The 57,671-nt window shown below is 33.2% G+C and carries 52 protein-coding genes (1 of these 52 cut by a window edge); 29 read left to right on the plus strand and 23 right to left on the minus strand.

Annotated elements, in window-relative coordinates; all coding sequences use genetic code 11:
• The first annotated feature begins 101 nt into the window (after window positions 1-101).
• From IW18_RS17655 to IW18_RS17680, 6 genes are all read left to right on the plus strand, one after another.
• Entirely contained in the window at window positions 102-1,955 is a 1,854-nt protein-coding gene (locus tag IW18_RS17655) for an alpha-1,3-galactosidase-related protein (protein ID WP_041519322.1), read from the plus strand.
• A gap of 1,055 nt (window positions 1,956-3,010) precedes the next feature.
• Entirely contained in the window at window positions 3,011-6,094 is a 3,084-nt protein-coding gene (locus IW18_RS17660) for a SusC/RagA family TonB-linked outer membrane protein (RefSeq protein WP_041519323.1), read from the plus strand.
• 9 nt (window positions 6,095-6,103) lie between these two features.
• Window positions 6,104-7,801 carry a RagB/SusD family nutrient uptake outer membrane protein gene (locus IW18_RS17665; RefSeq protein WP_041519325.1) on the plus strand — a complete coding sequence of 566 codons (1,698 nt, stop codon included), beginning with the start codon at window positions 6,104-6,106 and terminating at the stop codon, window positions 7,799-7,801.
• A gap of 89 nt (window positions 7,802-7,890) precedes the next feature.
• Entirely contained in the window at window positions 7,891-9,213 is a 1,323-nt protein-coding gene (locus tag IW18_RS17670; RefSeq protein WP_041519326.1) for a DUF3472 domain-containing protein, read from the plus strand.
• Window positions 9,214-9,335: 122 nt separating this feature from the next.
• Complete coding sequence (locus tag IW18_RS17675; RefSeq protein ID WP_394331634.1) at window positions 9,336-10,691, plus strand: Gfo/Idh/MocA family protein; 1,356 nt, start codon at window positions 9,336-9,338, stop codon at window positions 10,689-10,691.
• Between the two features lie 87 nt (window positions 10,692-10,778).
• Entirely contained in the window at window positions 10,779-12,638 is a 1,860-nt protein-coding gene (locus IW18_RS17680) for a glycoside hydrolase family 35 protein (protein WP_041519328.1), read from the plus strand.
• 362 nt (window positions 12,639-13,000) lie between these two features.
• Here IW18_RS17680 and IW18_RS17685 read toward each other — a convergent pair whose 3' ends face one another.
• The 4 genes from IW18_RS17685 to guaA form a co-directional block, all read right to left on the minus strand.
• Window positions 13,001-13,402, minus strand: coding sequence for an OsmC family protein (locus IW18_RS17685; RefSeq protein WP_041519330.1), 402 nt, complete (start codon window positions 13,400-13,402; stop codon window positions 13,001-13,003).
• Window positions 13,402-15,483: a PBP1 and LysM peptidoglycan-binding domain-containing protein gene (locus IW18_RS17690; protein ID WP_041519332.1), complete on the minus strand. Its 2,082-nt coding sequence runs from the start codon at window positions 15,481-15,483 to the stop codon at window positions 13,402-13,404. Before IW18_RS17690 ends, IW18_RS17685 begins: the two co-directional genes overlap by 1 nt.
• Window positions 15,484-15,561: 78 nt before the next feature.
• Window positions 15,562-15,894, minus strand: coding sequence for a hypothetical protein (locus tag IW18_RS17695; RefSeq protein WP_240475578.1), 333 nt, complete (start codon window positions 15,892-15,894; stop codon window positions 15,562-15,564).
• Between the two features lie 113 nt (window positions 15,895-16,007).
• Window positions 16,008-17,537, minus strand: coding sequence for a glutamine-hydrolyzing GMP synthase (guaA, locus tag IW18_RS17700; protein WP_041519335.1), 1,530 nt, complete (start codon window positions 17,535-17,537; stop codon window positions 16,008-16,010).
• Between the two features lie 226 nt (window positions 17,538-17,763).
• On the opposite strand from guaA, the gene IW18_RS17705 reads away from it, so the two are divergent.
• Complete coding sequence (locus tag IW18_RS17705; protein ID WP_041519337.1) at window positions 17,764-18,291, plus strand: hypothetical protein; 528 nt, start codon at window positions 17,764-17,766, stop codon at window positions 18,289-18,291.
• Between the two features lie 93 nt (window positions 18,292-18,384).
• On the opposite strand, the gene IW18_RS17710 is transcribed toward IW18_RS17705, so the two are convergent.
• A complete protein-coding gene (locus IW18_RS17710) occupies window positions 18,385-19,098 on the minus strand; it encodes a hypothetical protein (protein WP_041519339.1) in 714 nt (237 codons plus the stop codon).
• 305 nt (window positions 19,099-19,403) lie between these two features.
• On the opposite strand from IW18_RS17710, the gene IW18_RS17715 reads away from it, so the two are divergent.
• From IW18_RS17715 to IW18_RS17785, 15 genes are all read left to right on the plus strand, one after another.
• Window positions 19,404-20,321: a DnaJ C-terminal domain-containing protein gene (locus tag IW18_RS17715; RefSeq protein ID WP_041519341.1), complete on the plus strand. Its 918-nt coding sequence runs from the start codon at window positions 19,404-19,406 to the stop codon at window positions 20,319-20,321.
• Window positions 20,314-20,619 carry a chaperone modulator CbpM gene (locus IW18_RS17720; protein WP_041519342.1) on the plus strand — a complete coding sequence of 102 codons (306 nt, stop codon included), beginning with the start codon at window positions 20,314-20,316 and terminating at the stop codon, window positions 20,617-20,619. The genes IW18_RS17715 and IW18_RS17720 overlap by 8 nt, the downstream gene beginning before the upstream one ends.
• A 368-nt stretch (window positions 20,620-20,987) precedes the next feature.
• On the plus strand, window positions 20,988-21,371 hold the full coding sequence (locus IW18_RS17725; RefSeq protein WP_041519343.1) for a RidA family protein: 384 nt from the start codon (window positions 20,988-20,990) through the stop codon (window positions 21,369-21,371).
• 135 nt (window positions 21,372-21,506) lie between these two features.
• Window positions 21,507-22,739, plus strand: coding sequence for a chloride channel protein (locus IW18_RS17730; protein WP_041519344.1), 1,233 nt, complete (start codon window positions 21,507-21,509; stop codon window positions 22,737-22,739).
• Window positions 22,740-23,063: 324 nt separating this feature from the next.
• A complete protein-coding gene (locus IW18_RS17735; protein ID WP_041519345.1) occupies window positions 23,064-24,068 on the plus strand; it encodes a DHH family phosphoesterase in 1,005 nt (334 codons plus the stop codon).
• Between the two features lie 7 nt (window positions 24,069-24,075).
• The gene (gldI, locus tag IW18_RS17740; protein WP_041519347.1) at window positions 24,076-24,717 is read left to right on the plus strand and encodes a gliding motility-associated peptidyl-prolyl isomerase GldI; all 642 of its coding nucleotides are present in this window, start codon (window positions 24,076-24,078) and stop codon (window positions 24,715-24,717) included.
• Window positions 24,718-24,734: 17 nt separating this feature from the next.
• Window positions 24,735-25,811, plus strand: coding sequence for a peptidylprolyl isomerase (locus IW18_RS17745; protein WP_041519348.1), 1,077 nt, complete (start codon window positions 24,735-24,737; stop codon window positions 25,809-25,811).
• Window positions 25,812-25,849: 38 nt separating this feature from the next.
• Window positions 25,850-26,992, plus strand: a complete 1,143-nt coding sequence (locus IW18_RS17750; protein ID WP_041519349.1) for a peptidylprolyl isomerase — start codon at window positions 25,850-25,852, stop codon at window positions 26,990-26,992.
• 211 nt (window positions 26,993-27,203) lie between these two features.
• A complete protein-coding gene (locus IW18_RS17755; RefSeq protein ID WP_041519350.1) occupies window positions 27,204-28,100 on the plus strand; it encodes an EamA family transporter in 897 nt (298 codons plus the stop codon).
• An 87-nt stretch (window positions 28,101-28,187) separates the two neighbouring features.
• Window positions 28,188-28,544 carry a DoxX family protein gene (locus IW18_RS17760; protein WP_041519351.1) on the plus strand — a complete coding sequence of 119 codons (357 nt, stop codon included), beginning with the start codon at window positions 28,188-28,190 and terminating at the stop codon, window positions 28,542-28,544.
• A gap of 29 nt (window positions 28,545-28,573) precedes the next feature.
• Window positions 28,574-29,281, plus strand: a complete 708-nt coding sequence (gene aqpZ / locus IW18_RS17765; protein ID WP_041519353.1) for an aquaporin Z — start codon at window positions 28,574-28,576, stop codon at window positions 29,279-29,281.
• 36 nt (window positions 29,282-29,317) lie between these two features.
• Window positions 29,318-29,560: a GlsB/YeaQ/YmgE family stress response membrane protein gene (locus IW18_RS17770; protein WP_041519354.1), complete on the plus strand. Its 243-nt coding sequence runs from the start codon at window positions 29,318-29,320 to the stop codon at window positions 29,558-29,560.
• Window positions 29,561-29,681: 121 nt separating this feature from the next.
• On the plus strand, window positions 29,682-30,509 hold the full coding sequence (locus IW18_RS17775; RefSeq protein ID WP_041519355.1) for a sterol desaturase family protein: 828 nt from the start codon (window positions 29,682-29,684) through the stop codon (window positions 30,507-30,509).
• Between the two features lie 120 nt (window positions 30,510-30,629).
• The gene (locus IW18_RS17780) at window positions 30,630-30,908 is read left to right on the plus strand and encodes a DUF2805 domain-containing protein (RefSeq protein ID WP_041519357.1); all 279 of its coding nucleotides are present in this window, start codon (window positions 30,630-30,632) and stop codon (window positions 30,906-30,908) included.
• A 100-nt stretch (window positions 30,909-31,008) separates the two neighbouring features.
• Window positions 31,009-32,865, plus strand: a complete 1,857-nt coding sequence (locus IW18_RS17785; RefSeq protein WP_041519358.1) for a M61 family metallopeptidase — start codon at window positions 31,009-31,011, stop codon at window positions 32,863-32,865.
• 158 nt (window positions 32,866-33,023) lie between these two features.
• On the opposite strand, the gene IW18_RS17790 is transcribed toward IW18_RS17785, so the two are convergent.
• From IW18_RS17790 to IW18_RS17850, 13 genes are all read right to left on the minus strand, one after another.
• Window positions 33,024-33,467: a hypothetical protein gene (locus IW18_RS17790; RefSeq protein ID WP_041519360.1), complete on the minus strand. Its 444-nt coding sequence runs from the start codon at window positions 33,465-33,467 to the stop codon at window positions 33,024-33,026.
• Window positions 33,468-33,642: 175 nt separating this feature from the next.
• The gene (locus tag IW18_RS17795) at window positions 33,643-34,242 is read right to left on the minus strand and encodes a GNAT family N-acetyltransferase (protein ID WP_041519483.1); all 600 of its coding nucleotides are present in this window, start codon (window positions 34,240-34,242) and stop codon (window positions 33,643-33,645) included.
• A gap of 84 nt (window positions 34,243-34,326) precedes the next feature.
• The gene (locus tag IW18_RS17800; protein WP_041519361.1) at window positions 34,327-34,848 is read right to left on the minus strand and encodes a hypothetical protein; all 522 of its coding nucleotides are present in this window, start codon (window positions 34,846-34,848) and stop codon (window positions 34,327-34,329) included.
• Window positions 34,849-34,875: 27 nt separating this feature from the next.
• Entirely contained in the window at window positions 34,876-35,232 is a 357-nt protein-coding gene (locus tag IW18_RS17805) for a hypothetical protein (RefSeq protein WP_041519362.1), read from the minus strand.
• 199 nt (window positions 35,233-35,431) lie between these two features.
• Window positions 35,432-36,610 carry an AIR synthase related protein gene (locus tag IW18_RS17810; RefSeq protein WP_041519364.1) on the minus strand — a complete coding sequence of 393 codons (1,179 nt, stop codon included), beginning with the start codon at window positions 36,608-36,610 and terminating at the stop codon, window positions 35,432-35,434.
• A gap of 152 nt (window positions 36,611-36,762) precedes the next feature.
• The gene (locus IW18_RS17815; RefSeq protein WP_041519365.1) at window positions 36,763-38,247 is read right to left on the minus strand and encodes a carboxypeptidase regulatory-like domain-containing protein; all 1,485 of its coding nucleotides are present in this window, start codon (window positions 38,245-38,247) and stop codon (window positions 36,763-36,765) included.
• A 28-nt stretch (window positions 38,248-38,275) separates the two neighbouring features.
• Window positions 38,276-39,649 carry a CsgG/HfaB family protein gene (locus IW18_RS17820; protein WP_041519367.1) on the minus strand — a complete coding sequence of 458 codons (1,374 nt, stop codon included), beginning with the start codon at window positions 39,647-39,649 and terminating at the stop codon, window positions 38,276-38,278.
• A gap of 5 nt (window positions 39,650-39,654) precedes the next feature.
• Window positions 39,655-40,059, minus strand: coding sequence for a curli production assembly/transport component CsgF (locus IW18_RS17825; protein WP_041519368.1), 405 nt, complete (start codon window positions 40,057-40,059; stop codon window positions 39,655-39,657).
• Window positions 40,060-40,075: 16 nt separating this feature from the next.
• Window positions 40,076-40,396, minus strand: coding sequence for a CsgE family curli-type amyloid fiber assembly protein (locus IW18_RS17830; RefSeq protein ID WP_084607983.1), 321 nt, complete (start codon window positions 40,394-40,396; stop codon window positions 40,076-40,078).
• A gap of 5 nt (window positions 40,397-40,401) precedes the next feature.
• Window positions 40,402-40,812, minus strand: coding sequence for a hypothetical protein (locus tag IW18_RS17835; RefSeq protein WP_041519370.1), 411 nt, complete (start codon window positions 40,810-40,812; stop codon window positions 40,402-40,404).
• 5 nt (window positions 40,813-40,817) lie between these two features.
• Window positions 40,818-41,360, minus strand: a complete 543-nt coding sequence (locus IW18_RS17840; protein WP_041519372.1) for a hypothetical protein — start codon at window positions 41,358-41,360, stop codon at window positions 40,818-40,820.
• An 80-nt stretch (window positions 41,361-41,440) separates the two neighbouring features.
• Window positions 41,441-42,349 carry a hypothetical protein gene (locus IW18_RS17845; RefSeq protein ID WP_041519374.1) on the minus strand — a complete coding sequence of 303 codons (909 nt, stop codon included), beginning with the start codon at window positions 42,347-42,349 and terminating at the stop codon, window positions 41,441-41,443.
• Between the two features lie 393 nt (window positions 42,350-42,742).
• The gene (locus IW18_RS17850) at window positions 42,743-44,932 is read right to left on the minus strand and encodes a glutamine synthetase III family protein (protein WP_041519375.1); all 2,190 of its coding nucleotides are present in this window, start codon (window positions 44,930-44,932) and stop codon (window positions 42,743-42,745) included.
• 427 nt (window positions 44,933-45,359) lie between these two features.
• Between IW18_RS17850 and IW18_RS17855 the strand changes: the two genes are divergently transcribed.
• From IW18_RS17855 to IW18_RS17865, 3 genes are all read left to right on the plus strand, one after another.
• Window positions 45,360-46,376 carry a glutamine synthetase beta-grasp domain-containing protein gene (locus tag IW18_RS17855; RefSeq protein WP_041519377.1) on the plus strand — a complete coding sequence of 339 codons (1,017 nt, stop codon included), beginning with the start codon at window positions 45,360-45,362 and terminating at the stop codon, window positions 46,374-46,376.
• 441 nt (window positions 46,377-46,817) lie between these two features.
• On the plus strand, window positions 46,818-47,783 hold the full coding sequence (locus IW18_RS17860) for a TerC family protein (protein ID WP_041519379.1): 966 nt from the start codon (window positions 46,818-46,820) through the stop codon (window positions 47,781-47,783).
• A 164-nt stretch (window positions 47,784-47,947) separates the two neighbouring features.
• Window positions 47,948-49,741, plus strand: a complete 1,794-nt coding sequence (locus tag IW18_RS17865) for a T9SS type A sorting domain-containing protein (RefSeq protein WP_041519380.1) — start codon at window positions 47,948-47,950, stop codon at window positions 49,739-49,741.
• Window positions 49,742-49,815: 74 nt separating this feature from the next.
• Here IW18_RS17865 and IW18_RS17870 read toward each other — a convergent pair whose 3' ends face one another.
• The 3 genes from IW18_RS17870 to IW18_RS17880 all read right to left on the minus strand — a co-directional run bounded on the left by IW18_RS17870 (window position 49,816) and on the right by IW18_RS17880 (window position 52,398).
• Window positions 49,816-50,331: a hypothetical protein gene (locus IW18_RS17870; protein ID WP_041519382.1), complete on the minus strand. Its 516-nt coding sequence runs from the start codon at window positions 50,329-50,331 to the stop codon at window positions 49,816-49,818.
• Window positions 50,332-50,414: 83 nt separating this feature from the next.
• On the minus strand, window positions 50,415-51,287 hold the full coding sequence (locus IW18_RS17875; RefSeq protein WP_041519383.1) for an alpha/beta hydrolase: 873 nt from the start codon (window positions 51,285-51,287) through the stop codon (window positions 50,415-50,417).
• A 238-nt stretch (window positions 51,288-51,525) separates the two neighbouring features.
• Entirely contained in the window at window positions 51,526-52,398 is an 873-nt protein-coding gene (locus tag IW18_RS17880; protein WP_041519385.1) for an AraC family transcriptional regulator, read from the minus strand.
• 449 nt (window positions 52,399-52,847) lie between these two features.
• Here IW18_RS17880 and IW18_RS17885 point away from each other — a divergent pair, with 449 nt between their 5' ends.
• From IW18_RS17885 to IW18_RS17895, 3 genes are all read left to right on the plus strand, one after another.
• Window positions 52,848-53,231, plus strand: coding sequence for a hypothetical protein (locus tag IW18_RS17885; RefSeq protein ID WP_052480215.1), 384 nt, complete (start codon window positions 52,848-52,850; stop codon window positions 53,229-53,231).
• A 695-nt stretch (window positions 53,232-53,926) separates the two neighbouring features.
• Window positions 53,927-54,334, plus strand: coding sequence for a T9SS type A sorting domain-containing protein (locus IW18_RS17890; RefSeq protein ID WP_041519387.1), 408 nt, complete (start codon window positions 53,927-53,929; stop codon window positions 54,332-54,334).
• Window positions 54,335-54,697: 363 nt separating this feature from the next.
• Window positions 54,698-55,084: a hypothetical protein gene (locus IW18_RS17895; protein WP_041519389.1), complete on the plus strand. Its 387-nt coding sequence runs from the start codon at window positions 54,698-54,700 to the stop codon at window positions 55,082-55,084.
• Window positions 55,085-55,565: 481 nt separating this feature from the next.
• Here the strand turns inward: IW18_RS17895 and IW18_RS17900 are convergent, their stop codons facing one another.
• Complete coding sequence (locus tag IW18_RS17900; RefSeq protein WP_041519390.1) at window positions 55,566-55,979, minus strand: helix-turn-helix domain-containing protein; 414 nt, start codon at window positions 55,977-55,979, stop codon at window positions 55,566-55,568.
• Window positions 55,980-56,178: 199 nt separating this feature from the next.
• Here IW18_RS17900 and IW18_RS17905 point away from each other — a divergent pair, with 199 nt between their 5' ends.
• Window positions 56,179-56,496 carry a hypothetical protein gene (locus IW18_RS17905; RefSeq protein ID WP_041519391.1) on the plus strand — a complete coding sequence of 106 codons (318 nt, stop codon included), beginning with the start codon at window positions 56,179-56,181 and terminating at the stop codon, window positions 56,494-56,496.
• Between the two features lie 455 nt (window positions 56,497-56,951).
• Here IW18_RS17905 and IW18_RS17915 read toward each other — a convergent pair whose 3' ends face one another.
• Window positions 56,952-57,671: the 3' end of an AAA family ATPase gene (locus IW18_RS17915; protein ID WP_084607985.1), read on the minus strand. The gene runs 1,170 nt beyond the window's last position; only the last 720 of its 1,890 coding nucleotides appear in the window; its start codon lies off the right edge, out of view; it ends in the stop codon at window positions 56,952-56,954.

Here is a 57,671-nt window from a genome sequence, read left to right on the forward strand (position 1 = left end):
TCAAGTACGGTGTACAATCAAAGACAAAATTTAGCCTTGATTGTATTCCGTACTTTTTTAAATACTCAATATTTTAGAAAAAAAAAAATAGAACCCTAAAAATGCAAAAACTTTTTTTAACATACGCCCTACTCTCTATTTTCACGGTTTGCAACGCGCAAAACAAAGTCAAAAAAATAAATGTAAAAGATTATGGAATTGTCGCCAACACAAAAGAGAACTTAACCACCAAAGTCAATCAACTTATTGAAGGACTGGGAAATGAATCTGTACAAATAATTTTCCCAAAAGGCCGTTACGATTTCTATCCTGATGCTAAATATTACAAAACCTATTACGAAAGCAATACTTACGATGCCGACGTTAGAAAATTGGCCATACTTATAAAACAGAAAAAGAATATTACGATCGATGCACAACAATCTGACTTTGTGTATCACGAACATATTCAGCCTTTTACTCTGGATAATACCGAAAACATTACGATTAAAAACGTAAATATCGATTGGGATGTTCCTTTAACTTCTGAAGCTGAAGTTATCGAAGCCGATAAAAACCATATTTTAATAAAGATTGACATTGCTCAATCTCCATACAAAATCCATGAAAAAGGGCTGACTTTTGTTGGCGAAAATGCAAACGAAAATTGGGCATTATCTGGCGGTTCATGGCTTATAGAATTTGACAAAAAACACATTATTCCAGCTAACACGGGAGACAATGGTTGCGTAAAAGGTGATTTTAAAAATGTAAAATACAGCGAGATAAAACCCGGATTTGTTTTAATGGAAGGAAATTTTACTAAAACGCCCACGGTTGGAAATTTCTTAATTTTAAGACATGGAACTCGAGATCACGCCGGAATGTTTTTGTTTCATAGTAAAAACACCAAACTCGAAAACATTAACGTCTATCATACTTCCGGATTAGGAATCTTATCTCAATATTGCGAAAATATAGAAATGAGAAACGTCAATATGATTCCAAATCCGAATAAAAATCGCTATTTGAGCGGTCATGACGACGGATTGCATTTTATGGGATGTAAAGGTGAGATTATCATCGATAATTGCGATGCACAAGGTTTAATGGACGATCCTATTAACATTCATGGAACTTATGTTCCTGTAACAGGAAAAATCGACGATTATGCTGTAAAATGTAAATTTGGACAGGATATGTCGCACGGATTATTATGGGCCGTTAAAGGCGATAAAGTTGGGTTTATCGAAAAGAAAGAAATGGGTACTTTGTCTTATGGAACCGTTTCAAGTTTTGAACCTTTGGATGTAGACCATTTCATCATCAGGTTCAAAGAGAAAATTCCAACCCAAATAAATGCCAATTTTGTTCTAGAAAACTTAAGCTGGACACCAAATGCAACGATTACCAATTGTTTTGTGGGCAGTAATCGCGCGCGCGGTTATTTGATCTCTACTCCAGGAAAAGTAATTATTGAAAACAATATATTCGAAACCAGCGGCTCGGCAATTCTGATTGCCGGAGATGCTAATTATTGGTACGAAAGTGGCGCTGTAAAAGATATTACCATCAAAAATAATCAATTTCGATTTCCTTGTAATTCATCACCATATCAATTCTGTGAAGCCATTATTAGTATCTATCCCGAAATTCCGGAACCAAATGCTTTAAAGCCGTTTCATAAAAACATAAAAATCGAAAGCAACAGCTTTAATCCATCAGACTACCCAATTCTGTACGCCGTGTCTGTAGACGGATTAAGCTTTAAAAACAATATAATCAAGCGTAGTTTTGCATTTACTCCCTTATATCCTGAAAAACAAAATTTCAGGCTTGAGGCTTGTAAAAATGTGGAAATCAGCGGAAATAAATTTAGCAAAGATGTTTTAGGGAAAAACATTCTTTTAAAAGGAATGAAACGTGAAGAATTAGACTTAAAAAATTCTGAATTAAGCGTTGATGTCGTAAAATAAAAGTTAACTCATAGATATTAACAAAAAAAAATAACACATAGTCCTAACGTGCAAAATCTAAAAGGTTTTGTCATTTCGACGAAGGAGAAATCTCCGTGAGAAGCTCGACAAAGATTAGGTTCTCGTTGCGGAGTTACTTACGGAGATTTCTCCTTCGTCGAAATGACAATATTGTGTTTAAGATGTTCCTTTGCGAGATTATTTTTATTTGGCAAAAGCTCAACTTAATAAAATCCTTTAAAGCGTGTAGATTCATTAATAATAGTCAAACGCCTTTAACACATTTACAGAATCAATCCCGAGACTTCACAAAACTATCTGCTTAAAATAATTAAACCAAAACAGCTTCAGATCATTCGTTTCCAAAGCAATTAAATACTTTTATTTTTTATCCAAATTTGACTGTGGATTATCAAAAAACAATAGGTTAAACAATAGCAGAAATGATCCATTTTTAAAAATTTTAAAACTTCAAAAAAGCACTTTGTGCTACACTTTTTACAACAAAACATTTCTTCGCCATTTTTGTAAAAAACCAAAGCCTTTATCGCATTAAAAAACAGATTCGAAATGAATAAACCATCAAAAAAATACTCTTTTTACCTTCGACAAAAAAACATATTTATTATCAAAATTATTAATTAATGATTGCGATATTATCATAAATACAGATCAAAGTTTCGCATTATTTAATAATTAAACATAATCGCTACACATACCCCTAAAATCAAGTACACATTTTTTTATAGTTTATTTTAAAAATATCTCATTATTTTAAATTTAAAAAAACGTTTACAGCAATTTTATGTGCTCGAGAACACAAATTTTGTGTGTTCGAGCACATTTTTTATGTTTTTTCTTGGTTAGTAAAAATATAATCGATAGTTTCGTCAAATAATCTAAAAATAGAGCAGGTTTTTTCGCTCTTTTTTAAATCTTTTTATCGGATTTTATTTCGTTTAAAAAGTAAAAATTAAGATTGAAAATTTTAATCATTTTTATAAAAAACACCCCCAACAAAAAACACATTCTTTAACCAAAACCAAATCAAGAGTATGAAAGAAACGTTCTCAAAAAAAACTAGAAATTTCAGGTTGCATACTGTTCTTGAAAAAACTTTAAAAACAACACTACTTTCTTTGTTGGCTTTAAGTTTTCAAGATGCAGCTGCAGCACCTTCAGAAGAAATTTCAAAAAGCGAAACTAGTTTTGTTGCATTTCAAAAAATAGTAAAAGGTAAAGTTGTAGATGAAAAAGGAATTCCGGTTCCAGGAGTAAATGTTATTATAAAAGGCACAACCAAAGGGGTTCAAACTGATATGGACGGAGGTTTTGCTATCGATGTACCAAATGAGAATGCAATTTTGATCTTTACGTTTTTAGGAATGCAAGATCAGGAAGTTCCTGCAGGAAATGGTATTTTAAAAGTGGTAATGAAAGAGGCTGGCCAACAAATGGAAGAAGTTGTTGTAGTTGGATACAGCAAAGTAAAAAAAGAAAGTCTGACAGGTTCATTGCAAACTTTAGACAATAAAAAAATCGTAGATGTAACCACGCCTAATGTCGAAAATATGTTGGCAGGAAAAGCTACTGGTGTATTTGTAAATACAGGTGGCGGACAACCGGGAGCACCTGCAAAAGTAATTATTAGAGGTAGAACAACGGTTAATGGTAGTACAGATCCTTTATGGGTTATTGACGGAGTTATTGTGGGGAATACTTCGGCAAATGTGAATCCGGCAGATATTGAAACCCTTACGGTTCTTAAAGATGCAGCTTCTACGGCTGTTTATGGATCTCAAGGAGCAAATGGTGTAATTGTAGTAACTACAAAAAGTGGAAAAAATGGAAAATCTACCATTAACTTTTCTGCAAAAACTGCTATGACCACCATAAACAACGGAAATTTCAAAATTATGAATGGCTCCGAATTATATGATTTATATGATTCGTTTGCCAACAAAGAAACTTTTCAAAACGTTTGGTGGTGGAAACCTGAATTAAGAAACAAAAACTTTGATTGGTGGGATAATGCAACTCAAACGGGTATTGCAGAAGATTACAACTTATCATTTAGTGGTGGTGGCGAAAACTTTAAAAGCTACGTTTCTGTTGGTGTTTACAATGAAACTGGAGCTATTAAAGGCTACGACTACAAAAAATACAGTGGTCTTATGAAATTTGAGTACAAACCAAGCACTTGGTTTACCTTAAGACCTCAGGTTAATTTAACCAGAGAATCTACATTAGACAAACAACATGATATATATGCTTTATATGCAAATATGCCTTGGGATAGTCCCTATTTACCAGATGGATCTTTGGTAGGAAACGCTCCAAACCCAACTTGGGTAAACACAACGGGTTCAAATTACTTGTACGATTTACAATGGAATTATGGTGAATCTGAAAGTTATACTGTTCGAACAAATCTTGATTTTGATATTAAGTTCACAAGTTGGTTAACTTTTTCATCTGTAAACAATTACATTTTTGGTAACTCAAATTCAAGTTATTATACAGATCCAAGATCAGCAAATGGAGTTTCAGTAAAAGGAAGAATCGAAGATAACTTTGATACTTACAATAGAATCTATACCAATCAATTAGTAAAATTCAATAAGACATTCAATAAACATTCATTTAATGCCGTTGCCGGTTATGAGTGGAATGAGTACAACAAAAAATTCAGTCAGGCAATTGCAACAGGAATTCCTCCGGGAATTGTAGCTCCTGATGCTGCCGCAGTTCCAGAAAAAGTAGCTGGTGAAAGATCGCAATGGGCTGTACAATCGTTATTATCAAACGTAAATTACTCTTATGATAATCGTTATTTAGCACAAGTATCTTTCCGTCGTGATGGAGCATCAAATTTTGGAGAAAATGCACAGTACGGTAATTTCTATTCTATTAGTGGAGGATGGAACATTCACAATGAATCATTTTTTCATGCAGATTACATCAATAACTTAAAACTTAGAGCAAGCTATGGTTCAGTAGGAAACAGACCAAACAGTTTGTACCCTCACCTACCGCTGTATTCTTTCTCAAAAAGTAGTTATAACGAAAGCCCGGGAGCGTTAATCTCCCAATTAGCAAATCCAGATTTAAGCTGGGAAAAAACTTTTACTGGGGGTGTTGGTGTAGATGTAAGCTTTTTTAAACGAGTAAACATTACTTTAGACTATTACAATAAAAATACTTCTGGGTTATTATACCAAGTACCTCTTCCGGGTGTTATTGGAATTAACAGCATTTGGAGAAACGTAGGTGCAGTAAACAATAGAGGTTTTGAAGCTTCGGTAAATGTTGACATCATCAAAAATGAAAACTTTAACTGGTCTGTTGATGCTAATATTGGAACTAATAAAAATAAAGTAACGAGCCTTTACGGAGATAAACAAGAAATCATTGTTGGTGATGGTAGCGGCGCTGCAGGTTCTGCATCAAAACTATTAACTCCAGGGAAAGATGTTGACAGTTGGTACTTAACAGAATGGGCTGGTGTTAATCCTGAAAACGGAAAACCACAATGGTTTACTACAGATGCTTCGGGAGCACGTGTAAAAACAAGCAATTATGGTGAAGCCTCTAAATATAGAAAAGTGATAGGCGCCTATACTCCTGATTTTTTTGGAGGATTCTCTACAAGTTTAAATTACAAGAAATTTGATTTTTCTGCTATTTTCAGTTATTCAGTTGGAGGAGAGATTTACAATTATGCTCGTGCAGAATTTGACTCAGATGGTGCTTACAACGATAGAAACCAAATGAAACTTCAAAGTGGATGGAGCCGTTGGGAAAAACCAGGTGATATTGCAACGCATCCGCAAGCACTTTATGATAACAATAGTCAATCAAACAAAGCCTCGTCACGTTTCTTAGAAACAGGTACGTATTTAAAAATGAGAAGCATCACTTTTGGTTACAATTTATCAATTGAGCGTCTTCATATTTCAAATTTAAGATTATACATCGCCGGAGAGAACTTGTTCACAATTAGCCATTATTCTGGTGTTGATCCTGAACTGCCTCCTACTTATAATTCGGCAAACCAACAATATACTATTACGGGTGTTGCAACACAAGTATATCCTTCGACACGTAAAATTGTATTAGGACTTAACTTAACTCTATAAAACAGAATCATGAAAAAGATATTTATATTATGTATGGTAATTAGTTTTCTGTCCTCATGTGACTTAGACAGAGAACCGTTTAATGCATACACAAAAGACAAAATTGAAGAAGATAAAATCGCAGCCGTAGAAGTTTTATTAAATGGTTGTTACGCACAATTAAAAGGCTGGTCTGATGTTATGCACAGAGTTGGAGAATATCCTGGTGATAACATTATGATTAGAGGAACATCTACAGATGCATTTTATTCTTTTATTTCTTACCAACATATTCCAGACAATGATAGATTATCTGTTTTTTGGAATAACAGTTATAAAATAATCTCACAATCGAGTGATTTAATGAAGATTATGACCGAAGGTGAAAGCCCTGCCGTTGACCAACAACTTGGCGAAGCTTACTATTTAAGAGGTATGGTTTATTTTTATTTATGCCGCGCTTACGGAAGACCTTACGCACAATCGCCTGAAACTAATTTAGGTGTGCCAATTGTAAATGGTGTTCCGGCAGATTTAATTAATCTTAATTTACCGGATAGATCAACGGTAAAAGATACTTATGCACAAGCGATTAGCGACTTGAAAAAAGCAGAATCTTTAATGACTGTTGACAGATCTGCAGCATATGCAACTAAAGAAGCTGCTCAGGCAATGCTTTCAAGAGTATATTTGTATATGAGTGGTACGTATGAAAACCCAAATCAGGAATATGCAACACTATCTATTGAGTACGCTAATAAAGTAATCAATAGCGGAAAGTATAAATTATTGAGCCGTGAAGGTTTTATGAAATCCAATACTTATGCACCAGATTCTGATGAACAAACTGAAACTATTTTTGCTGTTAAACGTGTAGCTTCAGAATTTTCAGGTTACGATCATTATTACGGAATTGGTGGTATGTATGCTAATATTCAAGGTCAAGGATGGGGCGAAATGTACGCTAGTGCAAAATACTTGGATTTATTAAGAAAATCAGGTTTAAAGAAAGATGCTCGTTGGGCTTTTATTGACCCACAATATGATACAGACGATGCAGGAACCAAAACTCCGGCATTCCGTTTCATCTACGACATCAAAAATACTGGTGGTGTGCAAACAGGTTATAACTATATGCAACAGCCGCTTAAAACAAAATCTAATGGTTCTTATTACATCACAATTGGAACTACAGATTATAACTTAACCGCAGTAAATGCAGCCGAAAATCAATATTCAATTGTATATGAAGGAAAAACATATACTGGAGAAAAAGATTACATGATGTTATTAAATCGTGTATATCCAATGTATTACATCACAAAATGTTCATTGCAAAATAATGATTCTCACTTATACTCACCTCCTATTTCAAAATTGGATGAGTTGTATTTAAACATGGCAGAAGCCTACGTTAAAAAAGGAGATTACAACAGCGCTTTAACGAACCTAAACATCATTCGTGAAAGATCAATTGTAGGTGGAAGTTATACATCATTAGACAACACAAATGCCGTACAACGTGTAGACGAAGAACGTCAGTTAGAATTAGCTTTTGAAGCACATAGAGGTTATGACGTTTACAGAAATGGTCAAACGATGACGCGTCGTTATCCTGGTCCACATTTACCAATGATAGACTGGCCAGCTTCAAGCCCAAGAGTCGTACAATATATTCCGCAATCGGAGATTAATGCATATCCTGGAACATTGACACAAAACCCATAATTTTTTAGGTTTTTGTTTTTTGAAGCCTCTCTAATTGTATTGATTAGAGAGGCAATTCAAAAAGAAGAAAAAAACTAACTACAGATAAAATGAAAAACTTATTTTACGTATCGCTCGCTTCATTATTAATGTCTTTTGGTTATCCTATCAATAACGAAAAAAGCACTACAAATGATCCAATAGAAAATCCAAAAACTTCGATTTCCATGCCTCTTGCCGGTAATGCGTACAGTTCTAAACACGTAGAAGAAAGCAATACGATCACAGATAATGGTATCGAAAATTGGACAGATTCCGGAGAGTTTTTTACTGCTTATTTTAAAATTGATAAAGCAGGAACATTCCAAATTACAGTTGAAGAATCTGTACTAGTGGATGGAAAATCAGAAATTGAATTTTCAATTAACAATGAATCCAAAAAAGTAAAATTCGATACCTCAAAAAAAGCAGTAACTATAGGAAGTTGGAAAATCAATAAAGAAGGTTACGTTGCCCTTAAAATAAAAGGAATCAGCAAAACCGGAAAGCAATTTCCTTCTATCAATCGCCTTAGTATTTCGAGCACAGATTACGATCGCAAAATTGCTTATGTTCCAAATAACGAAGGAAACTTTTATCATTGGGGACGTCGCGGGCCATCTGTACACTTAAATTATCAGGTTCCAGAAACGACAAATGCCGAATGGTATTACAACGAAATCACTGTTCCTGTAAATGAAGACAAAATTGGTTCTTATTTTATGGCAAATGGTTTTGGCGAAGGTTACTTTGGAATTCAGGTCAACTCAGCAACAGAGCGAAGAGTTTTATTCTCGGTTTGGAGCCCTTTTACAACAGATGATCCTGCCAGTATTCCTGAAACACACAAAATTAAAATGCTTAAAAAAGGCGAAAATGTTCATACAGGAGAATTCGGAAACGAAGGGTCTGGCGGACAAAGCTATCTAAAATACAATTGGAAAGCCGGAAATACTTATAAGTTTTTACTGCACGGAATTCCACAAAATAACAATAGTACCAATTATACTGCTTATTTTTATGCACCAGAGCTTAAAAAATGGCTTTTAATTGCTAGTTTTAATCGTCCGGAAACCCATACGTATTTAAAAAGATTCCATTCATTTCTAGAGAATTTTATTCCGGAACAAGGCGATTTATCTCGTAAAGTTTTATTCAATAATCAATGGATTTGTGATGATAAAGGAGTTTGGACAGAAATAAATTCAGCTCGTTTTACAACAGATAATACAGGAGCAAAAGAATACCGAATGGATTATGCAGGCGGACTTGACAAAGATTCTTTTTATTTAAAAAACGGAGGATTTTTTAATAACAATACAAAGCCAAAAACAATATTTACAAGACCATTAAACAATAAAAAACCAGAAATAAATTTTAAGAATTTGCCATAAAAAGTACATTTTTAGAACTAAACAACAACACAACAAAAACAATTTTTTCCGATAATCCTATTTTGATTATCATCATTTCAAATCAAATTATTTAAATTATGAGAACTAGTATTTTAAAATTCATGTTAGTCGCTTGTCTTTTGTTTGGATGGACAACTGCCTCGGCTCAAATGATTAAAACCAAAACACCAGCACGTGCAAAAGGACAACAAGATGTTTTGCGTTTAGCAACTGCTCCAATCCCAACAGTTCGTGTAGCATTTATTGGTTTAGGAATGCGTGGACCGGGAGCTGTAGAGCGTATGACGCATATACCGGGTGTAGAAATCGTGGCACTTTGCGATATGACCCAGAAAAACACACAATCGGCAAACGAAATTTTAACAAAAGCTGGACTTCCTAAAGCGCAAGAATTTTTTGGAGATGAAAATGCATGGAAAAAAGTAACTGCATTACCAAATGTCGATTTAGTATACATTGCTACAGATTGGAAACACCATGCATTAATTGGTGTTCAAGCTATGAAAGATGGAAAACACGTTGCTATTGAAGTTCCGGGTGCGATGACAATGAAAGAAATCTGGGATCTTATTGATACATCAGAAAAAACACGTAAACACTGTATGCAACTTGAAAATTGCGTTTATGATTTCTTTGAATTGACTACTTTAAATATGGCGCAACAAGGTTTATTTGGAGAAATTCTTCATGCAGAAGGTTCTTATATTCACGGTCTTCAACCTTTTTGGGGAGAATACTGGAACAACTGGAGAATGGATTACAACATCAAACACCGTGGAGATATCTATGCAACACACGGTATGGGACCAGCTTGTCAGGCTTTAAACATTCACCGTGGCGATAAAATGAATTTCTTGGTTTCTATGGATACTAAAGCCGTTGGAAATCCTGCTTACATCAAAGAAAAATCTGGTCAGGATATTAAAGACTTTAGAAATGGAGATCACACAATGACTATGATTCGTACTGAAAACGGAAAAACAATCCAAATTCAACACGACGTTACTTCGCCTCGCCCATATAGCAGAATGTACCAATTAAGCGGAACAAAAGGTTTTGCAAACAAATATCCGTTAGAAGGTTATGCTTTAGATGGTAAGGAATTAGGAGATGACGTAAAACCAAATCACGAAAAATTAAGCGCACACTCATTCGTTCCTGAAGAAGTTAAAAAAGCTTTGATGGAAAAATACAAACACCCAATTGTAAAAAATATCGAAGAGCAAGCTAAAAAAGTGGGTGGTCACGGCGGAATGGATTTCGTAATGGACTATCGTTTGATTCACTGTTTACAAAAAGGACTTCCGTTAGATATGGATGTTTATGATTTAGCAGAATGGTCTTGTCTAGGTCCATTAACAGAAATCTCACTTGACAACGGTTCTGCGCCGGTAGAAATTCCAGATTTCACTCGTGGAGGCTGGAACAAACTGCAAAAGTTAGAGTTTTCAGAATAAAATTTTATTGGTTAGTTGAAAGAAAGTTAGAGGGCAAGTCATGGTGCCCTCTTGCTTGTTTTATAACAATTCTAAATCAAAATCAAAATGAGAAAAATATACCTTATAATTCTGTTATCAATTTTTACTGTTTCGATTACAAATGCACAACAAAAACAAACTTTCGCCATAAGTGAAGGTAATTTTTTATTGAATGGAAAACCGGTTCAAATACATTCCGGCGAAATGCATTATTCTCGTATTCCACAACCGTATTGGCGTCATCGTTTAAAAATGATGAAAGCAATGGGATTAAATGCCGTTGCGACCTATGTATTTTGGAACTATCATGAAACTGCTCCCGGAGTTTGGGATTTTAAAACCGGAAATAAAAACTTAGCCGAATATATTAAAATAGCGCAGGAAGAAGGTTTATTCGTTATTCTTCGTCCGGGTCCTTATGTTTGTGCCGAGTGGGAATTTGGTGGTTATCCTTGGTTTTTACAAAACGTGCCGAATATGGTTATTCGCGGTAATAACAAGGAATATCTAACGGCTACAAAAGCCTATTTTACTGAACTGTACAATCAGGTTAAAAATTTACAAATTACCAAAGGCGGGCCAATTATTATGGTTCAGGGCGAAAATGAATTTGGTTCTTATGTTGCACAACGTAAAGATGTTTCGTTAGAAGATCATAAAAAATACAGTGCAGCTGTTTTTCAGCAATTAAAAGATGTAGGTTTTGAAGTTCCCTTTTTTACATCAGACGGAAGCTGGCTGTTTGAAGGCGGTGCCTTACCAGGTGCGTTGCCAACTGCAAATGGCGAAAGTGATATTACTAAATTAAAAAATGTAGTCAATCAATACAATAACGGGCAAGGTCCTTATATGGTGGCTGAATTTTATCCGGGTTGGTTAGATCATTGGGCAGAACCATTCCCTACACAAACTCCGGAAGAAACCGTTCGCTTAACACAAAAATATCTGGACAACCAAGTTTCATTCAACTACTACATGGTTCATGGGGGAACTAATTTTGGTTTTACATCCGGCGCAAATTATGACAAAGAGCACGACATTCAACCTGATATGACGTCTTACGATTACGATGCTCCAATTAGCGAAGCAGGTTGGGCAACGCCAAAATACAGTGCGTTAAGAGAAATATTAAAATCAGGTGAAACTCCAGCTGTTCCAGAAAAAATAGCGGTAATCACAATCCCGAAAATTACTTTAACAAAAGTGGTTGATTTAGCCGATTTGAAAGCTAAAATAACGCCCGTTATCAACGACAGTCCTTTGTCGTTTGAACAATTAAATCAAGGGGACGGTTATGTTTGGTACAGCAAAAGATTTACGCAACCTATTAGTGGAAAACTAGAATTAAACGGTTTGCGCGATTATGCAATCGTATATGTTAATGGTAAAAAAGTAGCAGAATTAAATCGTTATTATAAAAAATACGATTGCGAAATAGATGTTCCTTTTAATGCTACTTTAGATATTGTTGTCGAAAATATGGGACGCATTAACTACGGTTCTCAAATCAATGCTAATAACAAAGGAATCATTAGCCCGGTTATTATTAATGGTGAAACAATTACGGGAGACTGGAAAATGTATCAATTGCCAATGACTACAGAACCCAATTTAGAAGCTTATAAAAACTCTGGAAAAATAAACCGTCCAACTTTATATCAAGGAACTTTTGATCTTAAGAAAACTGGAGATACTTTTCTGGACATGCGCGATTTTGGTAAAGGTATCGTTTTTATAAACGGAATCAATATTGGTCGTTACTGGAGTGTTGGTCCACAACAAACTTTATATTTACCAGGTTGTTGGCTTAAAAAAGGTAAAAACAACATTGTGATTTTTGAGCAAAAAAATGAAACAATTCAAAAAGAACTAAAATCTATTGCTACTCCAATTTTAGAAGATCTAAGACCTGAGAAAGGTTTATAAATTAAAAACTAAATCTGCTAAATCTGTAGAATCTGCGAGAGAATTTTTTAGCCACAGATTAAAAGGATTAAAAATATTTCACGCAGATTTTGCTGATTTAAGCCGATAAACGTCAAAACTAATTGTAAGCTTTTACAAAGCAAAATTAATTTCGAAAAAACACAAAACCGCAAAGTTTTGTCATTTCGACGAAGGAGAAATCTTCGCAAGTAACTCCGCAAAAAAATCTAATCTTTGTCGAGCTTCTCATGAAGATTTCTCCTTCGTCGAAATGACAATATTATGTTTAATCTGTGCGCCTAAAAACAAAAAAACCATTCACTTACATGAATGGTTTTTTCGTTAAATATAAATTCTAAAAATTACTTCCAGTTAAAAGTAATTTTCTTTTCAATTTCTGAACTTAAACTCAAAAATACCGGGCAAGTCATACCTGCGCGTTCAAGAATCGTTCTGCTTTTTTCTTCTTCAACACCTTGCATATCAAAAACAATTTCAATTGCACCAATTCTTCTTGGTTCAGCATTCATTATTTTAGTTACTTCGGCTGTTGAACCTGTAAAATCAACGTTCAAATCGCGTGCTTTGATTCCCATAATAGTCATCATACAACTCGCTAAAGCATTTGCAACTGTATCTGTTGGAGAAAAAGCTTCTCCTTTTCCGTTATTATCTACCGGTGCATCAGAGATAATTTCACTACCTGATTGCACATGAATTGATTTTGTTCTTAAATCGCCTAAATAGGTTACTTTTGATGTCATTAGTTTGCTACTTTTAAAGTTAAATCACTGTCGTAATATAAAATGTAAACACCTTTGTTTGCGTGTCCACCATCTTCTTTTTTATAAAATTGAAATTTATTGTCAACTTGTTCCGTTGTCATTAAATCTGCTGTTTCCTGATATGTTTTTCCCTGTACCAAACGCATCATAGTATCAAAAGTTACATCAAAACCGCGTGTTGCATAAGTATTAGGATTTACTTTATTCTTCAATCTATATTCTTTTTCAAAAACTAAAACAGCAGGTTCGTCACTTTCGCGAGTTACTGACGGATACATTAATTTTAGTTTAACCAAATTGTCAAAATTAATTTCATCAGTATCAAGCGTACTGTTTGGTTCTAAAATAACCAACTGCACCTGACACGTTTTTTGAGCATCGATTAAAGCTTTTATAGTTGCTTTTACCATAGCCGTATTTCCTGTTTCCATTACCACATAATTCATTCTACCAGGCAATAACAAACTTTTTAAACTAGCAACGTCTAAACCTCCAGTTTCTGTCAAACCAGCAAAAACAACTCCCTTTTGATTTTGTTTGATATAGCTAATTACAGATTCCTTCTTTTTATCAACAACGGCAACAATATTTCCGTTTTTTGAACGCATAAAATCAAAAACTGCATTTCGAACCACATCATTTGATGGAATTGTCTGGTACAAATTATCAATTGGGTTTGCTTTATCCTTAGACAAAGGCGAAATCACAGGAACATTGTATAAACGCAATGTATTTGCCGTAGATTCGGCATTACTTTGATAAAATGGTCCAATAACAGCACTTGCGTCCTGCAATTTATTTTGCGCGATTAAAGTCGAAATATTCGAACTGTTTTTTGTTTCCTGAGAATCGTAAATCGCCACATCAATTGGCAATTTTAATGTTTTGGCAGAGTCGATTGCCATCATTGCTCCAGAATAAAAATCAAGTGTCATATTCAAAAACTTATCACTTTTAATTCGGTTAGCAGTGCTTGTTGTATCATTTTGCATTTTCGCCAAATTAAAAGGCAAAAGTAAAACTAATTTCTTACGCTCATTTTGTCCTCTTTTCTTAGTCAACTCAACAATTTCAGGATTAGCCGAAACCGTTTCAGATTTTACTTTATCTACGATTTGTATTCCGCCGGTATTTGCATTTTCAACTGCTTTTTCAACAGGTTGTTGTTGCGCAATAATAGGCGCTGGAGCTAAATATCCAGCAGGAACTTTTAAAACCATTCCTTCCTTTACACCTTCTGAAAGAGCAGGATTTAAAGCCGTTAATTCTTCTTGACTTATATGAAAAGTTCTACCTAAACTATAAAAAGTTTCTTTTGGTTTTACCTGATATTCCATATAAGAAACCGCTTTTTTAGGAGTTTCAGTTGCTTTTTTAGTCTCAGCGGGTTTTGCCGTATTAGTTACGGGTGCTGCCGAAGTTTCGGTTTTTGGAGCCGTTCCTTTTATTGTCAAACGATATCCTATTGGTAAATTTGAAACAATTTCAGGATTACGCTTTTCTAAATCTTCAATCGTAGTATTGTATTTTTTAGCAATAGAAAATTTAGTTTCTTTTGCAATAACATCATGATAAACATACTTTTCTTTTGCTTTTTCACTAACTACTTTATTAGCTACAGGAGTTTTTACTGATGCTCCTTTTGCCGGAATAACCAATTTTTGTCCAATTTGAACACCATCTTTTACCAAAAAAGGATTTGCAGCTTTTAAAGCTTCGTCAGAAATACCATATTTTTTTTCGATACTATAAAATGTTTCTTTTGGTTGTACCTCATGAACAATTTCTTTAGAACTATTCGTCACTTTTGCTACAACTGTCTCTGTTTTAGCTGCCGCTTTTGTACCATTTGTTGGAATCAATAAAACCGTATTTGGTTTTACACCATTTCTAGCATCCGGATTTAAGGTATAAATATCATAAGGCGTAACCTTAAATTTTACAGCAATTTGATTAATAGTTTCTCCACTTGAAACCGTGTATTTCACCACTTTTTCTTGCGAAAATGCAGAACTGGTTACAAAAAAAACTAATGATAATAATGTTAAATAATATTTCATAATAAGGCTTAAAACAATTTAATTTCTATTTCAAAACAAGTTAGTAATTTCTCTCTAAATCAAGATTCTTGCCACTTGTTATTTTAGTGGTAAATATTCTCTCAGATCAATTTCTATCTTAGCAATAATAATGTCTTTATATAACTCATCTTCTTCCTTTTTCTTGCATTGACACAAAACTTCTTTCCTGTTTTGGTACTTATCTGAGTAAACATAGTGCGAAAGACTGCTGCTATTAAAGACAAAATTAGCGTTAAAATCGCCAGAATCAATGTGTTTGATAATGAACTTATTTCTTACTGTTGCGTCTGTAAATATACCTAAAACTAAGTAATAGCCGTTTGAAACTTCTCTAAGATTATCACAAACTTCAACCTTTACCGTTTTACCCTCTCTGAGAGGGTTTTCCATCAATTCAAACTTCATTTCTTCGAACGAAATTATCTTCGAAACTTTCACAAAAATAAAAATGCCCATATCAAAAATATGGGCATTTTTATTAAATATTTAAATGAGAATCAAAATTATTCCCACTCAATTGTTGCTGGTGGTTTTGAACTGATATCGTAAACTACACGATTCACACCTTTTACTTTATTTATAATGTCATTTGACACTTTCATCAAGAAATCGTATGGTAAATGAACCCAGTCAGCAGTCATACCATCTGTTGATTCTACAGCTCTAAGCGCCACTACTTTTTCGTAAGTACGCTCATCTCCCATTACACCAACACTGTTTACAGGAAGCAAAATTGCTCCAGCCTGCCAAACTTTGTCGTATAATCCCCAAGATTTTAATCCGTCGATGAAAACAGCGTCAACATCTTGCAAGATTTGTACTTTCTCCGGAGTAATATCTCCTAAAATTCTAATTGATAATCCTGGTCCCGGGAAAGGGTGTCTTCCTAATAACTCAGGATCTATGCCTAAAGTAGCTCCAACTCTACGAACTTCGTCTTTAAACAACATTCTAAGTGGTTCTACAATTTTTAATTTCATATAATCTGGCAATCCACCTACATTATGGTGTGATTTAATTGTTGCCGATGGTCCTTTTACCGAAACTGATTCGATTACGTCAGGATAAATAGTTCCTTGTGCCAACCATTTTACATCTTCGATTAGGTGCGATTCATCATCAAAAACTTCGATAAATACGCGACCAATTGTTTTACGCTTAGTTTCAGGATCGCTGATTCCAGCTAATTCTGATAAAAAACGATCTCCTGCATCTACTCCTTTTACGTTTAATCCCATTCCTTTATATTGATCTAATACATTTTGGAATTCGTTTTTACGAAGTAAACCGTTATTTACAAAAATACAGTATAAGTTTTTGCCAATTGCCTGGTGCAATAAAACTGCTGCTACAGTAGAATCTACTCCACCTGACAATCCTAAAACTACTTTATCGTTTCCTAATTTCTCTTTTAATTCTCCCACCATTTCTTCTACGAAAGCATTTGGTGTAAAGTTTTGAGGAACTTCGGCAATGTCTACTAAAAAGTTTTTCAGCATTTTTGATCCATCTGTAGAGTGAAAAACTTCTGGATGATATTGAATAGCGTAAGTTGTTTCGCCTTCAATTTTATAAGCAGCATATTCTACATCATGCGTGCTTGCCAATTTTACAGCATTTGTTGGTAAAGCCTTGATACTATCGCTATGACTCATCCAAACCTGACTGTTTTCTGAAACTCCATTAAAGAAAGTTTCACCTTCTTTAATATATGATAAATTAGCTCTACCATATTCTCTGGTATTCGAAGCTGCTACTTCACCTCCACTAAAATGAGCTAAATATTGTGCTCCGTAACAAACTGCCAACATTGGAAGCTTGCCTCGAATTTGAGATAAATCAGGATGTGGAGCGTCTTCTGCACGAACAGAAAAAGGGCTTCCTCCTAAAATTACTGCTTTATAAGGTGATAAATCACTAGGAAAGTGATTGTATGGGAAAATTTCGCAGAATATATTTAATTCGCGAACTCTACGCGCAATAAGCTGAGTATATTGCGATCCGAAATCTAAAATAAGTACGTTGTGTTGCATGCGCAAAAATACTTTTTATATTCGAATTTGAAAAATCGTAACGTTGAAAATTTTTTTTTTTTTCAACGTTACGATTTTTAGGTGCAAAGGTTCAGAGGTACAAAGTTTTTAAAATCTTTAAATACAGTTTTTTTTCTTTGAACCTCTGAACCTTTGTAACTTTGATCCTCAAAAAAGAAAATCCAAATCCATAAAAAATTCGTACCTGTAGAAAAAAACCGTATTTATGAAATCAAAATTTATTGCAATTGCCCTTTTGTTATCCTTATCACTAACCTCTTGTAGTGCTGTTGATGATTTATTGAGTTTTACTATCTCTAATGAGACATCGATAAAAATAAAAAGTACATCACCAATCAATTTGCCATCAGAAATAATTACTCCGGATGTTACAACCAATTCATCGGCAGAATTTCAAAACAATAAAACCAAGGCAAGTTTGGTAAAAGATGTAAAATTGAGATCTTTAAAATTATCGATTAGTGATCCTGCAGACAAAACGTTTACTTTTTTAAAATCAGTTCATTTATATATATCTACAACCGATTCTGACGAATTAGAATTGGCGTATCAAGACAATGTAAACGCAACAACAAATGAGATTGATTTAATTTGTACAGATAAAAAACTAGATCAATACATAAAGGCCGATAAGTATAAAATTAGAACTAAAGTTACTTTAAAAGAAACGCTTACCAAAGATGTAACCGTAAAAGCAGATATGAAGTTTAGAGTAACTGCGGATCCTTTCTAAAAAAGTTACAAAGTAACAAAGCGACAAAGGTTCAGAGGGAAAAGTATTAAAACTTTGTTCCTCTGAACCTTTGTCGCTTTGAATCTCTAAGAATTACTCCTTTGTAACAATAATAGATGCCTTAAATCCAGCGGCAAGATTATCCCAATAGTCATTGGTTACTAATTGTCCTTTATCATCGTAAACCTGAATTTCGGCAGTATTTCCACCTAAGGTTCCGATATTTAGAGCTTCAAAATCTAGTTTATTAAAACCATCTACCAACACAATTTTGACATCTTTAAAATTAGCCTCTAAAAACAGTTGGTCTCTTATTACTTTATCATTTGAAGATACTTTTACTAAATCGCCGTCAATTGCACCAAAATCACGGAATTTGACAATAAAGTATTGCGATTTTGTTCTAAAATCTCCTAATGAAATATTTCTTTTTACTAAAGTTCCACGTCCTTCTTTTAAGCCTGCATCTTTTAGAGCTTTATTTAAATCTTTTTCCATTTTAGGCACAAAACGATCACCAGGATTAGCAAAATCTGTTTCTGTAGACATGGTAAATTTGCTTTTCTCAACGCCAATTTGCAATTGAGACTTTGGGGTAATTGTCGTATTATCAAAAACATTAGGCGTTTTAATACTCGGAATATCTAAGTTATCTGCTTGTGGATCTTTTACTTCCGGAATAGGTGTCTTTTTGGGTTTTGCACCAAATTTTGGAGCTGCAATGGGCTTGAATTTTGTACCAAATTCAGTCTGTGCTGATACTGTGACAGCAGTAAAAAATAATATGAAAAATAAAATTTGCTTCATTGAAAAAATATTATCGAATGGGCTTTTATAACTTTTATAAAATCAGAGTATAGCATCACAAAAATAGCATAATTTAGTTAGGCGCTACAACTTTAAGACTATTATAACAATATATTAGGCTAATTTTTGGAATCAAAAAACCTGCCAAAAATACGATCTGAAAATTTAAAAGAAGTAATCTCTTAAAAAAAACGGAAAACTCAAAACGAGAGATTTATCTTAAAAAAGCTGACATCATTTTGATAATTAATAAGTTATTCCTAACTTCAATATTTTAATTTACCTTTATTAAAAAATACAAGCAAATGGACTACATTGACTATTATAAAGTATTAGAAATTACGAAATCGGCAACGGAGGCCGAAATCAAAAAAGCTTATCGAAAATTAGCTCGAAAGTATCATCCTGATTTGAATCCGAATGACAAAGAAGCCGAGAAAAAATTCAAAGAAATAAACGAAGCCAACGAAGTTTTAAGCAATCCTGAAAATCGTAAAAAATATGATAAATACGGGAAAGACTGGAAACATGCTGATGAGTTCGAAAAAGCTGGTTATGACCCAAATCAGCAACAATACTCCAGACAACAGCAAGGAGGTCAAAGTTATTCTGATTTTGGAGGAGATTTTTCTGGAAGTGATTTTTCTGATTTCTTTAATTCGATGTATGGTTCTGCCGGAAGAAGTTCAAGAGGAAAAGCCAAATACAGAGGACAAGATTTTAATGCTGAATTGCAATTAGACCTTAAATCAGCCTACACGACCCACAAGCAAAACCTGAGCGTAAACGGTAAGAATATCAGAATCACGATTCCTGCCGGTGTAGAAAATGGTCAGATTATAAAAATTCCAAATCATGGTGCGCCTGGTGCAAATGGAGGTCCAAATGGCGATTTGTACATCACATTTATAGTCGATAATGATCCTGATTTTAAACGTGAAGGCAATAATTTATATGCCGATGTCGATTTGGATTTGTATACTGCTATTTTGGGCGGAGAGATTTATGTAAATACTTTTGATGGAAAAGTAAAAATAAAAGTCGCACCCGAAACTCAACCCGGAACGAAAGTAAAGCTAAAAGGAAAAGGATTTCCGGTATACAAAAAAGAGAATCAATTTGGTGATTTGTATATCACATATACATTAAAAATTCCGACTAAATTATCCCCAAAAGAAAAAGAATTATTTGAAGAATTAGCTAAATTAAGAAAACATGAATAGTAACGACTTAATTCAAATAAAACAGTTTTGTTTGTATCACGAAATTGACAATTCGTTTATAACACAATTGCATAATTATGGTTTGGTAAAAATTGTAATTCTCGAAGAAGATGAATATTTTCAACCGGAACAATTACCTGCTGTCGAAAAAATGATTCGCTTACATTATGATCTCAAAATCAATTTTGAAGGCATTGATGTTATCGCAAATCTATTAACTAAGATCGAAGCATTACAACAAAATCTGACGACAACCCAAAACAAACTAAGACTTTACGAACAGTTTCAAATTAAATAAAAGCAGAGTATTTTTTCGCCACAGATTTCACAGATTAAAATGATTTATGCTGCAATTATTTGCCAGGAATTTTACAATTTTACGTGAATCAAAATGGTGGATATTGGTATAATTGCTTCGCATGTTCGCTATCGCTCGGGTCGTAGCAAAAAGCACTTCAAATAAAATCATTTTAATCTGTGAAATCTGTGGCAAAAGAGAAAAACATCCTTATTAGATACTCAAAATATCACAAAAAAGAAAGATTTACAAAGTGATTTCAAACTAATTACATCCTTTTTCATTTCCATATTTTATAAATTGCAGCGAAATTAACGAACCCGAATTTGTTTTTAACAATGTAAAAACAATTCAAAAAAACATATAAAATGAAAAGAGAAAACATCTTAACAGGATCACCTTGGGAGGACAAAATGGGATATTGCCGTGCAGTAAGAATTGGCAATATTATCGAAGTTTCTGGAACTGTAGCTATTGTTGATGGAGAAAAAGTAAAAGCCGATGACGCTTATGCTCAAACTTATAATATATTAGAACGCGTTGAAAAAGTTTTAGAAGATTTGAATGTAGGAATGAAAGATGTTATTAGAACGCGCATTTTCACTACTAATATTTCGACTTTTGAAGAAGTAGCAAGAGCACACTCAGCATTTTTTAAAGATGTAAAACCTACAACTGGATTTTACGAAATCAGCAAATTAGTTGCTCCCGAATATTTAGTTGAAATTGAATTTACGGCTGTTGTACAATAATTTTTCAGCCACAAATTCACAAATTATTTTTTAGCCACAGATTTAAGGAATTAAAAAAGATTATTTTTGTTTAAATCTTTAAAATTAAAACTCGTTTTTATTCGTGAATTCGTGGCTAAAAAATTAAGTTAATTAATGGCTTTTCAAAACCTAAAACAAATACTACTCACTATTTTCAAATGGATTGTCATTTGTATTTCAATAGGTATTTTATCCGGATCTGCTTCCGCATTTTTCTTAGTTTCTTTAGAGTGGGTTACGCAATTTAGAATTCACCACGACTGGATTATCTGGCTTTTGCCTTTTGGCGGATTATTAGTTGGATTGAGTTATTATTATTGGGGCGAATCTGTTGTAAAAGGCAATAATTTACTACTCGAAGAATACGAAAAACCCAAGAAAGTTATTCCATTTAAAATGGCTCCTTTAGTACTTTTAGGAACCTTACTTACTCATTTATTTGGAGGTTCTGCCGGTCGCGAAGGCACAGCGGTACAAATGGGTGGCGCAATTGCCGATCAGTTCACTAAACTTTTCAATTTAGACAATTCCGAACGCAAAATATTAATTATTCTAGGAATTAGTGCTGGTTTTGCATCGGTTTTTGGAACTCCCTTGGCAGGCGCTATTTTTGCTCTTGAAGTTTTATATTTTAGTAAAATAAAACTTAAAAGCATTATTTTATCTTTTGTAGTCGCTTATACTGCTTATTTTACTGTAGAATTTTGGCAAATAAAACATACACATTATAGCATTCCTGTTGTTCCCGAAGTTAGTTTTAGTAGTTTATTTTACACTATATTTTTAGGTCTTTTATCTGGTTTGGCTGCTTTATTATTTGCAAGAAGCACCCATTTTTGGAGTTCTCTTTTTTCGAATATTAAATATCCTCCATTACGACCTTTTATTGGAGGAATCATTTTAGCTATTGCATTTGCTGGTTTTGGATTCACACAATTTTCTGGTCTTGGTGTTCCTTTTATTGTTGACTCCTTTAATCACCCAAATGCATGGTATGATTTTCTTCTTAAAATTCTCTTTACTGGATTTACTTTAGGTGCCGGTTTTAAAGGAGGTGAAGTAACACCGTTGTTTTTTATTGGAGCAGCTTTGGGTAGTGCGTTATTTCTCATAATTCCGTTGCCAATTGCTTTTTTAGCAGGTTTAGGTTTTGTCGCAGTATTCTCTGGTGCCACCCACACTCCTATCGCTTGTACAGTTATGGGAATGGAACTTTTTGGAATCCAACCCGGAATTTTCATTGCTATTGCCTGCACAATTGCATACTTTTCGTCTGGTTCTGTTGGAATTTACAAATCACAAATTGTAAAAGGAGCTAAATATAAATTGTATCAAAAGTGGCTTTAATTTAGTTTTTAGTCACAGTCAACAGTCTCACTTTTCACCAAAACTTCAAATTGATTGCTTCTAAAGAACTTAAACGTACCGACATAAAAAATCCGTTTAAATCTGTATGTTCGCACTAGCGAATCCGTTTTATCTGTACATGTTTTTTTTATTTTCAAAATCAATACAATTTCAAATACTAAAAACCACAACTAAGAACTGTGACTGTGATTGAAAACTGTAAACTGTGACTAAAAACTCAGACTGCGACTGCGAACTTATAAAAGTGTGTTAATCTGTAAAATGATTTCAACATTACATTAAAAAAATGTAAATTCGCACACTATGAAAATACAAGATATTCAAGCGATACAATTATTACTCGCTACCCCAAAAAAAATTGCCATTATCCCACATAGAGGCCCTGATGGCGATGCTATGGGCTCAACCTTAGCTTTATACCACTTTTTATTAAAAAACAATCACCAGCCAACTGTGATTGCACCAAACGATTTTCCTGATTTCTTAGCTTGGCTTCCAGGTTCTGAAACCGTAAAAATATTTGAAAAAGACACTGAAAATTGCACCAAGATCTTACAAGAAGCAGAGTTAATTTTCACACTCGATTTTAATGCTTTTCATCGTACTGGCGAAATGGAACATACGCTAGCCAAACTAACTGCTCCATTTATCATGATTGATCATCATCAAAAACCGGATGATTATGCAGCTTATATGTACTCAGATACTTCATTTGGATCTACTTGCGAAATGGTCTATAATTTTATTTCATTTTTAGACAAAAAAGAAGATTTAGATAAAACAATTGCAACTTGCATTTATACTGGAATTTTAACGGATTCGGGGTCGTTTCGTTTTCCGGGAACCACAGGAAATACGCATCGAATTATTGCCGAATTAATTGATCTAGGTGTTGAAAATACTCAAATTCCTGTTTTATTATTTGATAACAGCTCTTATAGCCGTTTACAATTATTAGGTCGCGCTTTACAGAATTTAAAAATTCTTGAAGCACACAAAACATCTTACACTTCACTTACGCAAGATGAGTTGGATTCTTTTAATTATGTAAAAGGTGATACTGAAGGAATTGTTAATTATGGCCTAAGCATAAAAGGTATTGTTTTTACTGCTATTTTTATCGAAAATAAAGACGAGAAAATCATTAAAATATCGTTCCGTTCGCAAGGCGGATTTGACGTAAATCAGTTTGCTAGAGATCACTTTAACGGTGGTGGACATAGTAATGCAGCTGGCGGACGATCTGATGTTTCGATGGAAGAAACCTTGAAAAAATTTGAAGATTTAGTCACTAAACTAAAAATATAATTCAATTATGAACTACTTAAAACTAAGCATTTGCGCCCTACTTTTTGCTGTTTTATTTGTTAGCTGTAAACAGCACGAAGAAGCCAGAAGACCTATTTCTCAGGCTTCAGGTACTTTTATGAAAAAATCAGTTGACAGAAATAAAAAGTTAGTAGCTAATGAAGAAGATGTCATCAAAAAAATAATCAAAAATAACCCTAAAGCAAAATATTACGCTACAAGAAAAGGTTATTGGTTTACTTATGATGAAAAAAGCACAACCGAAACGGCATCACCTCGAAAAGGAGATATTGCTTATTTTAATTTAGAAGTAAAAGACATCAACGGAAAAATTATTTATTCTGAAGCTGATCTTGGTCCACAAACTTATTATGTTGATAAGCAAGACATCATGATGGGATTGCGTGACGGAATTAAGTATATGAAAAAAAATGAAACGGTTACTTTCTTGTTTCCGTCTCACATTGCTTACGGATATCATGGAGACAATAAAAAAATAGGAACTAATCAGCCTTTAATCTGTACTGTTACACTTCGTAATTTTGTTCCAGATCCAGCAGCAAAACCAGCACCACTAGTTGGTCAAACGCCAAAAACGATTACTCCAAAAGCTCCTGTTCAAACTAAAAAAGATACAATAAACCCATAAAAAACAACATTTTAAAAATGAAAAAAAGTATTTTATTATTGCTATTAGCCGTTGGCTCATTTTATTCTTGTAAAAACGAACACAGCAACTTGCCTGATGGTTTATATGCCGACATTGAAACTAATAAAGGACATATTATTGTTGAATTAGACTATAAAAAAGCTCCTGTTACTGTAGCTAATTTTGTAACCTTAGCCGAAGGTAAAAATGAATTTGTAACAAAAGATTATTTAAAAGGTAAACCATTTTATGATGGTCTAAAATTTCATAGAGTTATTGACGGTTTCATGATTCAAACGGGAGATCCTGAAGGAACTGGTTCTGGAGATACCGGATATAAATTTAAAGATGAAATTTCAGATTTAAGATTTGATAAAGGTGGTGTATTAGCAATGGCTAATAACGGACCTGGAACAAACAGCAGTCAGTTTTTTATCACACACGTTGAAACTCCATGGTTAGACGGGAAACACACTATTTTTGGTCATGTTGTTGAAAAAGGTCAGGAAGTAGTAAACCAAATCAAACAAGATGATAAAGTTCTTTCTGTAAAAATTATCAGAAATGGCGAAGCTGCTAAAAAGTTTGATGCTGTTAAAGTATTTCACGACTACTTTTCGGAAATAGCAAAAGATCAAAGTAAGATTGCAGGAGTTCAAGCAGAAAAAGTTGCTTATTTTGCATCTGTAAAACCAAAAACAACTAAAACAAGTTCAGGTTTACAATTTTTAATTACTGAAAAAGGAACAGGCAAAAAACCTGCAACAGGAACTCAATTATACATTCATTACTCAGGTTTCTTAGAAAACGGAACTTTGTTTGATTCAAGCGTAGAAGAAGTAAATAAAGCGTTTGGTAAATTTGATGCAGCAAGAGCAGAACAAAAAGGTTACCAGCCAATTCCATTTCAAGCTGGTCGTAAAGACGGTATGATTCCGGGATTTATTGAAGGAATCGAACAACTTTCATTTGGAGATAAAGCAATTTTATTTATTCCATCTCATTTAGCTTACGGACCAACTGGTGCCGGAGATGCAATTCCACCAAATGCTAATATTATTTTCGAAATTCAATTATTAGAAAAGCCACAATAATTTTTTAAAAGTTCAACATAGACATAAATTCGGAACTCATGAAGTTTAAATTTTTATTTTTATTTTGCTTGGCAGTAGTCAATATCCAAGCCCAAACAACAAAAAAACCAGTTGCTAAACCAAAAGCTCCTGCAACAAAAGCAGTAACAAAATCAACTTCTCAAGCAGATCCTAATGATGGTATCTTTGCAACAATTTCAACAACAAAAGGTGATATCGTTCTATCTTTAGAATACGTAAAAACACCCGTTACTGCAGCTAATTTTATTTCTTTGGCAGAAGGTAAAAATCCTAATGTAAAAGTGGAAAGATTGAAAGGAAAACCATTTTACGATGGTTTAAAATTTCATAGAGTTATCAATGACTTTATGATTCAGGGAGGAGATCCGGACGGAAATGGTTCTGGAGGTCCAGGATATTCGTTTAAAGATGAATTTGTCGAAGAATTAAAATTCGAAAAAGGTGGCGTTCTTGCAATGGCTAATTCTGGTCCTGCTACAAACGGAAGCCAATTCTTTATCACACACAAAGAAACTCCTTGGTTAAACGGAAAGCACACTATTTTTGGTCATGTGGTTTCAGGAATGGACAATGTCAATAAAATTGTTCAGGATGATATTATGACAAAAATTACCATTACTCGTAAAGGTGCAGCGGCTAAAAAATTTGATGCCGTAAAAGTTTTGGCTGATGATGCTAAGAAACAAGATGCAAAAAAAGCAGAAGCTCAAAAAGTAATAACTCAAAAAGCAGCTTATTTTGCCGCTACTAAAGCTAAAGCAACCACAACTGCATCTGGTTTAAAATATGTTATCACACAAAAAGGAAGTGGTGTTAAAGGTGCTGAGGGATCTAATATTTATTTCCATTACGCTGGATACTTTGAAGACGGAAAACTTTTTGACAGCAGTATGGCTAACGTAGCCAAAGCTTACGGTCAATATGATGCAAATCGTGATGCTCAAAAAGGATATCAGGCTTTTTCTTTTGCAGTGGGTAAAAAAGACGGTATGATTCCTGGTTTCCTTGAAGCTCTGGATATGATGACTGATGGTGAAAAAGCAATATTCTTTCTTCCATCAAATTTAGCATACGGCGAAAAAGGTGCAGGAAATGTTATTCCTCCAAAAACAACTTTGGTTTTTGAAATTGAAACGTACAAAGAGCAACCTACAAAGTAGTTTTTAAATTCTTTACTGACATAAAATGAACCGCCAAGATATTCTCTTGGCGGTTTTTTATTTTATACTAATTCTATCAAATCTGCAATTTTAGAACTTCTTAAAAGAGCAAAAACAAAGTAATATTAACGTTTGTACATATTTTCTATTAAATCCTAAACAAAATAACTTACCTTTGCCGGCTTTAATTTTTTAAAACAAACAAGTTAAGATGTCACAAAATCACGTTTTAAAAGGAGTATTTTTTGTTGCTTTAGGAGCTACAACTTACGGAATGTTAGCCACTTTTGTAAAAATGGCTTATTCTGAAGGATATACTACAGCCGAAGTAACAACCTCTCAATTTGTATTAGGAATTCTTGGTATTTTACTTATAAATGCCTTCCAGAAAATAAAACATAAAGAGAATGTTGTAAAAGCGACACCAAAAAATATCTTTAGTTTAATGCTTGCCGGTACTTCATTAGGTATGACAAGTTTGTTTTATTATTTGGCTGTAAAATATATTCCGGTTTCTATTGGTATTGTTTTATTGATGCAGACCGTTTGGATGGGTGTTCTACTTGAAATGATTTTAGAAAAAAAATTACCTTCAAAACAAAAGGTTATTGCCGTAATTATTGTCCTTGTAGGAACAGTTTTGGCGACGAACATTTTAAACAACGAAATAAAATTAGACTGGAGAGGTATTGCCTGGGGTGTTTGTGCTGCAGCATCTTTTACTACAACTATGTTTACTGCAAATCGTGTCGCTACAGAAATTTCTTCGGCGCAACGTAGTTTATACATGCTTTTGGGTGGTGCAATAATTGTATTTTCGTTTGCATTTGCGACACAAATAACACCTTTTAACTTGACGATTTTTGCTAAATGGGGAATTATCCTTGCTCTTTTTGGAACAATTATCCCTCCTATGCTTATGAATATAGGATTTCCATTAACGGGAATTGGTTTAGGAAGTATTGTTTCTGCACTTGAACTTCCTGTTTCTGTAATGATGGCATTCGTATTACTAAACGAAAAAGTTATCTTAATTCAGTGGGTTGGAATTGTTCTTATCATTTTGGCCATTATTATTATGAACGTAAATTTTAAGCGTAAAAACTAGCCAATTTTAAACAGCCTTAAAAAAAAGAGCCTTGTAATGTAATAATTGTTAATTTTTTTATAAATTCGTGATAAACAATAACATATCATGAATTTACCTTGGCATTTATATTTAATGGCTTTTCTTTATATAATTGCTGGAATTAATCATTTTAGGAACCCTAAAATGTATCTTAAAATAATTCCTCCTTTTTTTAAAAACCCAAATTTAATAAATATTTTAAGCGGAGCATCTGAGATAATACTAGGTGTTCTGCTAACATTTTCTGTCACAACACGTTTTGCTGCGTGGGGAATTATTGCTTTGTTAATTGCAGTATTCCCAGCAAATTTATTTATGTTTCAAAATAAAAAAGCAAGTTTTAATTTACCAAAATGGATTTTATTTGTACGTTTGCCCTTACAATTGGTTCTGATTTTTTGGGCATACCAATATACCCTTTAACGATCAACTATTAATTAAAATTATTTATTATGAAAAAATTATTTGCAGAGTTTTTTGGAACTTACTGGCTAGTTTTTGGAGGTTGTGGAAGCGCACTTTTTGCTGCTGGAATTCCTAACTTAGGAATTGGTTTTGCTGGTGTTGCACTGGCTTTTGGTTTAACAGTACTTACGATGGCATATGCTGTTGGGCACATTTCTGGTGGACATTTTAATCCGGCTGTATCATTTGGTTTATGGGCTGGTGGAAGATTCCCCGCAAAAGATCTTTTACCTTACATCATTTCGCAATGTGTAGGCGCACTTGCAGCAGCAGGAACTTTATTTATCATTTGGACTGGTAAAGCAGGAAATGCAATCAACAACACACAAGCCGGTGCCTTTGCATCTAATGGCTATGGCGCATTTTCGCCTGACGGATATTCATTACAATCTGCTTTTATTGCGGAGTTTGTATTGACATTGTTTTTCTTATTAGTTATTTTGGGAGCAACAGATAAATTTGCAAACGGAAGATTTGCAGGTATTGCTATTGGTTTAGCCTTAACGCTTATTCACTTAATTAGTATTCCTATTACAAATACTTCTGTGAATCCTGCAAGATCATTATCTCAAGCAATTTTTGCTGGTGGAGAACCATTATCGCAAGTTTGGTTGTTTTGGGTTGCTCCAATATTAGGCGCAATAGTAGCAGGATTTATCTACAAAACACTACTGCAAAATCACGCCGAAGCATAATCGATTTTTATTTGTAACCTCTAAAATTTATCAAATATGGAATTTTTATATTTCTTACTTATTGGCGCAATATCTGGATGGTTAGCAGGTCAGATATGGAAAGGCGCAGGTTTTGGATTACTAGGTAATATTATCGTTGGAATCATTGGCGGAATTATTGGTGGCTGGATTGCTGGCAAACTAGGTATAGGTGGCGGCGGGCTTTTATGGCAAATTATAATTGCTGTTGGTGGAGCCTGGGTTTTGCTATTCATCATTAGTTTGATCAAAAAAGCATAAAACATTCTATTACATAATAACTTTTAAAAGAGAAAATCAAATATATTTATATTCGGTTTTCTCTTTTTACTTTATAAGAATTCCTCTGTTGGTCCTTTAGTTTCATTTAAACTTTAATTTTATGAATGATATAATTGCTTATTTCAGTACGATTCCGTCTTCGCATAGAAGTTTAATTCTGGTTGGTGGAATTACTATTTTTTGGCTTATCGAGAATACCTTTCCTCTTTTTCAAATGCAGTACAAAAAATGGCAGCATGCAGGAATCAACTTCTTTTTAACCTTCACAACAATTATCGTCAATTTTGTATTAGCCTTTATTTTAATAAAAACAGCGAACTGGACAACTGTACATCATTTTGGCATTTTACAATGGTTACCAACATTACCAATGTGGTTGTATACATTAACGGGATTACTTTTATTAGACTTAATTGGTGCCTATTGTGCACATTATGTTCAGCACAAAATAAAGTTTTTATGGAGATTTCATCTCATTCACCATACTGATACCTGGATCGATACTACGACCGCAAACAGACATCATCCAGGCGAAAGTATCATTCGGTTTATTTTTACCACTCTAGGAGTTTTAATCGTTGGAAGTCCCATGTGGATGGTTTTCTTATATCAGAGTTTATCTGTCGTTTTTTCACAATTTAATCACGCCAATATTTCTTTGCCAAATAAACTCGATCATTATCTAAGTTATTTTATTATTTCGCCTAATATGCATAAAGTACATCATCATTATGTTTTACCTTATACGGATAGTAATTACGGGAACATTTTTTCGATATGGGATCGTCTTTTTGGCACTTTTACAACATTACCCAAAGATCAATTGATTTATGGTGTAGACACTCATATGGCTCCTGAAGAAAACAACAAATTGAAAAATTTGTTACAAATACCGTTTCAAAAATCAAGATCTGTAAAAAACAGTTAAAATCCTGAAAAAAAACACACTTCATCGAACCAAGTAATTATTTTTTTTATTAATATTGATACTTAAATTGAAAATCAATCTATTAATCATTAACCCCTATTTTGAATTAATTTTCACGTGATGAAAAAGAGTAACCGCAAAGAATTGAATTGGGAACAAACGGAAAGACTTGTTTCGTTAGCATTAGAAGAAAAAAATCCATTTGAGATCATTAAAAAAGAATTTGGATTGGCAGAAAAAGAAGTTCTGGAAATCTTGAAAAAGAAAATGCCTCTTGAAAAATTTGAGATGTGGAAAAAGAAGGCAACAGCAAATAAACCAAAACCAAAACAAGTTAAGATAGATGATTTTGACGAGGATTTGGATGGCAAATACTATATAAAAAATAAGCTAGACTAAAACATAGAACTCCTGGAATTCAGGAGTTTTTTTTATTTTTAAATTAAATGTAACTTTTTCACCTCTTGTAAGTCAAATAGCAATAACTAAACTCATATAAATGAAAAAAATTCTTTACACCTTAGCTCTTGCTGCAACGCTTTGGAGCTGTAAAACCGGAAGCTCAACCGGTGCCGCAAAAAGTAATACTGTAGAGGTTAATATAAATCTTGTTGATGTAAAAGATGATAAGGTTTTGGTAACTGTTACGCCTCCGCAAATAAAAACTGACGAAGTTGTTTACAGTATTCCAAAAACAGTTCCGGGAACTTATTCTACAGATAATTACGGTAAATATTCAGATGGTTTTAAGGCTTTTGATGCCAAAGGAAATGAATTGACTGTAAAGAGAATTGACGATAATTCATGGTCCATCTCTGACGCTAAAAAATTAAAAAAAGTTACTTATTTGGTTGGCGATACTTTTGATACTGAAAAAGGTACAGGATTTGGCAATGATGACGTTTTTTCACCAGCTGGAACCAATATCAACGCAGGAGTTAACTTTATGGTTAATACACATGGCTTCGTAGGTTATTTTCAAGATAAACTAGACGTTCCTTACAAAGTTACTATTACACATCCTGAAACGCTTTGGGGAGCAACTTCAATGACTGATGAAGATGCCAGTAAAACCAGCGATGTATTTACAACACCACGTTATGCAGTTTTAGTCGAAAATCCAATTATGTATTCCAAACCAGACTACACGACTTTCAATGTAAACGGAATGGATATCTTGATTGCTGTTTATTCTCCTACAGGAAAATTTACTGCCGAAAGTATTACTCCGGAAATGAAAACAATGATGACGGCGCAAAAAAACTTTTTAGGAAAAGTAAATTCTACTAAAAAATACTCTGTTTTATTGTATTTGTCTACTATGGCAAAAGATGATGCACATGGTTTTGGAGCTTTAGAACATCCAACAGCTACAACTGTTGTTTTACCGGAATCTATCCCAAAAGACAAATTGGTAGAATCAATGAAAGATGTTGTTTCGCATGAGTTTTTTCATATCGTAACTCCGTTAACGATTCACTCAAAAGAAATTCAGTTTTTTGATTACAATGCCCCAAAAATGTCTGAACATTTATGGATGTATGAAGGTGTTACAGAATATTTTGCAAACCTTTTTCAAATCAATCAGGGTTTAATTAATGAGTCTGAATTTTATACTCGTATTGCTGATAAAATCGAACAGGCGAAAGCTTTAAATGATACAATGTCGTTTACTGTTATGAGCAAAAATGTTTTAGAACAACCGTACAAAGATCAATACTTAAACGTATATCAAAAAGGGGCTTTAATTGGAATGTGTATTGACATTATTATTAGAGAAAAGAGCAATGGCGAAAGAGGAATTCTAGATTTAATGCACAAACTATCTAATGAATATGGTATTGAAAAACCATTTAACGATAATGAACTTTTTGCTAAAATTACTGAATTGACTTACCCTGAAGTTGGAGAATTCTTAAATAAATATGTTGCCGGAACAACTCCAATTCCTTACGATTTTTATTTGGCAAAAATTGGTGTAGGCAAAGCCTCAGAAAAGGTTCCGGGATCAATTTTCATAAAAGGACAAACTCCATATATTGGCGTTGACAAAGCTACCAAAGCAATAAGTGTTCGTCCTGGTGATTTGAATGTATTTTTTACTAATTTAAATCTTAAAGCTGGTGACGTGATTCTTGATGTAAATAACAAAACGTACAACTTAGATAATATTTATGATTTGATTACTGAAAGTGAAAATTGGAAAGAAAATGATCCAATTACAATTAAAATCAAACGTGACGGTAAAGAGCAAACTATAAAAGGAACTGTGAAAGTACCATTTGAAGAAAAAGAAACTTTTAAAGCTACAGATGCTTCAAAAGAGAAACTTAAAAATGCATGGTTAAAAGGGTAATTTCTTTTGATTAAAACAAAAAAAACCGACAAGTGATTGTCGGTTTTTTTGTTTTTATTCAGATTGCATTTGATCTGTCAGACTGAGCGAAGTCGAAGTCCCACAAAGTGATTCAGCAAACGTGACTTCGACTTCGCTCAGTCTGACAAATATTGTATTTATTTCTTAACTGGAAATTTCCAATCAAATTCGTCTTTATCATTGATAATAGCTCCAATTTCGAATTTTACAACTTCGTCAAATTCTGTTTGAAGGATAAACCAATTGTCTTCGTTGAAATAATTCTCAAAAGTATCAAACGTTTCCTGCGTGAATTTTGTAATTCCTTTGGTTGCTAAATCTTTCTTTACATCGGCAATTTTTCTTCCGATTAGTTTGAACCCAAAAACTTCTAAATCATTGCTAGAAGCTACTAAATAACCTAATTTCAAGTCTTCTTCCTGATAAAATGTCAATCTGATTTTATGTTTATTGTATACAAAAATCCCATTATCATCTTCGTCTACATAATTTTTATCAGGCTTTCCTAAAGCAGCCGTTACATCGTTTTGCTTCATTCCGAAAAGCAATTTATCAATTCCTGATTTTAGATTTATTTTCATATTTACTTTTATTTAAAGTGCAAATTTCGTGAAGTTTTTTTAAACTCCATGATGATTCTTTTTTATTATTTTTTTTCGCCACGAATTACACTAATTATCGCGAATTATTTTTTTACCTCAGTATGTGTTATGTACTAGATGAAAATCCAGCTCTACACTACAGCTCTTTTTAAATTTAAAGCCTCTGTTTTAAATTTTCTTTTACCTCAGCAAACCATTCGTTTCTAAGAATACTCAACACGATAGAATCGCGACGAACTTCACTGTTTGCTGTTGGCATGTGACTGCGTAAAACGCCTTCAACTTTGCAACCGATGCTTTTCATGGCGGCAATACTTCGTTCGTTATTATTATCGGCACGGAATTCTACACGTTCCATTTCGAGTGTTTCAAAAGCGAATTGAAGCAATAAAAATTTGCAATGTTTGTTGAGCCCTGTTCCTCTAAATGCAGAACCATACCAAGTAAAACCTAATTGCAGGGTTTTGAATTCGAGATTCATGTCGTAAAAACGGGTTGAACCTGCGTATTTTTGAGATTTTTTATCGAAAACTATAAATGGAAATTCTTTTTGATTTTCTCTCGCTTTTATAGCTAATTGAATATAGTTGATCAGGTTTTCTTTTCCGTCTGCACCTACTAATGAATATTTCCAGGTTTCTGGTTCGTTGATCGAAATTTCTAATAGATTATCGACATCAGTTTCTTGTAATGGACGCAATAAAACTAGATCATCTTCTAAAATAACATTGTCTGAGAATTTGAATTTTGGCATTGAAGTCATATTTTATCTGTATATCTATGGAATCTTAATAAAGTTTTACGATGTTTTCTTTATATAAATAATTCGATTCTTAAATTATTTAACTGATTTGATAGCTCTAATTTGCCAAAGAATACCCAGAAATAATCCAATTGCACCTCCTAAATAACTAAAACTATGCATTTCAGAAACTGCAATAAAGTTTTTGACATTATGAACCTCAAGTGGAAAACAACAGTTAGAGTCTAATCTTGAAAAACCAAGAAAACCATAACACAAGCCAATAAGACCAAATATTAGTGAAGTGCCTAATACAACTAAAGTAGCTCCTTTTATACTTTTTATCATTTGCCTGACATCTGAGTGAAATAAGCTTATCGTTGCAAATACAAAACCGGTAACTAATCCCATCCACCAAGTTGACCATGCTCCAATTATTGAAGCTGTTAATCTTGGAGTGTCTTGCCCATATTGAACAAAACCAAACCTTTCAAACATTAGTTTTGTAAAAAACTCATCAGAAATTGTATATGTAAATTGATTATGTACAATACCATAAAAAATCGCTATTATAACACTTAAAAGAATGGAAGCTATAAATACCGACGCTTTTTTCATCAATTTTCAAATATCAAAATAAATAGTTTACTCACTCATTTCATCGTAACGTTCCGGAACTTGAGGATCGTATAATGGACATTTGAATTCTTCCATTATCTCAACTAATTTATTCATCGTTTTGCCTTCGGTTCCGTAACAATCTATTTTTACACTTTGTGGTGTTGTTATAACTTGAAATGCTCCTTTTCCTGAATTATTTTTCCAGCTATTTTCGTCGACTCTCTCCCATTGCGAGAATACGGAGGCGATTCTATTCATGATTACCTCAACCGGAAGTGTTTCCAGACCTTCGACATCTTCTCTTTCTACAAGTGCTTCATAAACCTCTTGGTGGTTTAGGTAAACTTCTTCTAAATATCTCCAAAAAAGTAATTCGTACATAGCTTGGTGTTTTTTAGCCCCGATAGAAGTGAAAATCCTTTTATCTGCCGCGGCGGATAAAAGATTGTAACGGATAGCGGGATTAGCTCCTAAAAAAGCTAATTATTAATAAAAAAGGTTCTGTTGTAAACTCCAGTATATAAAACCTTTGCAACTCAGTCCCGAAATCTCGGGATTGTAACTTTGTAACTTAAAAAAATTAATACTCGAATGTTCCGTATTCGCTGGTAATAGTAAGTTTTTTAGCATCGGCTGCTTCTACTCTACCTACGATTTGTGCATCGACATTGAATGATTTTGAAATCGCAATAATATCTTGTGCAATGTTTTCCGGAACGTAAATTTCCATACGGTGACCGCAATTGAAAACTTGATACATTTCTTTCCAATCTGTTTTTGATTGCTCTTGAATTAACTTGAACAATGGCGGAACCGGAAATAAATTGTCTTTTATAATGTGTAAATTTTGAACGAAATGTAAAATTTTAGTTTGTGCTCCTCCACTGCAATGTACCATTCCGTGAATTTCGTTTGGTGTGTAGGTGTCTAAAATTTTCTTAATAATTGGTGCATAAGTACGAGTTGGAGAAAGTACTAATTGACCAGCATTTATTGGGCTATCTTCTACGGTATCTGTTAAGTTTACCTGACCTGAATAGATTAATTCTTCTGGTACAAGTGCATCATAACTTTCTGGATATTTTTTGGCTAAATATTTACCAAAAACATCGTGACGGGCAGATGTTAAACCATTACTTCCCATTCCGCCATTGTAGCTTTTTTCGTAAGTTGCCTGACCAAAAGAGGTTAAACCAACAATTACGTCACCTGCTTTAATATTAGCATTATCAACAACATCTGCACGTTTCATGCGAGCGGTTACTGTTGAATCTACGATTATGGTACGAACTACATCTCCAACATCGGCAGTTTCTCCTCCTGTTGAATGAATGGTTACTCCAAATGATTTTAATTCGTTGATTAATTCTTCGGTTCCGTTAATGATTGCTGAAATAACTTCGGCAGGAATTAAGTTTTTATTTCTTCCTATTGTAGACGAAAGTAAAATATTATCTGTTGCTCCAACACATAACAAATCATCAATATTCATGATTAATGCATCTTGAGCGATTCCTTTCCAAACCGAAATATCTCCTGTTTCTTTCCAATACATATACGCCAAAGACGATTTTGTACCTGCTCCGTCGGCGTGCATAATCAAGCAGTGATCTTCGTCCTGTGTTAAATAATCAGGAACAATTTTGCAAAATGCTTGAGGAAATAAACCTTTATCGATATTTTTTATGGCGTTGTGTACGTCTTCTTTTGATGCCGAAACACCTCTTTGCGCGTACCTTTTGCTAGAATCTGAACTCATGTAACTTAGTTTGTGTTGATGTGGTGCAAAGATAATCTCTTTTTTTAATTCTTTGATTGATTCGTGTGTCTGTTTCACAAAAAAATCGGCAGTTTGCTATAACTGCCGATTTTCTGCAATAAAATTGGTTATAAAAAAATTGGTCTTTACGGTTATTCCCAGTCTGGCATAAAGTATCCTGCAAACAAAACGACTCGTGAGTCTGTTACTGAGATACCACTTTTAACGATGTTTTTTACTGATACACCATCATTTGAGGTGTTTGTAAAAATAACTTCGGCTTCATTTGGCGAATATCTGGCGTCATAATCGTTTGTTCCCGCTGGTTTGTTGCCAATAATTGCTGTTGCTGTTGCTGTTGTTAAATTGTATTCGAAAATTCTGCTGTCGAGTTGTCTGTAATTCTGATTTTCATACTCTGAAACATCTCTAGAATAAAGCAGTTTTTGTCCGGTCACAGAAAAATTTAATCCGCTTGTAGCTCCTTTATATCCTGAAAGTACTTGACTGAGCACATTTCCTGAAGTGTCTATGATATAAATTTCGACATTGTAGCCACTAACATCATTTACTTTTAATGCGATTTTTGTTCCGTCATTGCTCCAATCGCATTCTGAAATAAATTTACCTGTTGGTGTTTTGTAAATTTGTGCCAGACCGCTTCCGTTGTTATTTATTTTATACAATTTGTCAAAACTTGGATAAATAATTTCACTTCCGGAAGCATTCCAACTGAAACCAACAAAATCTGAATTAAAACCGTTTATTGGAACTGAGTTTGTAATTTTTGTAACTCCGGAACCGTCTTCATTCATGGTGTAAATATGATTTTGTCCTCCGCTAGATCTTATAAAAGCAATTTTTCGGACTTGTGTATTTCTTCTTGGTCTCCAATTATTTGTTTCCAAACCTGTAAGCTGGTATTTATTTCCTGCATCATCAATAGAATAAATTACATTATTATCACCTACTTTATTTACGCCTAAAAATCGCGTAGCAGGAAATGTCGATGTTGTAAATGAACTTACTGCACTCAAAATATCAACATTTACGCCGTCATTTGCCGTTACTTGCCAGAAATATTTAACACCATACAATAATCCTGTTAGGGATAGTTTTTTGTCTTTAATACCTGTAAACACCTTTACATCGGTATTAGCATCATTTCGCAAAGTAACACTAAAGGTCAATACATCATTATCCGGATCTGTAGCAGTCCAAACCAGATCGAGTGCAATGTTTTGGCTAACTGCATTATCTGTAGGTGTTGTTAAAACTGGTATTGCGGGCGGCTTGTTATTTGTTGTCGATTTTTTTAGCTCGAATATAACTTCTGCTGTATTATTGGCAGTTACTGATACTGATTCGAATTTTGCAACATAACCGTCTTTTTGGGCCTGAAAAGAATATTCTCCAATGGGTACTTTACTCATTACAAATTTCCCATCTGCATCTGTAAAAATGGTTCCCGAAGTAGGACTTGAAGTAATTTTTACATTTTCCATTGGCTCAAAGGTATCTGCTATCACAACTCTTCCGGTAACAGTACCGTACCCAACTTGGTCTACTTTTTCTTCGCTACAAGAACTTAGCACTATAAAAAAAAGAAAACATAATTTAAAATATAAGTTATTCATAATCTTCGCTTTAAATTATTTCAAAATGCTATTTTTTACTTTTATTTTTATTACTCGAAAAATAGTACGTAACTCCTAGTCCAAATTTATAGTAGTAATCGTCTCTGACTCCTGCTACCAGATAATCTAAATTATCTGAAAAATTGATATCATACTCTCCAAATAATTTTATCCCAATTGAATTAGAAACCAGATATTCTACTCCTGCACCAAATTGTACTTTCGAATGTGTATTTTCAAACTTCTTATTCATTCCAAAACCTCCACCTCCATATATATAAGGGCTAAATTTATCTTTTGGAAGCAGTAAAAGTTCCAAATTCAGGTCAAAAGTCAAATACCCTACGTCGATTATATCTTTATTAGCCAATAAAACGGCATTTGTAGAACCGCTAATATTAAGACCAGGGGTAATAAAGTATTTTAAGGCTCCTCTTCCCATAGGTTTTAATACCGGATTTGCATAATCTCCATCAACAAGTGAGGTTCCGCCTGCTATTTCGATAGCAAACTTAGAGCGTCGTGGTTCAAGTTCTCGACCATATAAAGCAGTGCGATCTGCCACTTCATTTTCGACTGCATATTTTTTCATAGTAGCATCCAATTCTGCCGGAGTTGCATCTGCCAGCCAAATGTTGTCCTGAATTCCTTCTAAAACCATCGATTGAACGGCTTTTTCAATGGCTTCGGTAACTGCCATATGAACGGGTTCGTTTGTTGTATATCCTGTTTCTACTTCTAAGAGTCTTTTAAAACTTACATATTTAAACAAACTTTCGTCTATGGCTTGCGATAAGATTGTTTTTGAAACGTAAACTGATTTTAAAATTTTTCCGTTTGAAGTCGAAACCATTCTCAAGTAAACTGTTACTCGATCCTGACGGTATTTTATAGAACCTCCTGTACCAAAGTATCTTGCCCCAAAACCTCCTGTGATAATATTAGAATCGTACGAAATAATTCCGCCCTCTAATAAAACCCCGGCGTATAACAATGGCGTTAATTGTGGTTCATTTGGATTTGCGTTTTTTGAATACTCTTGTCTTGTAGATCGAATCAGGTTTCTTTCCTGCAATAAGTTTCCAATATTTTCGCGTTCGATTGGTATAAACCATTTAGAATCCTCTAAGGCTTTTAGCAATATTGAAGTTGCGCCCTGAGTCACGGCGGTACTAAAATTGCTTCCGTTTTCCTGAGGTTTATATTGTCCTGTTTGATCTCTAAATTTATAAACTCCAACCACAATTTGTTCTTTTGGTTTTGGAAGTTCTTTTAATAGAGAAGTTGCTGGTGTGCTTTCGCCCAGAACTGCTTTTTCTACTCCGGTTGGCTGATTGTAAAACGCACCGCAGCCAGAAAATAAAAGGACTAATAACAGTGTTAAGTAGTTATTTACTCTCATTATTATTATTTATTTGGAATGATTACTTGCGTCTGTTCTCCTGTAGTTGTATCTAATATATTGACCGATAGACCTTCGGATGAAGGATAGATATCGACAGAATAACTTCCAAAGGTGTATGAACCTACAGAAAGACCGTTTGTTCCAAATTGTTGTTTATAAAGTGAGCTTGAGATCTGACTTAACAACTGGGCATTTAAACTTGCTTTAAATTGCTCCAAATCTGTTTTTTGTGGCGTAACTGCTGTTTTATCTTTTAATTTATTTTGAGATTCAGCGCTATTTAATAGCCACTGGTAATTAAAAGTATCACCGCCGAACGCAGGATTTACAGGCTTGTAAACGAATGCTTGCGATCTGACAAAAGGTGAAAGCAGAAGAAATAATGAGAGGCTTAAAATAAATTTCATGACCTTAATGATAAAATTAATACTGAGTGAAATACTTGCGTTGCTTTTCTAAATCTTTCAAGTAGTAAATAGTTGCATTTATAGATTCCTGAGCTACCGCTTCTAAAAATTCATCGTCCGGTCGTACTAAAAAATCATATATAACAGTGTTGTCTATCGAAACGGTTATTTTTGTATTTCTTCCAAAACTGTATTCTTCCGTTATAACAACTATTTTTTTTGCATTTATTCCAATATCATTGTACTTGTAATAATACTTATCGTAAAAATCTTTTCCCATTTTGGTTTTGGTATCATCGGTTACAATACCTCTTAACTCAAATCCATCAACGGGCATAATTATTACATCATCTTTTTTTTTTCTTCACCCAGAACCACTCTGTCTTTTGCTATTATTTCTTTTTCTTCGTCATAAAATAACAGCAACACGATAACTTCGTCATCTCCACTTACATTGATTTGTGTAGCCGATAATTTTTTAACTTCATTTGGTTCTAGTGTAAAAATCCCTACTTGGGAATTATTAGATTGATTATTACTTTTATCATTATTTTTTATTACGGATAATCTATAAGAAGCACTTTTCATAACGTCGGTAAGATTTTCTGCTGTACCAGTAATTTTAAAGTTATCTTCTATTTTCTCTACATCTATTTTTGCTTTTATCTGGTTTTGAGGAACAGCAACCTGTGCCATTAAAACGGTGCTAAAAAACAAAAAACTCAAGAGGATATATCGGAATAAAAATTGCATTTCTTTTAGTTTAATTTGTTTAGGATAATAATAGCAGACCCATTTCCGTTTTGTGTGATTTTCATATCTTTAGAAATAGAGTTTGTGCCATAACTTTGTATTTTTTGATCGTTCCCATTCTGAATCATTTCTGTTTTTACATCATAATTAGTTCGGAAGGAGTAATCTGAAATACTATTGTTTTTTCCTTGTTGGGATATCGTCTGAGATATTGTTTTGGCGTCTTTTACTAACAACAACTCATTGAAATCTCCTTTTTGTGAAACTGTAACATTAACTTTATTAGCATCAAGATCTGCTCTGACTGCATTGAAGTTTCCTATTTGCTGAATCAAAACTCCTTGAGATAATTGTTGTACTTGTTCTAACTGTAATTGATCTGTACTTTTTTTGTTTACAGTCGATACTATACTTAATGCGGTATCTTTAGTATCAAACACAGATGAACTATACGTTTTAAGACCTGAAGTATCTGCTTTTTCTTGTGCATGAAGTACCGGTATCAAAACAAAAAACATTAAAAAGAATATGTTTACTAAAATTTTCATCTTTTTGATTGTTTTAAAATATGACAGCTAAAGCTAATTTAGCTGTCATATTTTTATATTTATCTTCTAAGTAATATTCCTTAGTGATTACTTTGATTTACGTTAGATAAATTTGAATTCCCTTGTTGGATTACAACACTTTCATTTCCTGTAGAAAGAGCTGAAAAAGCTGTTTGTATTGAATAAGAATGGTTACCGTTACCTTCTTGCAGTACATTTTCAACATTTCTGTATCCAGTTTGAGAAGAATCTGCTATATTATCTTTTCCAAATTGAAAATGATTAGATTCATTTCTATTAGAAGCACTAGAGAAAAATCCTCCTGTTTGTGTTTGGTTAGATTCATTATTTATGCCACCTTGACTAGCATATGCTAAACCATAATTTCCATTTTGAGTTTGAGTAGCATTATTTTTACCATGAGGAGAAGCCGGTACTGAAGTTGTCAAAGCCGCCATTCCAGTAAATACAGCTGCAGTTGGTAATGGATTACCGCTGGTTCCCTGATCAATTGTTGCTTTATTGTGTTTACCGTCCTGATTTTGAGTCGCAGTATCTTCTCCTTTTAAATTTCCAGTAAGCAAACTATAGGTAACAACAGTTTCATCTTGCCAAATTGTAGCATCGTTATTATCTCCAACTTGAGTTTGATAAGCTTTATTTCTCCAGTTATTTTGAGAGATAAAAGCTGTATTATCTTTACCATTTTGCCAAACCTCTGCTAAGTTATCATGAGAAATATTTCCCAACAAAGGTGCAGTCATTTGTCCTGGCAAAACTCCTTGATACACATCTGACTGGTTGTGCATATTAGATTGTTTAATGCTTGAACTTTGTGCAGTTCCAATTTGATCAACATACGCATCTTGCGAAGTACCGGTTTGGTTTACATAACTGGTATTTGGAGCAATTGTTCCAGGCAGAATTTGTGCGGTTCCAATTGCGCTGACAAACAGCATCGCGGAGATGCTTAAAATTACTTTTTTCATAATAAATATATTTAATTGGTTATTAATACAAGTTATTATGTAGGCTAAAGCATGGGGAATTTATGTACTCAAAATCTCATTTGAAAATAAAAGAATTTACTTTTTTTTTCTCTATCACATACTCAAAATTAGAAAACTTCCCGAAAATCAAAACAAGTATAAACACCTATTTTTCAATATATTAAAGTCTTTTCGATGAACTGTAAAACTATCTCGATGAACTACTTCTTTTGTTTTTTTAGTTAGTAAGAAAAAAACTACTTGTTAATAATTAATGTAAAATTACCCCTGAACAAGTGTTAAAACAACAATATAGAATCTGTTTTTTTAACATAATCACAAAAAAAAGCCTGTCTTTTTGAGACAGGCTTTGGTGGTATGTTTTTACAAATACTATTTTGTAAACAATAATTCTCTGTATTTTGTTAAAGTCCAACTTTCGTCGTCTACCAACAACTCAAGCTTGTCGCAATGGTTACGAATATCTTCAAAATAAGGTTTTACTTTATTGCAATAAGCTTCGGCCATTTTTTGCGCATCTGTCAAATGGTTAGCTGTTCTTCTTTCATCTGTCATGGCCAACACTTTAGAATTAATTCCTTCTATATGACCTGAGATTTCTTTAATTAAAACAATCTGCTCTTTTGCAATTGTTTCAAATTCTTTTCCGAAGATTTCTTTTAATCCTTTTACGTTTTCAATTAAAGTATTCTGATAACGAATTGCTGTTGGAATAACATGGTTTCTCGAAATATCTCCTAAAATCCTACCTTCAATCTGAATTTTCTTAGTGTATTCCTCTAACTCAATTTCATAACGCGCTTCAACTTCAATATGATTCATAATCCCTAATTCTTCAAACAATGTAAATGCTTGTTTAGAAACCTTAGCTTTAATTGCCTCCGGAGTAGTTTTAAAATTACTTAAACCTCTTTTAGCAGCTTCTTTTTCCCAAGCTTCGCTATAACCGTCACCTTCAAAAAGAATCTTTTTAGATTGTTTAATATATTCTCTTAAAACATTAAAAATAGCATCGTCTTTTTTCATGTCTTTTGACTCGATCAAAGCATCAACTTCTATTTTAAAATCTTTTAATTGCTTGGCAACAATTGCATTAAGCGTTGTCATGGCGTTTGAACAATTTGAATTTGAACCAACGGCTCTAAACTCCCATTTATTACCTGTAAAAGCAAAAGGCGAAGTTCTGTTTCTATCAGTATTATCTAAAAGAACGTCAGGAATTTTACCTACTACATTTAGTTTTAAATCTGTTTTTTCTTCTGGAGATAGTTTTCCGGTTGTTACACTTTCTAATTCAGATAAAACTTTTGTCAATTGTGCTCCAATAAAAACCGAGATAATTGCCGGCGGCGCTTCATTTGCTCCTAACCTATGATCGTTACTTGCTGTTGCAATTGATGCTCTTAATAGAGTTTCATAATCATTAACCGCTTTAATGGTATTAATAAAGAAAGTTAAAAACTGTAAATTGCTCATTGGCGTTTTACTCGGACTCAATAAATTAACTCCTGTATCTGTTGCCAATGACCAGTTGTTGTGTTTCCCAGAACCGTTTACTCCTTTAAATGGTTTTTCATGAAATAAAACTTTAAAATCATGACGTTCTGCAACTTTTTGCATTACATCCATTAATAAAGAGTTATGATCTACAGCAAGATTTGTTTCTTCAAAAATTGGTGCCAACTCAAATTGGTTTGGCGCAACTTCATTATGACGTGTTTTTACCGGAATTCCCAATAACATACATTCTTGCTCTAAATCTCTCATGTAGGTTAATGCACGAGTTGGAATAGAACCAAAATAATGATCGTCTAATTGTTGTCCTTTTGCAGATGTATGTCCTAGTAATGTTCTACCAGTCATCATTAAGTCTGGGCGAGAATTTGCCAAAGCTTTATCGATAAGGAAATACTCTTGCTCCCACCCCAAAGTTGCAGTTACTTTTTTTACATTTTTATCGAAATATCTACATACCTCCGTAGCAGCTTCGTCAATCGCGGATAAAGCTCTTAATAAGGGAATCTTATTATCTAAGGCTTCTCCTGTGTAAGCAATAAAAACGGTAGGAATACATAAAGTTGTTCCATATATAAATGCCGGCGATGTTGGATCCCAAGCTGTGTAACCTCTCGCTTCAAAAGTATTTCTAATTCCTCCGTTAGGAAAACTTGATGCATCTGGCTCTTGTTGTACCAATTGTGCACCACCAAATTTTTCTACAGGATCACTTCCATCGTACGAAACCTCAAAGAAAGCATCATGTTTTTCTGCCGTTGTTCCCGTAAGAGGCTGAAACCAGTGTGTATAATGTGTAACTCCTTTGGCAAGTGCCCATTCTTTCATACCCATGGCAATATAATCTGCCAGTTTTCTGTCTATTTTAGTTCCATGTTGAACCGCATCTCTTACTCCCTTTAAAGCATCCGAAGTTAAGTACTGCTTCATTGCTTTCTCATTAAACACATTTGAACCAAAAATGGCAGATTTTCTATCAATCTCTTCAAAATGTACTGGCTTTCTCGTAGAAGCTTCTTGTAAAGCTTGGAAACGTAATGTTGACATGTATATAAATTTAAAATTCGTAATAATTTTCATTAAAAAAAGAGGAACAAATATAAACAATTAAACAAGTGATTTAAAACATAGATTTCAGAATTTTATACGCCGATTTTTCAATAGAAGACGCTTTTTATAAAGAATAATGGATTTGATTTAAAGAAATGTAACAAAATACATCGGTATTATTCATTAAATAAACATTTTTTCACAATTCCTTAATCCAGAAATCTAAAAAACATGTGTAATTTTTACGAATTTATTTTTTAATGGTGTTAAAAATTGCTTTTTTAAAAATATACCCCTAACAAATTTGCGCTTATCTAAAAAATAATAGTTCACTAAACAAAATACCCCCCTAATTTTTACGGCTAAAAAAATAAATCTATATTTGACCCAACGAAAAAAACAAAAAAATTAATTCTATATTATTATGGCTAAAATTAAGTTAGAGTACATTTGGTTAGATGGATATGAACCAACTCAAAATCTTAGAAGTAAAACTAAAGTTGAAGAGCATGAAAATTTCAAAGGAACATTAGAAGAACTTGGAAACTGGTCATTTGATGGTTCATCAACAAAACAAGCTGAAGGTGGATCTTCAGACTGTCTATTAGTTCCTGTTGCAATTTACCCAGATCCAACTCGTATCAATGGATACCTAGTTATGTCTGAAGTTATGTATGCGGATGGAGCACCACACCCTTCTAACGGTAGAGCTACAATTGATGATGATAATGATGATTTTTGGTTTGGTTTCGAACAAGAGTATTTCATCATGGATACTAAAACTTTATTGCCATTAGGTTTCCCTGTTGGAGGTTATCCTGCTCCACAAGGTATGTACTACTGTTCTGTAGGTGGAAAAAACACGCACGGAAGAAAATTAGTAGAAGAACATGCTGATTTATGTATTGCTGCCGGACTTAACTTTGAAGGTATTAACCAAGAAGTTGCTTGCGGACAATGGGAATTCCAATTATTTGCTAAAGGTGCTAAAAAAGCCGGAGACGAAATCTGGATTGCTAGATATTTATTAGATCGTTTGACTGAAAAATATGGTTACTATATCGAGTATCACCCAAAACCACTTGGAGATACAGACTGGAATGGTTCAGGAATGCATGCTAACTTCTCTAACAACGTTCTTAGAACATGTGGAGACCAAGCAACTTACGAAAGAATTTGTGAGGCTTTCCGTCCTGTAACTGCTGAGCACATTGCGGTTTACGGAGCTTACAATGACTTACGTTTAACTGGTAAACATGAAACTGCATCTATTCACGATTTCTCTTATGGAATTTCTGATAGAGGAGCTTCAATCAGAATTCCTTTAATTACTGTTCAAAAAGGTTGGAAAGGTTGGTTAGAAGACAGAAGACCAGCTTCAAATGGAGATCCATACAAAATTGCTGCTAGAATTATCAAAACTGTAAAATCAGCGTTGTAATTCATAGTTTAAATTATACTGAAAAGTGTCATCTTAATTGATGGCACTTTTTTTATTTAACAGCCTTGTTACATTTAACAAAGTCGAAATGTCGCAACTTAAACCTGCCGCGTTTAGCATCAAAACATAATAAGCGTAATCTTGTCATTTCGAGGAACGAGAAATCACACACGAAACGAAATAATCTCATTTTATGTCATCCCGAGGAAAGAGGGATCCCCGCGAGTAGCTTGGCAATGCAGAGAAATACTTTGCGTTAGTTTCTTACGAAGATTCCTCGTTCCTCGGAATGACAAAGATTATCTATTTTGATTTCGGCTTCCATCAATGCTGTAAAAAATTATAACAAAAATCATGGTAAAATTTTAAACTAACTTTCTAATAATTAATTTTTAAGTTAAACTTCAAAAACTATCTTTGTACATCATTTAAAAAAATAACATAATGGTCTGGATTTTCTTTTTAATCGCAATTGTTCTTATTCTTGCTTTAGACTTGGGAGTTTTTAACAAAAACCCGCATATTATTAGCACAAAAGAAGCAAGTAAATGGACACTCATTTGGGTAACAACTTCATTCCTATTTTCGGGAGTAATTTACTGGCTATACACTACAGATTATATTGCAAATCCCGACAATCTAAAACCTGCCGTAGCTTCAATGAAGTTTATTACGGGTTACTTAATCGAGTTGTCTTTAAGTATTGATAATATCTTTGTAATCGCTATTATTTTTGCATCGTTCAAAATACCTCAAAAATACCAACACCGTGTTTTGTTTTGGGGAATTCTTGGAGCAATCGTTTTTCGTGGTTTAATGATCTTCTTTGGTGTAATGCTTATTAATAAGTTTACCTGGATGACCTATTTATTTGGTGCTTTCTTGATTTTTACAGCCTTAAAAATGTTGTTTTCTGGCGAAGACGAAGATTTTCAGCCAAAAGATTCTTTCGTATACAAAACTCTAGGAAAAATTATTCCGATGACTTCTGAAATGAACGGAGAGAAATTTTTTGTTTCTACAAAGACAGCAAAAAAAGCAGCTACTCCTTTATTTGTTGCTCTTATAGTAATTGAAGTTATGGATGTTTTATTTGCTATCGATAGTGTTCCTGCTATTCTTGCCATTACCTCAGACCCTTTTTTAGTATTTAGCTCAAACATCTTTGCTATTTTAGGATTGCGTTCTATGTACTTTTTCTTGGCAAATATGCTGGCAAAATTCAGTTTCTTAGAATACAGCTTAATTGCTATTTTAACGTTCGTTGGATTAAAAATGATTCTTCACGATTTTATTCACGTACCAGAATGGGCATCATTAGGATTCATTGCATTGGCACTTTTGGTAGGTATTTTAGTTTCTTTAAAATACGGAAAAACCGAAGAGGAAGCGAAGCTAGAAGAATAAACTTCTTGATATACATATTTGAAAAAAGGAAATCTTACGATTTCCTTTTTTTATATGCCTATATGTTAAATCATAAGATTAATATTATAATTTAACTATTAAAAATAAGATTATACTTTTATATTAAATATATTTATCTCATTATAAACCTTTAAAATTTTATCATGAGAAAGAATTACATTTATTTTATCGTACTTTTTATACTGAGTATTTCAGTATCTGCACAAAAAGTAACCCTAACCCCTGCTACTGTTAACAATATTGGCTATACCGGTGGCCCAATAAATTTAGGTGGCGTAGCTTATTCTAGCGTTTCACTGTCCGTTAAAGTAGAATTACCAGATAATGTAGCAGTTGGAGACACAGGCACAATAAAAATTTACTGCTCAAACGGGACTGCACTTGGAGTTAATGTAGCTGTAGGTGGCGATGGAGGCTCATTATATTTTGGAGGAGAAAAAGTGGCAACCCGAAGTTTTTATATAAACTTGAGTTGGTCAGATTTTTCAACATCATTTGCATACCTATTTGCAGAATACAAAAACCCCGCTGGAGCTTCGTATAAAAGCTCAAATATTTCAATAATAAAAAATTCAACACTTAACGGAGGAACTGTAAACGCTCCTGCAGATGCTCCTAACCCAAATAAAATAACCAACACAATATGCTGTGATCAAACTATAAGACAGGGAGACAAACCTGCTCCTATTACAGGATCGCTATACAACAATCCATATTTCGATAAAATCTACGGTATAAACAATACTTGGTCTGCTTATGCACTTTTAGATTTCGACAATGCAAATCAAATTGTATATCTAGATTATTACAATACACCACTTACAAGTCAAACAATACAAAGAAAATTAGGGTACAATGGAACTAGCGATTTTCCAAACAAAAGCAATGTAGTAACTATTACTATTGTACCGTCACCAATTACTCTAAATGAAATTTCAGTTAATAGTCCTGCAAATTCGGATGGCTATATTGAAATCATAAACACGAATCCAAAACAAATCTATGGCACAAGACCTAGTGCAAACGTAAATTTAAATATATTACAAAATCCATTTCATACTCCTCAAAGAGGTGATAACTTAACACAAATCGAAAAATTTGAATGGGAATATCGAAAAATAGGTTCCGTGTCTGCTGATTGGATTAAAATTAATAATTCACATCCATATGACTTAGATTCTTTTAATCCCACAGACCTTACTGATGGTGAAGATAATTTTTATTTAGTAAGAAGAATCGCTTTTTATCAAAACATAAAAAAAGTTAGCAACACTCTAAAACTATTACTTCGAACAATTCGCCATAATAACACCATTTGTTGCGATCAAACTCTTGTAATATCAAGTTCAAATACTATCGATTCGCCAAACCTTATTATAGGAGCAGAAGCAACACCAGACCCAAAACAATCCACACGATATCAGTGGCAAAGTCAATCTATAGACAATAACACTAGTGCAATTGGGAATTGGACAAATATCGCTGGAGCAACATCAAAAGATTTCCTACCTCCATCCCTCCAACTAGTTTCTAGCTATGACCCTCGTAACCCTAGAGAAACCACTTGGAAAGCTCCAATGAGTTATAATTATAGACGGTTAACTGTGCCATCATACCACAATGGGCAATCATCATATAGCAATGAAATAACTTTAACATCTATAAGTTATAAAGAAATCCCTTTAATAACTGCTTACCCAAACCCAGCCACTTCAATTATAAATATTGAAAATAAAGGCAACCTCCTTAATATGGCAACTACATCAGTAACGATAGTAAACGTAACGGGAACAATTGTAAATTCAAACAATTACTCAATAATTAGTCCAAGTATAATAAGCATAGATGTTTCAAGCCTACCATCAGGAACATATTTTATAAATCTAGATACTGGGGATCGTAGAAGTACAAAGATAACATTCCTAAAAAACAATTAAAAAATGGGGATTTGAATTATATTCATAAAAAAAGGAAATCTTACGATTTCCTTTTTTTATTTCTATTCTAATAATTAATTTAATTTCTTAACATTACTATCATCGATATTATATCTTTTGACAACAGCATTATAATCTGAATAATCCGGTTTAGATGATTTACCTGTAGTAGAAAATGCACCTGGCACAATTACAATTCTAAAAGTTTGATTTTTTATATACTCAGGAGTTAAAGCCAAATCATAGTTTCCACCAGCATAAATTGTAAAATCCTCTCTACTAAAATCGAAATCGTAATCAAAATCTCCTTTTGCAGTATAAATAGTTCTAGGGATTTGTTGCCAAATTGGTGTTTTAGAGTCAATTGTTCCTGCTAATCTATAAATCAAAATCACATCTGAATCAAAAATAATAGGAGATAATTTTTGATAAATATTATAACCATCAGTAGTATTAAAACCAAAATTCACATTTTGAAGTTCAAAAACTTCAGAGACTGGTCCTTCCGGCCCCTGAGGTCCTTCTGGTCCTTCACAACTAGAAAATGCAATTAGTCCAACAACAGCAAAAAGGGTAAGTATCTTTTTCATAATTTTTATTTTTTTAAGATTTATAAAGGTATTCCAAAAACCAAACCAAAAAATGATTTTAGCTCAGTTTGAGATTAAAAATATTATGATTTTTTTACAACTTGCTGGTTTTTAAGCAATATTTTGTTAAAAAATAATACATGGAAAGGTAGTGAATTTTCCCAATAATCCCAAGTATGTGCTCCAGGACGTTCAGTATAATCGTGATCGACCTTGTTATAAACTAATCTTCTATGCAATTCTCTATTAGGTTCAATCAAGAAATCATCCACACCACAATCTATAATTAAAGGCAATTTGTTTGCTTTTATTTTGTCTAACATTCCTAAAACTGCATATTGTGCATACATTTCTGAGTTATCGCTTTTGTCTCCAAAAACGGGCTGCATCAATTTAACAACTTGTGCCGATGATTCACGATTGAGCATTGTACTCATATCTACAGCTCCACTCATACTTCCGGCAGCACAAAATAAATCGGGGTGTTTTGTTGATAGATACAAAGCACCGTGACCTCCCATCGAAAGCCCCGTGATCACTCTTCCGTTTCGATTACTTATGGTTCGATATGTTTTATCTACTTTCTGAATTACTTCTTGCGTGATAAAAGTCTCAAATTGACTTCCGCTATTTACAGGACTATCCAAGTAGAAACTAAACGTTTCGCCTTCTGGCATTACGATAATAATATTGTATTGATCTGATAAGTTTTGAACCAATTTTTTGTTTGGTGTATTTTTTAACCAATCGCTAAAATGTCCGTAAGCGCCGTGCAACAAATACATAACCGGAAAAGCCGTTTTACTTTTTGCATACGAATTAGGCAAAACAACCGCAGCTTTGTAGGTTTTACTCATCGCCACACTTGGAACTTGCAAAGTATCTACTCTTGCCGCGTAACTCACTGAAGACAAGCATAAAATAAGAGCGAATACTAAGATTTTAAAGTTTTTCATATTTATAGATTTTCAATTTTGGGTTTGTAAATATACCTTTTTCTGAATATATTATATGAAAAATCCGACCAGTTTTTCACCAGTCGGATTTGTATGTTTTTCTTTTGCCAAAGATTAAATTGATTCCAAAGATTACTTTTATAAAAAATTTATTTCCCGTAAATCTCAACTATATATACTCTCACGCAATCTGAATAAAAAAATCTTTTTAATCTGCGTAATCTGTGGCAAAATATCACTAACTAATTATAATCTTGTGTTCGTGACGATATTGCGACGCACTTTTACCTGTATATTGCTTGAAGGATTTACTAAAGTGACTAAAATTATTAAAACCGCTTTCGTAACAAACTTCGTTTATACTAATTTGTTTTTCGGCCAATAATTTTGACGCGTGTACCAATCGGTATTCGTTTACAAACTCTGTAAACGTTTTATTTGAAATCTTCTTGAAATAACGACAAAAAGAAGGCGTTGTCATACTCACCAAATTCGAAACCTCGTCTATTGCAATCGATTCCTGAAAATGATCTTTTACGTAATTAAAAATCACATTTATACGATCATTATCCTGTGTTTGCAATTCTAGCGAAAAACCATCGGCATTAAGAACCGTATAATCTTCAGAAGAATCTAATTCGTCTAAAACACTCAAAAGTGTAAGCAAACGTTCAAACGGAAGTTGATTTTCCATCATCTCGATTTTCTTACCAATATGTTTTTTAGTTTCTCCACCAAAAGCAATTCCGCCTTTGGCCTGACTTAAAATATTTTGAACCTTTCTCATTTCGGGAGCAACAAAAAAATCATTCCCTAAAAATTCAGGTTTAATATGAATCACGGTTTCATTAATATTTCCCGTTTGTTCATTTGTAAATCCGCAATGTGGCAAATTGGCTCCTATCAAAATCAAACTACCATTGGTATAATAAGAAACATGGCTTCCTATTTGTCTTTTACCCGCCCCACCGTTTATATAAACCAACTCGATTTCTGGATGGTAATGCCATAAATGCGCTTTACTGTTGGTCTTTTGGGCGTGTTTAGTATAGGTAAAAGAACTTCCGTATGAGTTAGATATCACTTCAAGAGCTGGGGCAATTGTCTTCATGATAAAATCTTTAAAAAATAATAGCAAATTTAACAAAAATAGCTAATATAATTCATAAATTAACCTATAACGGTTTCGCAATTGAAGAATTATCACAAAATTAACCAAAAGTTAAAATAGAAAATTATTCAATTTACACCAATTATTAAACGACTAATATTTTTTTTCCTTATTTTTTTAATAAATCGTATTAATTCTACCATTTTTATAGACATATAACATATCTGTAAGAATAATACCCTATCATCAAAAAATTTAACATTTGAAAATGTTTGAAAAATAATAGCCTAATTAACAGAAACACCTACAATAATTCAAATTTTAACCTATAACGGTTTCGTAAATGAGAATACAGCACATAAATTGGAAAATAGAGTTGTTAAAAAAACACACATTCTGGAGTAATTTAGCACCAGAGAATTAAACTAATAATTTAAAGAAAGATAGTTATGAAAAAGATTATAAAATTAAGTTTAGTATGTGCAGTACTTTTTACAGGAATGAGCACTTATGCAATTGATGGAAACGACAACGGAAATGTAAATAGTGACTTTAACCTACATGTATTAAAAGCTAACGGTAAAGTAATTACGTTTGCCTTAAACCAAGTACAAAAAGCAAGTTTAAGTATTTACGAAAAAAATGGTTCTTTAATATATTCTGAAAATGCTTCAGGAAAAGACGGAATCTTAAGAACTTTTAGCTTAGAAGAATTTCCAGCTGGAACTTATTTCTTAGAAGTTGAAGATGGTTTGAAAAAAGTAAGACACGAAATTACAATTACTGATAATGCATCTGTATTATCTACAAAAGCAATTTCTTCAGTAAAATAATAAAGCAAATTTGTTTGCTCAAAATACAAGTGTAGCAATACACTAAAAAAGTTTATACTCTCATAAAGTATAAAAATGAGGTTAGATAGTTAGTAAAGTTAAAAACGTGATTGTTTTAAAACAGCTCTTTGTGGTTATTGAGCTGTTTTTTTTTGCTCTTTACTTAAGGATTTAACCGCAAAGTTCGCAAAGAATCTTAACTCATCGTACGTTCAAAAAACACAAAGTTCGCAAAGCTTTTTCAACACAAAGCTTTGTGAACTTTGCGTTTTGTATAAAACCTCGTCGAAATGAGATTTAACCGCAAAGTGCGCAAAGAATTTAAACTTGCAGCACGCAGAAAAAAAGCAAAGTTCGCAAAGCTATTTCAACATAAAGCTTTGCGAACTTTCTATTTTTCCAAAACCTAATATAAAAAAACCTTTGCGCACTTTGCGGTAAAATACCTCCTGCTAAATAAAGAACTATTTTGTAAGAAATACAGCAACTCCAATATTATCTTATTTTAAAGAAAACATTAAAAAATAATAACTGATTTAACTAAAACGCTAAATATAATTCAAATTTTAACCTATAACGGTTTCGTAAATGAGAATATAGCACATAAATAGGAAAATAGAGTTGTACAAAAACACATGTTCTATAAGTAATTTAGCATCAGAGAATTAGAGCTATTAATCTAAAAAACAAATGTCATGAAAAAGATTTTAAAATTAAGTTTAGTATGTGCAGTACTTTTTACAGGATTTAGTACTTATGCAATCGACGGGAATGAAGATTTTAATCTTCATGTAATAAAAACAAGTGGTAAACAAATTACGTTTGCCTTAAACAAACTACAAAAAGCAAGTTTATCTATTTATGATAAAGATGGTAGTTTGATTTATTCTGAAAATGCTTCTGGCAAAGACGGAATCTTGAGAACTTTTAGTTTAGAAGAATTTCCAGCAGGAACTTACTTCCTGGAAGTTGAAGACAATGTAAAAAAAGTGAGACACGAAATAACAATTACTGACGATAATACAGTAATATCAAAAAAAGCAGTTTCATCAGTTTACAAACCAGGTTTTTCTGCAAATAATACAGTCGTAGCAGTACGCTAAAAAGTTATACTTATACAGTATAAAAGTGAGGTTAGATAGTTAGTATAAAACATTACGTTTAAAACAGCTCTTTGTGGTTATTGAGCTGTTTTTTTATGCCCAAATTTTACCTCGAGTTTATGACACTTCTATTTTTTGAAAAAATATTCTTAATAAATACAAACAACTGATTTTTAAACCATTAAAAAAATCAATAAAAAAACATCCAAGAATCCAGCAATTACGTACATTGTTCAGATAAAACACAGAAACATCTTTAATTCAGCAATTTACACTTCTAAAAAAGAACTTTTTTTGCATAAAATTAAATTTCTATTTGTAGTTTTACGTGTTCCACAAATAGTAATAAACAATTAAAAAAACATGACAAAATTTACCAAAATGGGCTTGGTTGTAGCCGTTTTTCTAACCACAATTTTTACCTATGCAATTGATGGAAAAGGTGATTATATTTTGAATATAATTACTAGCAACGGAAAAGTAATGAGTTTTACTTTGAACACTGCCGAAAAATCAAATTATTCTATTTTTGATGAAAATCATAATTTAGTGTATGCAGGACAATCTGCTGTAGATAAATTAGAAGTTTCTAAAACAATAAGTTTAGAAGGTCATCCAGCCGGAACTTATTTATTAGAAGTAACTGAAAATGGTAAAATTGAGAAACACGAGATTAAAGTTACAGCCAAAAAAGTAAAAACTGTAAAACTTGACGAGTCAGTAAACAAAAGCCCAGCTTTTAGACGTTAATTGTTTTTTGCTTAAAAATGAAAGCAGCTCCTTCCAAGAGCTGCTTTTTTTTTCGGCATAACCAAATTAATTTTGATGACGGAATTTCTTTGTCATGGACGGATTAAAATCCATCCCCACAATATGATTCGTTCCTTCGGAACTATTTAAAACTTCATCAAAATTAACCGCAATATTGTCATTTCGACGTAAGGAGAAATCACACAAGTTATTCTACAAAGATTGGTGATTTGCATTGTTGATCTTCTAGTGTGATTTCTCCCTTCGGTCGAAATGACAAACCAACCGCTATATGCCCTTTATAAAAATATTCTTGATTCTCTTTGTTGATTATTGAAATGTGTAAGAAGTCAGCAAACTTACCACAACACTAATAAATTTATAAATGAACACTTTGCAGAGTATGTTTTTTTGTATTAAAACAGAAAAGCACCAACCGTGGCTGATGCTTTTTTTTATGAATAAACCTCTTTCAAGAGTATTATTTTCCTTTAAGTAATTTTTCGAGATATTCGATTTTATCTTTTTCTGATTGAAGCAAACGTTCGTAAAGCTTTTTATTTTCTTCGAAAGATTCTACTAATTTATCCAATGGATTGAAAGTGCAATTATTATTATTTCCAAAATGGCTATTGTTTACAGCTTCATTAAAACTATTAAAATAATTAATCATACTTTCTTCTGAGAAATTCTTGATAGCTTCAACCGTTACACCAAGCGCTTTTGCTACTTCAACAAGTCTTTCTTCTTCTATGGTTTCGCTGTTTTCAATAGCAGATATTGTTTGCTGACTTATTCCCAAAGCCTGTGCTAAAGCTTCCTGTTTCATGTCACGAAGTTCGCGAATACGGCTTATTTTTCGCCCTATATGATTTGGTTTTGTTAGTGTGCTCATAATTCAAAGATAATAATTAAGTGTGAAAAACCTCAACTGGTAAAAAACTTATTTCGACTGTTGTGATACCCGCCAAAACGGTTCGGTACGCTACAATCAATTTCTACTCTTGTATCAAATCAAACAAAAGTACAATTTTTCTTATAATAAAAATCTAATTGTAAAACGATTAACAAGTTACAAATAAAAAATATATGTTATGGAAACAAATGAAACCCAGACTTTGGCAAGACTTAAACAATTAGCCACTCTACATTTTCAGACCTTAAAACCCACCAACGACAAATCTGAAGCTTATATTTTTAAAATCAAGATTATAAACTACTTCGAACTCGGTTGTCTAATTACCGATATGCTAAAATTATGTATTCTGGCACTCGATCATGACATGCATAATGTAAGAAACAATAAAAACGATGCCATAAATGTGAGCCTAATTCTTGAAACCATTCTACAAATGATTCCCATGGATGAACTTGAATTTTTGAGTGACATTGAAGATATAGTTAATGAATGATCTTTTGTCAAAGAAATTAATCCGTTTAAAATTAACCACAAAATTGTCATTTCGACCGAAGGGAGACCCGAGCGATAGCGAACAGGCGAAGCAAATCTTCGCAAGTAATTCTACAAAGATTGTGATTTGTAATATCGAGTTTCGAATGACAAACTGGATGGAATTTCTTTGTCATGGACGGATTAAAATCCATCCCTACAATATGTTTGGTTCCTTCGGAACTATTTTAAAACTCCATCAAAATTAACCACAAAATTGTCATTGCGACCGAAGGGAGAAATCACACAAGTAATTCTACAAAGATTGATGATTTGCATTGTCGAGCTTCACGTGTGATTTCTCCCTTCGGTCGAAATGACAAACTGGATGGAATTTTGTGTTTTGCTGACGCGAGCGTCTCGCTCGTGCATTACTTTGCCTTCACGAGCGAGACGCTCGCGCTAGCGGGGGGAATTCTAACCCAATTCTTCTAAGGCAAGCGAAGCATTTGCTAATTGCTGAGACCAAAAACCATGTCGTTTGCCATTTTTAAATGTTGGTTCAGTAGTTTTTCTTAATTCTTTAATTGCATCCTTTGAGTTTTGAATTAACATTTCTAATGATTCTATTTTTGATTTAGCATCTATTCTCGTTATGCACTTTTTTGGAATATGGTGAGATTTTAATCTTCCATCCTTTCTATAGTCTGTAGATACATATGCGTCTTCCGAAGCAATTTTAAATAATTTCTTGAATTCAAGTTCATCATAAACTAAGAATCCCTTCGCATGTGCTTTTTCTCCAATTGCTAAAAACTGATCTTCCACAATCAACAAAAAGCCGTCCTCTTTAAGCAATTTAAAAGGAGACTTTACAGAAGTGAATAAATTTAACCATTCATTTGGCTCTATTTCATGAAAAACATTACACATTACTATAATATCGAAAGTGTTTTCATCATGCGTCGATAACAATTGTGTTATATCATTAAAATATCTATTATCTGAACTACCACCATAAATGTCTTCAAATACCTTAATACAAGTATCTTTATTTTCATCAAATTTATCGTATCCATAAAAGTCCAACCACTCAGTGATATCTGAATTTCTTAACCTTTCATTCTCATATATAGTAGAAAGCAATCTTCCTTTTCCAATACCAAAATCTAAAACCTTAAGTTTTTGACCTTTGGC

The sequence above is a fragment of the Flavobacterium hibernum genome, assembly GCF_000832125.1.
In the GTDB taxonomy this organism is placed as follows: Bacteria; Bacteroidota; Bacteroidia; order Flavobacteriales; family Flavobacteriaceae; genus Flavobacterium; species Flavobacterium hibernum.

Bases quoted from the DNA above. Each gene is read 5' to 3' on its own strand.
- IW18_RS17830 (WP_084607983.1), bottom strand. From the start codon at position 40,396: ATGCCCGTTGATGGATTTGAGTTAAGAGGTATTGTAACCGATGATACC.
- IW18_RS17735 (WP_041519345.1), top strand. From the start codon at position 23,064: ATGAAAATACAAGATATTCAAGCGATACAATTATTACTCGCTACCCCA.
- IW18_RS17785 (WP_041519358.1), top strand. From the start codon at position 31,009: ATGAAAAAAATTCTTTACACCTTAGCTCTTGCTGCAACGCTTTGGAGC.
- IW18_RS17795 (WP_041519483.1), bottom strand. From the start codon at position 34,242: ATGCCAAAATTCAAATTCTCAGACAATGTTATTTTAGAAGATGATCTA.
- IW18_RS17685 (WP_041519330.1), bottom strand. From the start codon at position 13,402: ATGACATCAAAAGTAACCTATTTAGGCGATTTAAGAACAAAATCAATT.
- IW18_RS17805 (WP_041519362.1), bottom strand. From the start codon at position 35,232: ATGTACGAATTACTTTTTTGGAGATATTTAGAAGAAGTTTACCTAAAC.
- IW18_RS17900 (WP_041519390.1), bottom strand. From the start codon at position 55,979: ATGAGCACACTAACAAAACCAAATCATATAGGGCGAAAAATAAGCCGT.
- IW18_RS17670 (WP_041519326.1), top strand. From the start codon at position 7,891: ATGAAAAACTTATTTTACGTATCGCTCGCTTCATTATTAATGTCTTTT.
- IW18_RS17885 (WP_052480215.1), top strand. From the start codon at position 52,848: ATGAAAAAGATTATAAAATTAAGTTTAGTATGTGCAGTACTTTTTACA.
- IW18_RS17705 (WP_041519337.1), top strand. From the start codon at position 17,764: ATGAAATCAAAATTTATTGCAATTGCCCTTTTGTTATCCTTATCACTA.
- IW18_RS17780 (WP_041519357.1), top strand. From the start codon at position 30,630: ATGAAAAAGAGTAACCGCAAAGAATTGAATTGGGAACAAACGGAAAGA.
- IW18_RS17790 (WP_041519360.1), bottom strand. From the start codon at position 33,467: ATGAAAATAAATCTAAAATCAGGAATTGATAAATTGCTTTTCGGAATG.
- IW18_RS17810 (WP_041519364.1), bottom strand. From the start codon at position 36,610: ATGAGTTCAGATTCTAGCAAAAGGTACGCGCAAAGAGGTGTTTCGGCA.
- IW18_RS17680 (WP_041519328.1), top strand. From the start codon at position 10,779: ATGAGAAAAATATACCTTATAATTCTGTTATCAATTTTTACTGTTTCG.
- IW18_RS17750 (WP_041519349.1), top strand. From the start codon at position 25,850: ATGAAGTTTAAATTTTTATTTTTATTTTGCTTGGCAGTAGTCAATATC.
- IW18_RS17725 (WP_041519343.1), top strand. From the start codon at position 20,988: ATGAAAAGAGAAAACATCTTAACAGGATCACCTTGGGAGGACAAAATG.
- IW18_RS17835 (WP_041519370.1), bottom strand. From the start codon at position 40,812: ATGCAATTTTTATTCCGATATATCCTCTTGAGTTTTTTGTTTTTTAGC.
- IW18_RS17895 (WP_041519389.1), top strand. From the start codon at position 54,698: ATGACAAAATTTACCAAAATGGGCTTGGTTGTAGCCGTTTTTCTAACC.
- IW18_RS17855 (WP_041519377.1), top strand. From the start codon at position 45,360: ATGGCTAAAATTAAGTTAGAGTACATTTGGTTAGATGGATATGAACCA.
- IW18_RS17660 (WP_041519323.1), top strand. From the start codon at position 3,011: ATGAAAGAAACGTTCTCAAAAAAAACTAGAAATTTCAGGTTGCATACT.
- IW18_RS17890 (WP_041519387.1), top strand. From the start codon at position 53,927: ATGAAAAAGATTTTAAAATTAAGTTTAGTATGTGCAGTACTTTTTACA.
- IW18_RS17880 (WP_041519385.1), bottom strand. From the start codon at position 52,398: ATGAAGACAATTGCCCCAGCTCTTGAAGTGATATCTAACTCATACGGA.
- IW18_RS17840 (WP_041519372.1), bottom strand. From the start codon at position 41,360: ATGAAAATTTTAGTAAACATATTCTTTTTAATGTTTTTTGTTTTGATA.
- gldI (WP_041519347.1), top strand. From the start codon at position 24,076: ATGAACTACTTAAAACTAAGCATTTGCGCCCTACTTTTTGCTGTTTTA.
- IW18_RS17875 (WP_041519383.1), bottom strand. From the start codon at position 51,287: ATGAAAAACTTTAAAATCTTAGTATTCGCTCTTATTTTATGCTTGTCT.
- IW18_RS17755 (WP_041519350.1), top strand. From the start codon at position 27,204: ATGTCACAAAATCACGTTTTAAAAGGAGTATTTTTTGTTGCTTTAGGA.
- IW18_RS17800 (WP_041519361.1), bottom strand. From the start codon at position 34,848: ATGAAAAAAGCGTCGGTATTTATAGCTTCCATTCTTTTAAGTGTTATA.
- IW18_RS17820 (WP_041519367.1), bottom strand. From the start codon at position 39,649: ATGAGAGTAAATAACTACTTAACACTGTTATTAGTCCTTTTATTTTCT.
- IW18_RS17695 (WP_240475578.1), bottom strand. From the start codon at position 15,894: ATGGAAAACCCTCTCAGAGAGGGTAAAACGGTAAAGGTTGAAGTTTGT.
- IW18_RS17850 (WP_041519375.1), bottom strand. From the start codon at position 44,932: ATGTCAACATTACGTTTCCAAGCTTTACAAGAAGCTTCTACGAGAAAG.
- IW18_RS17690 (WP_041519332.1), bottom strand. From the start codon at position 15,483: ATGAAATATTATTTAACATTATTATCATTAGTTTTTTTTGTAACCAGT.
- IW18_RS17675 (WP_394331634.1), top strand. From the start codon at position 9,336: ATGTTAGTCGCTTGTCTTTTGTTTGGATGGACAACTGCCTCGGCTCAA.
- IW18_RS17815 (WP_041519365.1), bottom strand. From the start codon at position 38,247: ATGAATAACTTATATTTTAAATTATGTTTTCTTTTTTTTATAGTGCTA.
- IW18_RS17720 (WP_041519342.1), top strand. From the start codon at position 20,314: ATGAATAGTAACGACTTAATTCAAATAAAACAGTTTTGTTTGTATCAC.
- aqpZ (WP_041519353.1), top strand. From the start codon at position 28,574: ATGAAAAAATTATTTGCAGAGTTTTTTGGAACTTACTGGCTAGTTTTT.
- IW18_RS17905 (WP_041519391.1), top strand. From the start codon at position 56,179: ATGGAAACAAATGAAACCCAGACTTTGGCAAGACTTAAACAATTAGCC.
- IW18_RS17825 (WP_041519368.1), bottom strand. From the start codon at position 40,059: ATGAAATTTATTTTAAGCCTCTCATTATTTCTTCTGCTTTCACCTTTT.
- IW18_RS17845 (WP_041519374.1), bottom strand. From the start codon at position 42,349: ATGAAAAAAGTAATTTTAAGCATCTCCGCGATGCTGTTTGTCAGCGCA.
- IW18_RS17655 (WP_041519322.1), top strand. From the start codon at position 102: ATGCAAAAACTTTTTTTAACATACGCCCTACTCTCTATTTTCACGGTT.
- IW18_RS17710 (WP_041519339.1), bottom strand. From the start codon at position 19,098: ATGAAGCAAATTTTATTTTTCATATTATTTTTTACTGCTGTCACAGTA.
- IW18_RS17730 (WP_041519344.1), top strand. From the start codon at position 21,507: ATGGCTTTTCAAAACCTAAAACAAATACTACTCACTATTTTCAAATGG.
- guaA (WP_041519335.1), bottom strand. From the start codon at position 17,537: ATGCAACACAACGTACTTATTTTAGATTTCGGATCGCAATATACTCAG.
- IW18_RS17865 (WP_041519380.1), top strand. From the start codon at position 47,948: ATGAGAAAGAATTACATTTATTTTATCGTACTTTTTATACTGAGTATT.
- IW18_RS17775 (WP_041519355.1), top strand. From the start codon at position 29,682: ATGAATGATATAATTGCTTATTTCAGTACGATTCCGTCTTCGCATAGA.
- IW18_RS17745 (WP_041519348.1), top strand. From the start codon at position 24,735: ATGAAAAAAAGTATTTTATTATTGCTATTAGCCGTTGGCTCATTTTAT.
- IW18_RS17770 (WP_041519354.1), top strand. From the start codon at position 29,318: ATGGAATTTTTATATTTCTTACTTATTGGCGCAATATCTGGATGGTTA.
- IW18_RS17870 (WP_041519382.1), bottom strand. From the start codon at position 50,331: ATGAAAAAGATACTTACCCTTTTTGCTGTTGTTGGACTAATTGCATTT.
- IW18_RS17760 (WP_041519351.1), top strand. From the start codon at position 28,188: ATGAATTTACCTTGGCATTTATATTTAATGGCTTTTCTTTATATAATT.
- IW18_RS17665 (WP_041519325.1), top strand. From the start codon at position 6,104: ATGAAAAAGATATTTATATTATGTATGGTAATTAGTTTTCTGTCCTCA.
- IW18_RS17715 (WP_041519341.1), top strand. From the start codon at position 19,404: ATGGACTACATTGACTATTATAAAGTATTAGAAATTACGAAATCGGCA.